Source organism: Actinacidiphila sp. bgisy145 (assembly GCF_057708125.1).
In genome coordinates, this window is sequence record NZ_JBYIRL010000038.1 from 1 (window position 1) to 57,145 (window position 57,145).

Consider the following 57,145-nt stretch of genomic DNA (forward strand, 5'->3'; position numbering starts at 1 on the left):
CCGCACGTCCGCCGCCGCTCGTCCACCGCGGCCCGCGGCCGGCGGGACGCCGACCGCGCCGTCATCGGCATCGGAGCAGGGCGAGCGCGCTCACTGCGTGACGGACCACACGAAGGTGGCCGAACCGGACGCTCCTCTCGGGTCCTTGGCCGTCACGGTCACCGTGTAGGTCCCGGTGGCGGTACCCGAGCCGGAGACGGTGCCGTTCGACGCGATACCGATGCCGGGCGGCAGCCCGGTCGCGGTGAAGGTGAGCGGCTGCGTGGTGTCGGAGTCGGCCGCCTGCACGGTGAACGACGCCGCCCTGCCCTTCGGGCTGCTGTAGCCGTGCGGATTGACCACGCCGACCGTCTCGGCGCCCGCCACCCCCGAGTTCGCGGTGACGTTCGCGCTGACGGCCGTGTTGGCAGGCGACACGCCGGCCGCCGAGGCACCGGCGGCGACCTGCCCGGTCAGGGTGTGCGCCAGGCCGGTCGAGCCGGACAGCGGCAGGCTGGCGGAGGAGTCCCCGACCCTGATCGCGTACGTGCCCGCGGCCGCCTCCCACTGGTTGTCCGCCGCCGACCAGGACGCCAGGTCGTGGACGGTGAGCGGGAAGGCGACCGTGGCGCTCTGCCCCGGGTCCAGCGACACCCGCTGGAAGCCCGCCAGTTGCTCCGGCGGGTCCTGGCTGGCGGCCGGGTCGCCGACGTACAACTGCGCCACGTCCGCGCCCGCCACCGACCCGGTGTTGGTGATCTTCGCGGTCACCGTGGCCCTGCCGTCGGCGTCGAAGGCCCCCACGCTCAGGTCGGAGAAGGAGAACTTCGTGTACGACAGCCCGAAGCCGAACGGGAAGGCGGGCGTGATGTTCTGCGACTGATACCAGCGGTAGCCGATGTCCACGCCCTCGCTGTAGACCGGCCCGGTCGGGGTGCCCGGCCACTGCGCGGTGGTCTGCGCCGGGACCTGGCTCAGGCTGCTGGGGAAGGTGACCGGCAGCTTGCCCGACGGGTCGGCGGCGCCGAAGATCAGCGCGGCCGTGGCGGCGCCGGTCTCCCCTCCGCCGTACCAGTTCTCGAACACGCCGGCGACCTTGTCCAGCCACGGCATGACCACCGGCGAACCGCTGTTGACCACCACGACGGTGTTCGGGTTCGCCGCGGCCACATCGTTGATCATCGTCTCGTCCGTACTGGACAGGTCGAGCGTGGACAGGTCGCTCTCCTCGCCCTCCGGGGCGCTGACGTAGACGATCGCGTCGGTGGCGGCTTTGGCCGCGTCGACCGCCTGCTGGATGTCGGCGGTCCCGTTGTCGTCACCGGCGGTGTAGGTGACCTTGACGTTCGGGCCCACCGCGTCCTGCACGCCGGTCAGCGGCCAGACGGTGTTGGCACTGGTGACCCCGCCGCTGCCGCCGCCGGCGAGTTCGACCGCGGCGCCGCCGTCGGTGCCGATGACCGCGACGGACCCTGTCATGTCCGGGTTCAGCGGCAGCAGCCCGTTGTTCTTCAGCAGCACGGTGCCCTCCTCACCGAGCTTCAGCGCGGTCTGCTGGTGCGCCTGCGTGGTGACGGTGGCGGAGAGCGACCCGGACGGCGGGTTGTCGAACAGGCCGAAGGCGAACATCTGGGTCAGGATGCGGGCCACCACGGCGTTCACGGTCGCCTGCTTCAGCGTCCCGGCGGTGAGCGCGGCGGAGACGTCGCTCGCGTCGGAGAACGGCATCGCCACGTCCATGCCGCCCTGGGCGTCCGCGACGGCGTTGCCCGCGGCCCCCCAGTCGGAGACGACGAAGCCGCCGTAGTCCGCCTGCTGGTCGAGCCCGCGCAGGAGCATCTGCGCGCTCGCGCACGAAGGCGCGCCGTTGACCACGGCGTACGAGCACATCATCGAGCCCGGCGCGGACTGCTCGGCGGCGGCCTGGAAGGGCGCCAGGTACAGCTCCTCGAGCGCCTTCTGACTGACCGTCTCGTTGTTCCCGCCGTTGGGGTACTGCTCCTGGTCGTAGGCGGCGGCGTGTTTGACCTCGGCCATCACCCCCTGGCTCTGGAGCCCCTCGACCTCCGCCGAGGTGACCTGGCCGGCCAGGTACGGGTCCTCGCCGTAGGTCTCGTAGGTCCGGCCCCAGCGCGGGTCGCGCACCAGGTTCGTCGTCGGGCCGAGCGCGACGTTCGCGCCCTTACCGGCGAACTCCGCGCCCTTGGCCGCGCCCTCCTGCTGGATCAGCGCCGGGTCCCAGGTCGCGGCGGCGTTCTCACCGTCGGGGAAGGCCGTCACACCGCCGTTGCCGTCACCGACCCCGGACGGGCCGTCCTCCAGGTTCAGCGCCGGGATGCACAGGTCCGGGATGCCCCCGACCTGGCCGATGTACGACGAACTGCCGTCTCCGGACAGCAGCGTGACCTCCTCGGAGCGGTTCATGGTGTCCAGCACCTGCTGCACCCGCTGGGCGACCGGCGCGGTGGAGCCCACCCACGGGCAGGTCCCGTTGCCGCCGTCGCCGTTGCCGCCGGTGACCGGCGGGGTCGTGGTCAGGCCGTAGACCTCGAACTCGAAGATCGAGTCACCGAACTGGGTGCCGCGAGCCGTCGCGTAGACCCGGATGTAGCGGGAGGTGGTGGAGAACGCCAGCGCGTCGGTGCCGCCGTCCCCGGTCGTCGTGGAGTACACCGGCGTCCAGTCGGTGCCGTTGCCGGAGACCTGGACCTGGTACGCGGTGGCGTACGCGGCTTCCCACAGCAGGTCCGCGCCGCAGATCTGCTGGGCGGAGCCGAGGTCGACCTCCAGCCACTGCGGGTCGGCGGCGGCGCTGGACCACCGGGTGCCGGGATTGCCGTCGGTGGCGCCCGTCGCCGGGTAGGCGGTCGCGTCCTGCGTCGAGGAGGCGGTGGTCGGCTGGTCCAGGGCGAGGTCGTCGGTGCCGCAGTACGTGGTGGGGGCGGTCCCTCCGGTGCCGCCGCTGCCTCCGCCGCCGCCCTGGGTGAAGGTCATGGCGTGGAAGTTCCAGCCGTTGGTGTCCTGGTCGACGGTGAGCGTCTGCCGGCCGGCCGGCAGGGTGACGTCGACGGTGACCGTGGTCCACGTCTCGTAGCCGCCGGTGTTGGGGGCGGCGACCTTGCCGGTCAGGTCGGCGCCGGAGGAGTCGGCGACGTGCAGCGCGTCGGTGATCCCGTACGGCGAGGCCAGCCGGAAGCCGATCGTGTAGTTACCGGCGGCGGCCGCGTCGACGGTGTACGTGAACCACTGGCCCGGCGTGGTCCAGCCCATGTCGTACGCGCCGCCGGGCGCGCTGGTGCCCTGCCCGTCCGCGGTGGCCTCCAGGTCCACCCCGTCGGCGCGGTAGCCGTTGGCGCTGCCGTTCGTGGAGAGCACGTGGTAGGCGACGCCCTCGCCGCCGGTGTCGTAGTTCGCGGCCTCGACCGTGCCCGGGACGGCCGCCGGTGTGCCGCCGAAGGCACCGCCGCCGGCCGCCTGGGCCGAGGTGAGCGCCCCGGCGCCGGCCAGTGACAGGCCGAGCAGGGCCATCACCAGGACCAGCGTGCGGGCCATCGGGCCGCCGCGCGAGCGCCGTTGCTGCGAAGGCCGTTGGTGCGACGGCTGTAGGCGTGGGGGCTGCCGGCGGGGGGACCGTAGGCGCGGAAGCGGCCGGCGACGCGGCGGTCTCGACCTGCCGCGCTCGGGTTCCGGCGGCCGCGGCCGCGCGAGCGGGAGGAGCCTCATGGCGTTCCCTTCGGTTGCGTGTTCCGCTTCGGCGGTGCCATGCCACTCGGCCGGCCGGCGGGGGCCCGGTGGGCGGCCCGGGGCGTGCCGCGGCGGTGTGCGGGGACGTGGAGGACGGCCCGGTGCGCGGTACGCCCGTTCCGTCAGCCGGCAACCGTGGAGTGGGGGTTCCGAGGCGGGTGGGGGAGAGTGCGGAGAGCGCTCTCCAAGATGCGGGCAAGGCTTCCGCCGCGTCAAGCGTCTGCGACGGACCAACGGGGTCGATCACGGCGGTGGGGCGCCGGGCGCCGACGGGCGCCGGCCCCCGGGGCGGCCCGGGGCCGGCCGACGCCATGGGTCCGACGGGGCCTACTCCAGGCCCCGCCCCCGCCGGAAGCGGGCCAGCCCGTCGGCGAGTTCCACCACCGGCTCCGGATACTCCCCGCACCCGGCGCGCTCCCGCGGGGACAGCTTCCACGGCTCGTGCACCGCCGCACCCGCCACCCCGGCCAACTCCGGTACCCAGCGCCGCACATAGCCGCCGTCCGGGTCGTAGCGCCGGGCCTGGAGCAGCGGGTTGAGCACGCGGTTGGGGCGCGAGTCGGTGCCGGTGCCGGCCACCCACTGCCAGTTGAGCTGGTTGTTCGCCACGTCGCCGTCGACCAGCAGCTCCAGGAAGTGCCGTGCCCCGATCCGCCAGTCCACGTAGAGCGTCTTGGTGAGGAAGCTCGCCGCCAGCAGCCGCCCCCGGTTGTGCATCCAGCCCTCGGCCCGCAGCTGCCGCATCGCCGCGTCCACCACCGGGTAGCCGGTCCGGCCCTGCCGCCATGCCTCGGTGTCGGCCTCCGCCGCCGCCCCCGTACGCCAACGGTCCTGCCGGGTACGGTAGTCGGCCGCCGCCACCGCCGGATTCGCCGCCAGCACCTGGTGGTGGAAGTCGCGCCAGCACACTTGCCGGACGAACGCCTCCGCGCCCGGCCCGCCCTTCGCCCGCGCCCGCCGCACCGCCTCCACCGGCGACAGCGTGCCGAAGTGCAGGTGCGGCGAGAGCCGCGACGTCGCGTCTCCCGCCAAATCGTCGTGGCGGTCCTCGTACGCCTCGACGCCGTGCCGCAGCCAGCTGCCCAGCAGCCGCCGGGCCACCGCCTCGCCGCCCGCGGCCAGTTCGGGCGACACCCCGCCGACCGCCGAGCGCGGCTCGATCCGCGCCGACCGCACCGCCGCCGGCACCCGTACCGCGCGCGGCGCCGGCAGCGGAACGCGCAGCCCCTCCTGCTGCCAGCGCCGGAAGTACGGCGTGAACACCGCGAAGTGCGACGAGCCGTTCGGGACGACCCGGCCCGGCGGCACCGCCGTGACCACCGCGTCATGGACGTGCAGCCGCCGCCCGTCCGCGGCCAGCGCGCGCCGCAGCCGCTCCTCGCGGCGCTGCGCGAAGGCGCTGCACCCGGCCGCCACATGGACGTCGGCGGCGTCCGCCTCCCGCGCCACCGCGCACACCTGCGCGACCGTCCCGCCCTCGCGCAGCACCAGCCGCCCGCCGCGCTCGCGCAGCCCCTGGTCCAGCGCGGCCAGGCAATCCGCGAGGAACGCCAGCCGGTTGGGCGCGGCGAACCCGGCGGCCGCCACCGCCGGGTCGCGCACGAACAGCGGCACCACCTCGGCCGCGCCGGCCAGCGCGGCGCGCAGCGGCGGGTGGTCGTGCAGCCGCAGGTCCGAGGTGAACAGCACGACCGCGCGGGAGGTGCCGTCCGCGGAGCCGGCGGGCCGGGAGGCGCGGGCCGGGCTCATACGGCAGGCCCCTTCCCCGACGGCCGGGACCCGGGACCCTCCGGCGTACCACGGTCCCCGTCCGGCGTACGGCCCTCGTCCGGCGCCTGCTCCGCACGTTCCGCCGCCCGCGCGATGTTGCGGGCCATGCCGCCGAAGACGGCCGTGTGGAAAGGGGAGATGGACCACCAGTAGAGGTGCCCGAACAGGCCGTGCGGCTGGAAGACGGCCCGCTGCCGGTAGCGGGTGCGGCCGTCCGGCCCGGTCCCGGCCCGCATCTCCAGCCACGCCGGGCCCGGCAGCCGCATCTCGGCGCGCAGCCGCAGCAGCTTCCCCCGTTCGATCTCCTCCACCCGCCAGAAGTCCAACGAGTCCCCGACCCGCAGCCGTTGCGCGTCCCGCCGCCCGCGCCGCAGCCCGACCCCGCCCACCAGCCGGTCCAGCCGGCCGCGCACCGCCCACGCCAACGGGAAGGAGTACCAGCCGTGTTCGCCGCCGATCCCCTCGATCACCCGCCACAGCCGGTCCGGCGAGGCGGCCACCGGGGCCTCGCGGACGTCGGTGTAGAGGCTGCCGCCGGCCCAGTCCGGGTCGGTCGGCAGCGGGTCGCTCGGCGCGCCCGGCACCGACGCCGACGACCAGCGCGTGGTCACCTCGGCGTCCCGCACCCGTTGCAGCGCCAGCCGCAGCGCGGTGTCCACGTCGAGCGGCGCGCCCGGCGGATCGGGCACGTAGGCGGCGATGTCGTGCTCGCGGCAGACCACTTCGTGCCGCAGCGACTCCGCGAGCGGCCGCGCCACCCCCGCCGGGACCGGGGTCACCAGCCCCACCCAGCGGCTGGACAGCTTCGGCGTCAGCACCGGCACCGGCACGATCACCCGCCGCGGCAGCCCGGCCGCCGCCGCGTACCGCCGCATCATCTCCCGGTACGTCACCACGCCGGTGCCGCCGATGTCGAAGGTCCGGTTCACGTCCGCCGGGATGGCCGCGGCGCCCACCAGGTAGCGCAGCACGTCCCGCACCGCGATCGGCTGCATCCGGGTGCGCACCCAACTCGGCGTCACCATCGCCGGCAGCCGCTCGGTGAGGTAGCGCAGCATCTCGAACGACGCCGAACCCGACCCCAGGATCACCGCCGCCCGCAGCACCGCGGTCGGCACGCCCGACGACAGCAGGATCTCGCCGACCTCGGTCCGCGAGCGCAGGTGCGGCGAGAGCCGCCCCACCGGCACGCCGGGTGGGGTCAGCCCGCCCAGGTAGACGATGCGCCGCACCCCCGCCGCGCGGGCCTGCTCGGCGAAGATCCGCGCGGCCGTACGGTCGGTGTACTCGAACCCGGCGCCCGTACCCAGCGCGTGCACCAGGTAGTACGCCACCTCGACGTCTGCCAGGGCCGCGCGCACCGCCGCCGGGTCCAGCACGTCCCCGGCCGCGACCTCGACCCGGTCCGCCCACGGGTAGTCGCGCAGCTTCACCGGGGTGCGGGCCAGGCAGCGCACCGCGTAGCCGGCGTCGAGGAGTTGGGGCACGAGCCGGCCACCGATGTACCCGGTCGCCCCGGTCACCAGGCAGCGCGCTCCGGCGTGAGCTGTCATCGGCCCACCGTAGCGGACGCAGCGCACCGAATCGGTTACCGTGCGTGTGCGGTGTGCGGTGTGACGGTCGTCGCGCGGGCGGAAGATCGGCGCGGGCGGGCCGGCGCAGTGCGGCATTCGGACGCGTGCGCCGCTCCCGCGGGTGAACCGGCAGGTGTCGGCCGAAGGGTACGGCGGCGCGCGGTGCTTGGCTCGGCGGGTCGGAGCACGCGCGTGCGGTCGGGGTCGAGGCGGTGGGTCATGGCGGGCGGGGCAGCCGGGGCGGAAGGCGCGGCGGGGACGGCGGAAGGTGCGGCGGGCGACGCGGACACGCTGCTGCGCAGCCGCAGCTACCTGGTCCTGCTGGCGTTCGCGGTGCTGCTGGGCGTACCGGTCTCGGCGGCGGCGTTCGGCTTCCTCGCGCTGGTCGGGAAGCTCGAACCGCTGCTCTACCACGACCTGCCCCGCGGCCTGGGGTTCGACGGGACACCGCCGTGGTGGCCGGTGCCGCTGCTCGCGGTCGGCGGGCTGCTGACCGCACTGTGCGTGCGGTACCTGCCCGGCCGCGGCGGCCATGAGCCCACCGACGGGTTCTCCGCCGCCGGCACCCCGGCGCTGACCGCGCTGCCGGGCATCCTGCTGGCCGCGCTCGCCACCCTGGCGTTCGGCGCGGTGCTCGGCCCGGAGGCGCCGCTGCTCGCGCTCGGGGGCGGGCTGGCCGCCGGGTCGGTCCGGCTGCTGCGCCCGGGGCTGCCCGCGCGCGTCTACGCCGTGGTCGGCGCCACCGGCAGCTTCGCGGCGGTCAGTTCACTGCTCGGCTCCCCGCTGCTGGGGGCGTTCCTGCTGATGGAGGCGGCCGGGCTGGGCGGGCCGATGCTGGGCCCGGTGCTGGTGCCGGGGCTGCTGGCGTCGGGCATCGGCGCGCTGATCTTCGTCGGCATCGGGTCCTGGACGGGCCTGGGGACGTACTCCCTGAAGCTGCCTGACGTGCCGAAGGCGGCCGACCCGACCGCGGCCCAGTTCGGCTGGGCGCTGCTGATCGGGCTGGCCGCGGCCCTGCTCGCGGCCGCGATCCGGTGGCTGGCACGGCGCTCGCGCGACCGGGTCGAGGTGCGCCGGCTGCCGCTGACGGTGCTGCTCGGCCTGCTCGTCGCGGGCCTGGCGGTCGCCTACGCGCAGGGCTCGGACAAGCCCGCCACCGACGTGCTGTACTCCGGGCAGAGCGCCATGGGCCCGCTGCTGTCCGGCGCGGCCGGCTATTCCGTCGGCACCCTCTTCCTGCTCCTGGCGTGCAAGGGCCTCGCGTACGCCGCGTCGCTGAGCGCCTTCCGGGGCGGCCCGATCTTCCCGTCCCTGTACGTCGGCGCCGCCGGCGGGGTGCTGATGTCGCACCTGCCCGGGCTGCCGCTGGTCGCCGCGTTCGCCACCGGCATGGGCGCGATGAGCGTCGCGGTGCTCAGGCTGCCGCTCACCTCGGTGCTGCTGGCCACGCTCCTGATCGGCCGGGACGGGCTGACCGTGATGCCGCTGGTGATCCTGGCGGTCGTGGTGTCGTACGTGGCGACGGCCGCCCTGTCCCGGCCGGCGCGGCCGCAGGGCCCGCAGGCCGCGCACGGCCCGCAGGCTCCGCCCGCTCCGACCGCCCCGCCGCACCCGGAAGACCGCCCGCCGCACCCGCCGGGCTCCGCGCACCCGGCCGGCCCGTGAGCCGCGGGCCGAATCCCGCCGCCGCGCCGCGCGACCGCTTGCCTTCGAGCGCACTCCAGCTCCTAGCCTCGACCGCATGACCACACCACAGCAGCCCATCGCCTCCGGATTCGGCGCCGAGAGCACCGCGGCCGAGGTCCTGCGCGGCATCGACCTGACGGGGAAGCTCGCGGTCGTCACCGGCGGCTACTCCGGGCTCGGCCTGGAGACCACCCGCGCGCTGGCCGCGGCCGGCGCGCACGTCGTCGTGCCGGCCCGCCGCCCCGACACCGCGCGGGAGGCGCTGGCCGGGATCGACGGCGTGGAGCTGGACGAGCTGGACCTCGCCGACCTCGGAAGCGTCGAGAAGTTCGCCGAGCGGTTCCTCGCCACCGGCCGCGACATCCACCTCACCATCAACAGCGCCGCCGTCATGGCCTGCCCCGAGACCCGGGTGGGCCCGGGCTGGGAGGCGCAGTTCGCCACCAACCACCTCGGCCACCACGCGCTGGTCAACCGGTTGTGGCCGGCCATCGAGCGGGGCCGCGGCCGGGTCGTCTCGGTCTCCTCCGCCGGCCACCACTACTCCCCGATCCGCTGGGACGACCTCCACTTCGACCAGGGGCACTACGACAAGTGGGAGGCGTACGGGCAGGCCAAGACCGCCAACGCGCTCTTCGCCCGCCACCTCGACACCCTCGCCCGCGACCGCGGTGTGCGCGCCTTCTCGCTGCACCCGGGCGGCATCCTCACCCCGCTCCAGCGCCACCTGCCGCGGCAGGAGATGGTGGACCGCGGCTGGATCGACGCCGACGGCAACCCGCTGAACCCGGCCGGCTTCAAGACCCCCGAACAGGGCGCCGCCACCCAGGTGTTCGCCGCGACCTCGCCGCAACTCGACGGCAAGGGCGGGGTCTACCTGGAGGACTGCGACATCGCGGCCCCCGCGGTGCCCGGCGGCCCCCGCACCGGCGTCAAGGACTACGCGGCCGACCCCGAGCAGGCGGCCCGGCTGTGGGCCCTGTCGGCGGAGCTGACCGGGGTCGACGCGCTGGGCTGACGAAGCGTCACTTAACGTCTGGTGTAGGTTGCTTGCGCGGCCGGACCGAACCGTCGCGACTCCGGTGCGGTCCGGTCCCCGGCTGCCCGGAAACCGCCTGCCCGGCCCCGGTCCGGCAGGGGCTGGTTGAATGCTCCCGTGCCCGCCACCCGTCCCGGTATCGACGTCCTGAGCGTCCTGTGCGGCCCCGACCGCCGCCACGGCAGCGAGGTCGCGGTCGTACGCGACGGGCGGCCGTATCCCGACCGGCACGCGCGGCAGGAGCTGGCGGCCCGGCTCGGCTGCCCGCACACCGTCTTCGTGGACGACCCGGAACGCGGCGCCGTCGAGGTGCACCGGCCCGGACAGGGCGTGGCGGCCGACCCGCACGCGCTGATCGGCGCGGCGTGGCTGCTGGACCTGGAGATCCTGGAACTGCCCGCGCTCGGCGACGTGTTCGCCCGGCACGACGGGGAGTTCGGCTGGGTCACCGCGGCCGCGGAGTGGCCCGGGCCGTGGGAGCTGCGGCAGTACGCCGACCCGGCCCAGGTCCTCGGGCTGCCGGCGGACGGCAGCGCGGAGCGCGTCTACGCGTGGGCGTGGGCCGACGAGGCGGCCGGGCGGGTCGTCGGCGCCGAACTCGGTCCGGGCGCCGGGTCCACCGGCGCGGGCGCGCTGCTGCTCGCCCACGAACTGCAACGGGCCCTGAACGTCACGCAGGCGCCGGGCGCGCAGATCCTCTGCGCGCCCGGCGCCGACGGCACCATCGAGATCGGCGGCCGGGTGTTCCTGGCCGCCGCCCGGTAGCCGCCCACCGGCCAGTGGCCAGTCGGTGGCCGGGCGGCGGCTGCCGGGGACGTGGGCGGTCAGCCGTTGGGCAGGATGACCGCGCGCCCGTTGATCTGCCCGGCGTGCAGCCGCTCGTACGCCCGCGGCGCCTCGTCCAGCGAGAAGGTCTCGGTGTGCACGGAGACCTCGCCGGTGCGGGCCAGCGCAAGCACCTCCTGGAGCTCGCCGCGGCTGCCCCAGTACGGGGCGTACGCCGTCACCTCGAACGGCAGCGCGCCGAACCCGACCGGCAGCGTGCCGCCGGCGATCCCGACGACGGCCACCTCGGCCTCGATGCCGGCCACGGCCGCGGCCGTGCGCAGGGTGGGTTCGGCGCCGACGAAGTCGAAGACCGCCTGCGCGCCCAGCCCGCCGGTCAGCTCGCGGACCGCGGCGCCCGCCTTGTCGTCGGAGAGCACCGCCTCATGGGCGCCGACCTCGCGTGCCAGCCGCAGCTTGTCCTCGCTGACGTCCAGGGCGACGACCCGGGCCGGGCTCAGCGCCCGCAGCAGCTGGATCGCGGTGTGCCCGAGGCCGCCGGTGCCGATGACGACCGCGGTGGAGCCGGGCACCAGCTTGGGCAGCGCCCGCTTGATCGCGTGATAGGGCGTCAGGCCCGCGTCGGTCAGCGGCACCGCCGCCACCGGGTCGAGCCCGCCCAGCGGCACCAGGTGGCGCGGGTCGTCCACGAGCAGGTACTCGGCGATGGCGCCGGGCGCGCCGAGCCCGGGCGGGCGGATGCCCAGCTCGTCGGCGCGCAGGCAGTAGTTCTCCTTGCCCTCCGCGCACTTGGCGCACTGGCCGCAGCCCCAGGGGCCGTAGACCGCGACGGCGTCGCCCTCGCGGACCCCGGTCGCGCCCGCGCCGAGCGCGACCACGGTGCCGACGCCCTCGTGGCCGAGGGTGAGCGGCAGCTGGTACGGGAAGCCGTCGGCCGGCCAGCTCATCACGGCGATGTCGCTGTGGCACACGCCGGCGGCGGTGACCTTCAGGAGCACCTGGCCGGGGCCGGGCTCGGGGTCGGGAACGGTCACCACCTCGGGAGCGGCGCCGATGGTGCGGTACTGCAGGGCCTTCATGGGGGTTCTCCTCTCCAGCGGGACGGATCTCGCGGCTCAGACGGCGGTGTAGGCGCCGTCCACCAGGTGGTAGCTGCCGGTGACGAAGGAGGCGCGGTCGGAGAGCAGGAACCCGATCAGCTCGGCGACCTCCTCGGGCCGGCCCAGCCGACCGGCCGGGTGCAGGCCGACCAGCGCGGCCCGCGCCTGGTCGTCCATCGCCTGGAGCAGCGGCGTCTCGATGAAGCCGGGGCCCACGGAGTTGATCCGGATACCGCGCGCGGAGTACTCGGCCGCCGCGGACTTCGTCAGCCCGACCACGCCGTGCTTGGCGGCCACGTAGGCGGGCGAGCCGGCGAAGCCGACGGACCCGAGGATCGAGGCGACGTTGACGATGGCGCCGCCGCGGCCGGTGGCCTCGATGGCGGGCAGCTCGTGGCGCAGGCAGTAGAAGACGCCGTCGAGGTTGGTGCGGATCACCCGGTCGTACGCGGCGATGTCGTACGCGCCGGTGGGCGCGCTCGGGCCGCCGATCCCGGCGTTGTTCACGGCGAGGTCGAGGCCGCCGAAGGTCTCGGTGGCGAAGGCGACGGCCGCCGCCACGGAGTCCGGGACGGTCACGTCGAGGGTGGTGGCCGCGGCCGACAGCCCGTCGGCGGTCAGGGCCGCGGCGGCCCGCTCGGCGCCGGCGGTGTCGTAGTCGGCGATGACGACGTGGGCGCCGCCGGCGGCCAGCAGCCGGGCGGTGGCCAGGCCGATGCCGGAGGCGGCGCCGGTGACGAGGGCGGTGCGGCCGGCGAACTCGGTGGAGCCGGTGGCCGGGGTGGAGCTGGGGGTGTTGCTCATGGTGTTCTCACTCATCGGTAGTGCGTGATGGTTCGGTGGTGCGTGATGGTGCGGTGCTGCGGTGTGCGGCCGCCGAGGCGGCCTGGCTGGAGAGGACGTCGTAGGCGCGCTCGACCAGGTCGGTGAGGTCGGCGCCCGGGCCGCCGGGGGCCGCCGTGTCCTGCGGGGTGTGGGCCCAGGCGCGCAGCGCGGCGGTCAGCACGCCCGCCGCGGCCTCCACGACCACGGCCGGGCGCAGGTCCCGCAGGGTGTCGGTGCCCAGCCGCTCGGCGACGATCCGCACCGACTCGTCCTGCGCGTCCACACGGATGCGCTCGTAGGCCGCGAAGAGCGTGGGCTCGGAGTCGAGCAGGGCGATGATCCGGCGCATCTGCGGCCGCAGGTGGCGGGCCGGGGTGCGCGGGTCGGTGAGCCAGGCGCGGACCGCCCGGCGGTAGGCCAGCAGCGGCGGCTCGTCGGCGGGGCGGGTGCGCAGCAGCGCGTTGATCCGCTCGCCGTCGTCGCGGACGAAGCCGAGCGCGGCATCCTCCTTGCCGGTGAAGTACCGGCTGAAGGTGCGGCGGGTGACGTCCGCGCGTTCGGCGACGGCCTCCACCGTGGTGGCGGCCAGCCCCCGCTCCAGGATCAGCTCGACCGCGGCGGTGGCGAGTGCCTCCCGGGTGCGGCGGGCCCGCAGCAGCCGCCGGTCGGTCCCGGCGGTGCCGCGCTGTCCTGGTACGTCGGCGTCCATGGGTACGACGCTACGCCCGAATGTCCCGGTGGGACATTTTTCCCGGTGAGACAAATGTCCCACCGGGACGGATGTCTCACCGGGACATTTCGGCCCGGCGAGGGTGTAGAAGGGGCCGCGGGAAGGGCGCCCGAAGGCGCCCCGCGGGCGTCAGCCGGTGGTCGGGCGGTAGGCGTACACCGTCGTGGCGACCTCGCACACGCTCGGCGGCACGATCTCCACCCGCAGCAGCTTCGCCGCCATGTCGTAGTCGATGCCCTCGGCCTCGAAGGTGCCCGAGCAGATGCTGCTCTGCGGGAGCTGGAAGAGCGTGGTGACCTGCCCGGTGACCGCGGTGCCGTCCAGCGCGTGCGGCAGGTCGACCTGGACGACGTCCTTCGCCGCGTCGTCGGAGGAGCACACCAGGCGCGTCGCGGAGACGAAGTCGCAGCCCTGGATGTCGTCGACGCTGCGGTCCAGCGTGATCTGCCCGGCCTGCGGGAGGGTGCCGCCGGTGGCCGGCGTCGAGGAGTTGGTCAGCGGCGCGGGGAAGACCTGGAGCCGGCCCTCGGTGCCCCACTCGCCCTCCACCAGCCACTGGGCGTCGGGGGAGACCGCGGCGAACGAGTTGTTCAGCAGCTCGCCGGAGTCCAGCGGGTGCGTGTAGTCGTAGGTCGCGCCGGACGGCGTGGTGACCTCGAAGAGCTTCGACGTGGCGTCGTCGCCGCCCTGGTAGGCGTCGTAGACGTAGCCGCCCACGATGTCCGGGTCGCCGACGTGGTTCCAGCCCTGGACCCGCAGCCGCAGCGGCACCGAGCCCAGGCCCCGGGTGAGCAGCGAGCCGTCGGCCTTGGTGGCGATGCCCTCGCCGCCGGTCACGGAGTTCACCGTCGAACTGCCCGCGGCCACCCAGCCGCCGGGGGAGTCGTCCGCCCGGGCGGTCGCGGTGCCCAGGGCGGTGGCGGCGGCGGTGGCGATGATCAGGGCGGTCGCGCGGCGGCGCAGTGCGGTGGCGTTCACAAAAACCCCCAAGGTGGTCGGGCGGAGCGCTCGGCATGCCCGGCCCCGACCACGTGCGCGGGCGCGGTGGCGGGCTCGGGCGCCCCGACCCTAGCCCCAGCGGTATCACCCGCACCACCACGCCCCGGCCAACTCGCCCTGAACTCCGCGCCCGTGACGGCCCACCACCCGGGCCCGGGGCCCGCCGCCCGGGCCCGGGCCCTCGCGGACCGAACCTGACCGCATTGCTCCCTACCGTTGGGGGCATCACGACGGACGGCGCCGGAGAGCCGGGGCCGCAGGACCGAGAGGTGCACACCCATGCCGAGCCTGGTGAACGCGGAGACCGACGAGCGCGACGCCCTGCTTCAGTTCCTCGACGCCCAGCGCGGCGCGCTGCGCCGGGCGGTGCTCGGGCTCACCGACGAGCAGGCCGCCGCCCACCCCAGCGCCAGCACGATGTCGCTCGGCGGCCTCGTCAAGCACGCGGCGCGCCGCGAGCACGACTGGGTGCAGGTCGTCCTGATGGGCCGCCAGGAGCCCCAGCGCGTCCAGGGCCCCGAGGACTGGGCCGACGAGTTCCAACTGCTGCCCGGCGAGCGGCTGTCCGACGTCCTCGCCGAACTCGACGCGGTGGCGCGCGCCACCCGGGAAGCCGTCGCCGCCCTGCCCACCCTCGACGTCGGCGTCGCGCTGCCCGAGGCGCCGTGGTTCCCCAAGGACGCCAAGCGCAGCGCCCGCTGGATTCTGCTCCACCTCATCGGGGAGCAGGCCCGGCACGCGGGCCACGCCGACCTCATCCGCGAATCGCTGGACGGCGCCCTGGAGTTCGAGCTGCTCGCCCAGGAGCAGAGCGGGCAGCAGGAAGGGTAGCCACGCGCCCGGGGCTGAGCGCCAGGGCCGGGGCGGGGGCCGGGGCCGCGCGGGTCAGTGCCCGCCGCGGCCCAGCCCCGGCACCCCCAGCGCGCCCAGCCCGTTGAGCACCACATCGACGCCGACCGCCGCCAGCAGCAGCCCGAGCAGGCGGCTGAGCAGTTCGATGACGGTGTGGTGCGTCCGGCGCAGCAGCGGCGCCAGCACCAGCACGCAGGCCAGGTCGAGCACGATCACCGTCTCGTACGCGCCCACGACCGTGCCGCGCCAGGACCACGAGTCGCGCTCGGACGCCTCGATGAGGATCGCGGTCAGCGCCAGCGGGCTGACCACGAACGGCATCAGCAGCACCCTGATCCCGCCCACCACGTCCGGCTGGTCCTCGTCCGGCGCCTCGACGCCCAGGTGCACCCCGAGCACCAGGCCGATCGCGTAGATGAAGAAGATGATGCCGCCCGCCACCAGCAGCGCGGGCGCCGAGATGTGGAACAGCTCCAGCAGCCAGGGCGCCGTGAACCCGGCGAGCGCGCCCACCGCCAGCGCCAGCACCGACGACAGCAGCGCGATCAGCCGCAGCCGCCCGCGCTCGTGCAGGCGTGCCAGGTGCGCGAACGACAGCAGCACCTTCGGCGGGCCGACGACGGAGAAGAAGGTGATGAACGCGGCGGCGAAGCTCTTGGTGACCATGGGGCGCATCCTCGGCCCGCCGCCCCCGCCCGCGGCGGACCGACCCGCCCGCGCCACCCGTCCCGCCGCTACGATGTGGCGGTCGTCGCAGAAGGAGAGTTGAGGTGCCCGGTCACCGAAGCGCGCGCTGACGCCGTAGGTCGTCTCCGACCCGTCATCGCGTGCTGCCCCTGAACACGGTCGGCGCCCGGCAACGGCGCCCGCCCGGTACCGGCCTGCGGCCGGCGCGCGGCACAGCGAGCCCTTCCCTGCCCGGTCCCGGGGCGCGGCAACCGCGCGCCCCCCGCCACCGGCGCCGCTGTTCGCGACCCAAGGGGCACCCGTGCCGACCGTACCTCCGCCGCCTCCCGCACACGTTCCGCCGCCCGCACCCACCCGTGCCGAACCCCCTGCCGGGCTGCTGCGGGACCCCGACTTCCGGCGGTTCTGGTCCGGCCAGACCGCCTCCCAGCTCGGCGAGCAGGCCGCGGCCACGGTGCTGCCGCTGCTCGCCGTCGTGGCGCTGCACGCCGGACCCGGCCGGCTCGGCCTGCTGCGCGCCGCCGAGCAGGCGCCGATCCTGCTGCTGTCGCTGCTGGTCGGCGTGTGGGTGGACCGCCGCCGCTCCACCCGGGTCATGGTCCTCGCCGACCTCGGCCGCGCCGCCGTCCTCGCCGCGGTCCCGCTCGCCTACCTCCTGGGCGGGCTCGGCCTGCCGCTGCTGCTCGCCCTGTCCTTCCTCACCGGCTCCCTGTCGGTGTGCTTCGACGTGGCCTACCAGTCCACGCTGGTCCGGCTGGTGCCGCGGCAGCGGCTCACCGAGGGCAACGGCGTGCTCGAAGGCAGCAGGTCCGCCGCCCGGATCGCCGGGCCCGCGCTCGGCGGGGGACTGGTCTCGCTGCTGGGCGCACCCTTCGCCGCCGCGGGCTGCACCGCCCTGTTCGCGCTGTCCGCACTCGCCGTGCGCCGGGTCCGGCCCGGCGGCCACCATGCCGCTGACACGCCGTCACCCGGGGCCGGCGGCGTGCGGCGGCAGATCCGCGAGGGGCTCCGGCTCGTCGTACGCGACCCGGTGCTGCGCGCCGTCGGCGCCGCGTCGGCCCTCTTCCAGTTCTCCTTCGCCGCCCTGATGACCGTCTACCTGCTGTTCCTGCCGCGCACCCTGCACCTGTCCGGCGGCGCGGTCGGACTCGTGCTCGCCGCCACCGGCCCGGGCGCGCTGGCGGGTTCGGCGCTGGCCGCACGGCTGCCGTCCCGGCTCGGCCTCGGCCCGGTGCTCGTCGGGTCGGCCGCGCTCGCCGACGGCGTGATGCTGGGCGTACCCGCGCTGCACGGCTCCGGCCCCGCCACGCTCGCCGCCCTCACCGCGGTCAACGTGCTGTTCGGCGCCTTCGGCCAGCTCGTCGACGTGACCACCACGGCGATCCGGCAGGCCGCCACGCCCGTACGGTTCCAGGGCCGCGTGGTGGCCACCCTCAACGTCGCGGGCATCGGCATGGGCCCCTTCGGCTCCCTGCTCGGCGGCGCCCTCGCCGCGTACTGCGGCCCGCGCACCGCGCTGCTGGTGACCGCCGCCGCCCTCGTGCTGTCCCCGCTGTACATGGCGTGCTCCCCGCTGGCCCGGCTCGGCCGGCCGGCCCCGGCACACCGTGCGGAGCGCCGACTGCCGTGACATGTACGGGTATGGGGCAGGAGCGGGCCGGGCGGTGGGGACACGCCGAAGGCGGGCACCCGCCCCCGGCCGGGCGCCCGGCCGGGCGTGAACTAGCCTTGCGGCCCATGGGAAACGGGAGCCCGGCGGGAGAATCGGGGTCAGTGAGCACACCGTCGACGCGTCCGGGCCGCGCGGCCGAGCCGCCCGCCGCGCGGTCGGACTACTGCGCGGGCTGCCGCCGCGCCCTCAACGGCGCCTTCATGTGCCCGGGATGCGGCGCCTACGCGCCGGACATCGACCCCCGCAGCCCGGCCGGCCGCGCACCGGTCGACCTGCCGCCGGCGCCGGCGGGGGACGCGGCCGCCGACGGGACCGCGACCGCTGCCACCACGGCCCTGCCCGCCGCGGCCGCCAAGGTGGCGCTCCCGCCGGAGGAGCCCGTCGCCAGGGAACCGTCCGGGCACGCGCCGCCCGGCATATCCGGCCCGGCCGCCGGCTCCGGCACCGCCGAGGACACCCCGGAGCCGGGTGAGGAACGGCAGCGCAGGAACCGCCGCCGAGCCGCGGTCGTCGCCGCGTTCGCCCTCGTCGGCGCCGGGATCGCCGCGGCGGTGATATCCGCCGGCTCGTCCTCTTCCTCCCGCCCGCCCGCCGTGTCCGTCTCCGACGACCCGTCATCACCCGGCCGTACGGGCCCCGGCGCCGCCACCGCCACCGCGAGCCCGCCGCCCGGCAGCCACTCTGCCGCGCGCCCCCGCACCTCCGCCGCGGCCCCGCCCGCCACGGCCCCCGGCATCTCCGCGTCCGCCGCCCCCACCACCGCACCCCGCGCCCCGGGCACCACGGCCTCCGGCAGTGTGACGACCCCCAGCGCCGCCACGTCCCCGCCGCGGAGCGCCACCCCCACCGGCACCGGGTCCTCCTCGCCCACCCCGAGCCCGAGCCGCAGCTCGCCCTGCGTGTTCGGGCTCTGCCTCAACTGACCCCGCCGGCCAGGGTGTCGGCCAGACCGGTCGCGAAGAGCGAGGTACCGGCGCCGCCGCGCGGGTGGACGTGGTCGATCCACAGCAGGTCCAGGTGCCCGGCGACATCGGTGTACCAGTCGTCCAGCAGCACCTCGGGGTGACGGGCGTGGTAGTCGCGCACCGTGCTGTTGACGCTGTCCTGCCAGGGGAACGGCCCGCGGACGGTGGTCAGCACGATCCGCCGGTCGCCGACCACCTCGCGCACCCGGTCCACGTCCTGCGCGCCGAAGGTGGCGTTGGTGCCGAGCGCGAGGACCACGGTGCCGCGCAGCTCGTGCCGGGCCAGTAGCTGCGCGCAGATGTCCGGCGCGTCCTCCATCATCCGCCCGACCTGGGCGTAGAGCCGGACACCGGGCAGCAGGCGGTGCAGGTCCTCCGCGGAGCCCAGCGTGATGGAGTCGCCGATCACCGTGACGTCGCTGCCGTCCACGGTGCCGTCCACGCCGCCGGGGGCGGGGGAGGGCGCGGCGGCCGGCTGGGACGGGGCGGCCGACGGCCCGGAGTCCGCGGGGGGCGCGGGCACCGGCGCCGGGGGAGGGGCCGCGGCGCGGGACGCGCCGTGCGGCGCGGCCGCGCGGGCGTCGCCGCCCTTCCCGGCGAGCGTCGCCTCGTACTGCGCGCCGGCTCGCAGCTGGTTCTCCAGGGCGCTGGGCGCCGACGCCGGGCTGGCCAGCACCGCGGCGGTGGCGAGGGCGGCCGCGCCGGCCAGTACCGTGAGCGCCGGATGGCGCCGGGGGAGCCGGCCCCACGCGGTGCGGCCGTCCCGCGGCCGGCCGTGGAGCCTGCCGCCCGGCGCCGGCACCGCCGCGGCCGGGCCGTCCGCCGCCCCGTCCGCCGCCCCGTCCGCCGCTCGCTCCGCGGTCTTCGCGGCGCTCGCGCGCTCCCGCAGCAGCGCGGTCGGGCGCCGGACCAGCCGCCGCGCGGCGACCGCCAGCGGCAGCGGCGCGAGGAGCTCCAGCAGGCGCACCGACGTGGAGGTGTCCGGCCACAGGGCGTTCACCGTCACCACGACCGGCCAGTGCCACAGGTACAGCCCGTACGAGTGCCGGCCGAGCAGCCGCAGCGGCGCGGTGTCCAGCAGCCGCGGCTGGGCGCCGAGCGCGCAGCCCGCGCACACGGTGGTGGTCGCGGCGGCGACCGCGGCGAACCCCCACCCGTACATCACGCCGTTGCCCGGGCCGAGCACCGCGAAGGCGACGAGGACGGCCAGCGCGGTCCGTACAGCGGCCCGGCCCCGGTGCGGCAGCCGGTCGGCGTACCGGGCCAGCACGGGCAGCGCCAGCGCGGCGGCGCACCCGGCCAGCAGCGCCCCGCAGTGCGAGTCGGTGCCGAAGTACGCCCGGGAGCCGCCGGTGGCGCCGGGCCCGAGGGCGTGCATCCGCCACAGCGAGACGGCCGCGCCGCCCGCTGCCAGCAGCGCGAGCAGCGCGGCCGTCATGCGGCGGCCGCGGCGCAGCGGCAGGAGCGCGGCCAGCAGCAGCGGCCAGACCAGGTAGAACTGCTCCTCCACGCTCAGCGACCACAGGTGCTGGAGCAGCGGCGGGCTGCCGAAGTGGTGGAAGTAGTCGGCGCCCTGGTGGATCTGCCACCAGTTGTTGACGAACGCCAGCGAGGCCAGGGTGTCGCCGCGCAGCCCGTCGCCGATGCCGGTGCCGAGCCCGGCGGTCAGCCGCGCGGTGGCCGCGCAGGCGGCCAGCACCAGCAGGAGTTCGGGCAGCAGGCGCAGCGCGCGGCGCCGCCAGAACCCGGCGAGCGCGATCCGGCCGGTCCGCCGGTGCTCGGCCACCAGCAGGTGGGTGATGAGGAAGCCGCTGATGCCGAAGAAGGCGTCCACCCCGAGGTAGCCGCCGGGCAGCCAGCCCGGGTGCACGTGGTAGGCGACGACGGCGGCGACCGCCAGGGCGCGCAGTCCGTCCAGCCCGGCCAGGCGCGGGGCGGGCGCGGACGGCCCGGGCTCGCGGGCGGCGCGCGGGACGGTGCGGGTGCGGGCCGGGCCCTTGACGGGGGCGCCCTTTGCGGCGGCGCCCTTGGCGGCCCGCGCGGGCCGGGCCGCCGGTCGGGGCACCGGGGAGGCGGCGGAGGGACGGGACTCGGGCGGCGGGGCAGACGAAGGCACGCTCCACCGTAGGAACGCCTTCGCCGGCCCCGCGCGGCCTGATCGACCATCAGAACTAACGGATCATCAGACCATCACTCGAATGTGCGACGCGGTCAGTAGTGGATCGGCCCGCGGACGCCGCCGCCGGCCAGCACCGGGTCGCCGTTGAGCGCCACGCTCTTCGGGCTCGCCAGGAACGCGATGACGTCGGCGACCTCCGCCGCGGTCACGATCCGCCCGATCGAGATGTCCGCCGCGGCCCTGCGCTCCACCTCCTCGGCGCTCACCCCGTGCGCGGCCGCCATCGCGGCCAGGGTCTGCGGGGTCTTCTCGGTACGGGTGAAGCCCGGGTGCACCACCACCACGTTGACGCCCTGCGGGCCCAACTCGTCGGCGAGGTTCTTGCTCAGCGCGGCCACCGCCACATTGCGCACCGAGCCCACCACGGACCCGGTCTGACGGGCCGCCAGCCCGCTGATGTTGATGACGCGGCCCCAGCCGCGCTCGACCATCCCGGGCGCGAACGCCCGCGCGGTGCGCAGATAGCCGCGCACCTTCACGTTGAACTGGGCCTCCAGCTCCTCCTCCCGGAAGCTGCCGGGGTTCGGGGTCGCGGCGGAGTTCACCAGGATGTCCACCCCGCCCAGCGCCCGCACCGCTTCCTCGGCCAGTGCCGCCACCGACGCGTCGTCCCCGGTGTCGGCCCGCAGCCCCACCACCGTACGGCCCGGCCCCGCAACCGCCTTCACCTCTGCCACCGCCGCGGCCAGCGCCTCGGCCCCCCGGGCGACGAGTCCCACGTCCGCGCCCTCCGCCGCCAGCGCCTTCGCGGTGGCCAGCCCGATGCCCCGGCTTGCACCGGTGACGAGGGCACGGCGGCCGGTCAGTTCGAGATCCACGAGTACATCCCTTTCGATCCTTGCGGTCCCCCCTCCTCCTGATCAATCCCCCCGCCCGCCCCCGTGTTCCCCACCACCCGCCGCCGGAGCGGTATCGGGGGCCGAAGGGGCAGACACGGGGGTCGGGGTGGGCCGCGGGGTGCGGAGCCGGCCTGCTACTGGGAGCCGGCGGCGAACTGCGGGTCCTTCTTCTGGTCGTAGACCTCCTTGCCGGCCGCGTCGTAGGCGTGGACGTACGGGGTCGCCGTCGCGGAGAAGTACTTGGGGGCCGGCGTGCCGGTGGAGAAGGCCGCGCTGTAGAAGAACGCACCGCCCGCCATGACCGCCGGGTACTCGGCCGCGTCCTCGCCGTAGCTGACGGTGATCTTGGCGATGCCGGAGGTGTAGTGCCCGGCGCCGAGGGAGAGGTAGCGCCCCGAACCGGCCGGCTCGCCGACGGAGTCGAAGTACTCCACGAGGTGACCGGTGCCCCACAGGCGGTTGTTGACGAACGTCGGCGGGTGGTCCTGGCTGCTCCCCTTCTCGCCCTTGGCCTCGCACTGCACGTACTGGCCGGCCGAGTCGACGGCGATCACCGCGCCGTCCCAGTCGGTGGTGGCGGCCGGGGTACGGACGGCGATCACCGCGTGGTAGCCCGACGCGTCCGATCCCAGGCACGAGGCCAGGATCTTGGTGGCGGTCCCGGGCGCGATCGGGGTCGTGGCCGTGCCGGTGACGGTGAACGTGCCGGAAGCGGGGGAGGCGCTGGGGGACGACGGCCGCGTCGAGCCGGTCCCCGCTCCGGCCGGCGGAGAGACCCGGCCCGCACTCGGCGAGGCGGCCGCGCCCGTCGGCCGTCCGCCGCTGCCGGCCCGGACCGGCTGGGCCGTCCCCTGCCCGCTGAAGACGGTCACCGCCGCGACGCTCGCCGCCGCGACTCCGGCGGCGATGCCCAACGGCAGCCCCCACCTGCGGGCGAACGAGGCCGGCTTGTCCTCTGGGTCGATCTTCATCAGTAGGTCCTCTCGGAGCCGCCGGTGATGCGGCAGCTCACGATCAGGGGGAGGCGCGGGAACACCTGGCGAGTCGTTCATCGTGCGCCCTCCTCCGCGGTGACGGGATTCTTCGAACCGGAAGACGACGCGGCGGCTCCTGGTCCGCCGGCGAGGTCGGCCCCGAGCCTGCGCCGCGCGCGGTGCAGCCGGGACTTGACGGTTCCCACCGCCACCCCCAGCGCCGCCGCGGCCGCCTGCTGGTCCAGGCCCGACCACACGCACAGCTCGACGACCTCGCGTTCATGGCGCGGCAGCCGGGCCAGCGCCCGGTGGATCTGCGACATCCGGCGCTCGTCGTCCACCCGGCCGGCCACGCGGTCCGCGTGGTCGCCCGCCGGCTCGTCATGGGAGACGAGCCGGTGCAGCAGTGCCTCGGCGCGCCGCAGGCGCCGCCGGGTGTTGGACAGCAGGTGCTCGGCGATGCCCAGCAGCCACGGCAGGGCCGAGTCGCGGTCCAGCACGATCTCCGAACGGCGGCGCCAGGCGTGGAGGAACACCGTCGAGGTGAGGTCCTCGGCCTCCGACCAGTCGGCGGTCCGCCGGAACAGGTGGTTGTAGACGGTCTTCGCATGGCGGTCGAAGATCCGCCCGAACGCCTCGCGATCGCCGTCGACCGCCCAGGCCCACAACACCCGGTCGGATATGCCTTCCTCCGCCGCGGTGGGGCCAACGTCGTTCACTTCCATGCCCTGTACGTGTCCGGCACCGGGCCGAAGGTTCCCGCCGCCCGCACTCCACCGCGCCTCGAGCCCGCCGCCCGGAGCCCGCACCGGCCGCCGATCGGCGGAGGAGGGTTGGCCGTGCCGACGAATCCCACCCCCCATGGCCAGGGGGCATGGGGGCGCCCCCAGCCGACGGGGCCTGGCACGCACGCTCTCCCCCTGCCTACGGCGGGAGGAGGCCCCCCAGCGTCGTCGGCCGTCGGCGCGGCCCGCTGCGCTCTGTCCCCCCAGAGCTTCGCCTGGGAGGGACCCCCGCCCTTCGGGCGGGACGACGCTATGTGCCAGACACGGCCTAATCGTCGGTGGGGGCGGGGGTCGTGGCCGGGTCGGGGATGTGGGGGAGGACGTCCTTGAGGTAGCTGGCCACGGTGGCTTCGATGCCGACGTCGTGCTCGGCCTGCTCGGAGAGGTACCAGCGGTGTTCGAGGAGCTCGTGGTAGATCTGCGCGGGTTCCATGCTGCCGCGCTGGTCGAGGGGGACCAGGCGGACGGTGGGGCGGAAGACCTGGCGGACCCAGCGGTGGGCGAGGACCTCCGGGCGGGCGCCGAGCGGGTCGCCGGGGGCGTAGTCGTCCTGCGTGGTCATCCACTGCTCGAGGTCGTTGAGGAGGCTGCGGGCCTGGTTCTCCTCGGTGTCCAGGCCGGTCAGCCGCAGCAGTTGGCGCTGGTGGTGCCCGGCGTCCACGACCTTGGGCAGGAAGGTGACGGTGTCACCGCCCGGCGAGCGCTGGATCTGCATCTCGGCGACGTCGAAGCCGAGGTCGTTGAGGCGGCGTATCCGGCGGTCGATGTAGTGCCGCTTGCCCGCCGGGTAGACGGACTCGCGGGTCAGTTCGTGCCACAGGTCGGCGTAGCGGGAGCAGATCGCCTCGGCGAAGGTGACCGGGTCCACCGAGGGGTGCAGGGAGCCGCCCGCCTCCAGGTCCATCAGCTCGCCGGCGATGTTCACCCGGGCCAGGTCGATGTCGTAGTCGCGCTGCCCCGCGCTGAGCCGCGGCTGTATCTGGCCGGTCTCGGCGTCCACGAGGTAGGCCGCGTACGCCCCGGCGTCACGGCGGAAGAGGGTGTTCGACAGGGAGCAGTCGCCCCACGCGAAGCCGACCAGGTGCAGCCGCACCAGCAGCACCGCCAGCGCGTCGAGCAGGCGGCTGACGGTGCCGGGCCGCATCGTGGTCTCGAACATCGACCGGTACGGCAGCGAGCCGCCCAGGTGCCGGGTGACCAGCGCCGGTTCCAGCGCGGTGCCGTCGGCCGCCTCACGGCCGGTGACGACCGCGATCGCGTCGACCGCGGGGATCGCCAACCGGTCCAGGTCCCGCAGGAGTTCGTACTCGCGGGCGGCGGCCCACTCGCTGACCTCCTTGACCGCCACGACCTCGTCGCCGGCGCGGGCGAAGCGCACCACGTGCCGCGAGATGCCGCGCGGCAGCGCGACCAGCGTCTCGTCGGGCCACTGTTCGAGCGGCAGACCCCACGGCAGGTCGAGCAGGTCGGCGGGGTGGCCGGCGTCGGTGGCCCTGATCTGCAACGGCATGGTGCTTCCGGTCCTCTCGTAGGACCGCAGGCTACAGGCTGTGCCGCGCGGCCCACGAGGTCACCGCGGCCCCGATCGCGTCCGGCCGGTCCTCGGGCGCGAGGTGGCCGGCGGGCCCGCAGTGCTCGGTCTCCAGCGCGGCCATGTGATCGGCGCACCAGGCCGCCATCGCCTCGTCGATGATCAGGGTGGGCGAGGAGTCGAAGGTCAGCAGCAGCTTGGGGGTGCCGGGGCTCGCGGCGAGCCAGGCGGCGTAGCCGTTCACCCGGGCGACCACGTCGGCGGGCTCGCCGTCCAGCGGCATCGACCGGGCCCAGCGCAGCAGCGGCCGCCGGGACGCGCGGGTGGGGTACGGCGCCCGGTAGACGTCGTGGTCGGCGGCGGGCAGCTGCCCGAGCACGGTCTGCCCGAAGCTGTTCTCGATGAACACGTTGCGGTCCAGGACCAGTTCCTCCCCGGTGCCGGGGGTGCGGAACGCCTCGAAGCGGGCCCGGGCGGCGGCCGGGTACTCCGCCCACGTCATCGGCCGCACGATCGTCTCCATGACGGCGAGTCCGGCGACCGTGCCCGGGTGCCGCGCGGCGCGGTCGAAGGCGAGCGCGCCGCCCCAGTCCTGCCCGACCAGCACCGCCCGCGTGAGGCCGAGCGCGTCGAACCAGGCGTCGAGGTAGCGGGCGTGGTCGTCGAAGGAGTAGTCGATCGCGGGCTTGCCGGAGCGGCCCATGCCGATCAGGTCGGGCGCCAGGCAGTGCCGCCCGGCGGCGGCCGCCTTCGGCAGGACATGCCGCCACAGGTGGGAGGAGGTGGGGTTGCCGTGCAGGAAGACCAGCGGCGCGCCGAGGGCGTCCGCGCGGCCGGGCCCTGCCTGTTCGTAGTGCAGGTGGGAGTCGAGTACGTCCACCGTGGGCATGGCTCCGCCTTTCGTTGGCGTGACTAACGTTCGGGGCGCTAATGAACGTATATCGTTAGTCCGACAAACACAACGGAGTACGATGCGGCCATGGACACCGCGCACGATGAGCCGCTTCCGGATGACGGGGTCGACCGGGCCGACCGGGCTGAGGGGGCCGACCGGGCCGGGCGGGGCGAAGAGGCGGCGACGCCGCGGCGGCTCGTGGCGCTGCCCAGCCGTCTGCTGAACCTGGCCGCGGCCCAGGGCGAGCGGATGGTCAGCGGCCGGCTGGCCGCGGCCGACGCCCGCAAGTGGCACTACGCCGTGCTGGCCGCCCTGGAGGAGTACGGCCCGGCCAGCCAGGCCACGCTGAGCCGGCGCACCGGCATCTACCGCAGCGACCTGGTCGCGGTGATCAACGAGCTGGAGGCCCGGGACGCGGTCCGGCGCGCCCCCGACCCCGAGGACCGCCGCCGCAACGTGGTCACGCTCACCCCGGACGGCCGCGACCACCTGCACCGCCTCGACACCGTTCTCGACACGGCCCAGGAGGACCTGCTCGCCCCGCTCACCGACGAGGAGCGCACCGAGCTGACCGCACTGCTCACCCGGCTGCTCGCCCACCACACCGCGCACCACACCGCCCACCCCGAGGGCGCGGTCGGCGAGCCCGCCTTGTCCGGCCGCTGACCCCGCGGGGGCGCCGCGGAGATCCGGACGACGGGCTACTCCTCGCGCGCCGCCGCCCGCAGCACCGTGCCCTGCGCGACCGCGCACAGCGTCTCGGCGCCGTCGGCGGCCACCGCGTACAGGTCGCACCGGCACACCGCCTGCCGCCGCCCGGCCTGCACGGTCTGCGCCCGCGCTACCAGCCGCACCCCGGTGCCCGGCCGTAGGTACTGCACGGTCAAGCCCCCGGTCAGCACCGCCGGACCCAAGACCGACCCCGCGGCGAAGGTGATCGCGTTGTCGGCGGCGTAGGCAAGCACCCCGCCGTGCAGGAATCCGTTCTGCTGCCGCAGGTCGTCGCGGACGGCGACCTCCAGGACCGCGGCGCCGCCGCCGAACGCGGACAGCTCCGCGCCGAGCAGCCGGCTGAACGGCTGGGCGCCGAGCGTGGCGCGGGCCGCCTCCAGGTCCAGAGCGGGTGCGGCCGCCGGGTCGTGGTGGGGTGCGGGGCTCATCAGCGGTTCCCTTCCTCCGTCGCCTGACCGGGCACCGGGCCCGGGTCCGTACCGGGGGCCGGCTCAAGATAGGACAGCAGCTCGCGCGCGGCCGGGCTCGGCCGCGCGCCCCTCGGCAGCGCGACCGACACCTCCCACGCGGCGCCGCCCGGACCCGTCACCGGCACCGCCGCCAGCGTCGCCGCCTGCTCCTTGCGGGAGATCGGCCGGGGCACCACCGCGACCCCCAGCCCGTGCCGGACCAGGTCGATCAGCGTGTGGACGTCGTACACCTCCAGCGCCACCCGCCGCGCCGCGCCGCACGCCGCGAACGCCCGGTCGGTCAACTGCCGCGCGCCCCAGTCCTGGTGCCAGTCCACGAACGTCTCACCGGCCAGCGCGGCCCACTCCACCCGCGCGGCGCCCGCCAGCGGATGCCCCGGGTCGCACAGCAGCACCATCGGCTCGGCGGTCAGCGGCAGCAGCCGCACCCCGTCGGGCGGCGGGCCCGGCAGCGAGACGAACGCCAGATCCAGCCGGCCGTCCGCCACGTCCTGCGCCAGCACCGCGGAACCCGCCTGCCGCAGCCGCACCTCGACACCGCCGTGGCGGGCCCGGAAGCGCGCCAGCAGCGCGCCGACGTCCACCGTCACGCACTGCTCGGTGCCCACCGCGAGGCTGCCGCGCAGCAGGCCCTGCACCGCCGCCACCGCCTCCTTCGCGGCGCGGGCGCCGGCCAGCGTGCGGGTCGCCTCGCCCAGCAGTGCCCGCCCCGCGCCGGTGAGTTCGACACTGCGGGTGGTCCGCACGAACAGCGGCGAGCCCAACTCCCGCTCCAGCGCGCGTACCGCCGCCGACAGCCCCGACTGCGACACCAGCAGCCGCCGCGCGGCCTTGGTGAAGTGCCGCTCCTCGGCGACGGCGACGAAGTACTCCAGCTGGCGCAGTTCCACGATTGAGAAACCTAGTCGATGAATGCGTTCTCTTTCTCCTGTTGGACGGGATCGGCGGGCCGGGGACAGCATGGTGCGCGGCCCGGCACCCGCCGCGCGCACGGAGCGAAACCGGAGGAACCGCATGGAGTACCGCACCCTCGGCAGCAGCGGCGCGGGCGTCTCGGCGCTGGCGCTCGGCACCATGACGTTCGGCGCCGAGACCGACGAGAAGGGCGCGTTCGCGCAGCTCGACCGGTTCGTCGCGGCCGGCGGCACCCTCGTCGACACCGCCGACGTCTACAGCGCCGGAGTCTCCGAGGAGATCATCGGCCGCTGGCTGGCGGCGCGCCCCGCCGACATCACCGGCCGGGTCGAGATCGCCAGCAAGGGCCGCTTCCCGATGGGCGACGGCCCCAACGACGCCGGGCTGTCCCGCCGCCACCTCGACCGCGCGCTCGACGCGTCGCTGCGCCGGCTCGGAGTCGACTGCATCGACCTCTACCAGGTGCACGCCTGGGACCCCTACACCCCCGTCGAGGAGACGCTGCGCTTCCTCGACGACGCGGTGCGGCGCGGCCGCATCCACTACGTGGGCCTGTCCAACTTCACCGGCTGGCAGCTCCAGAAGGCGGTGGACGTCGCCGACTTCCGCGGGCTGGCCCGCCCGGTCACGCTCCAGCCGCAGTACAACCTGCTGGCGCGGGAGATCGAGTGGGAGATCACCCCCGCGTGCGTCTCGGCGGGGCTCGGCCTGCTGCCGTGGAGCCCGCTCGGCGGCGGCTGGCTGACCGGCAAGTACCGCAGGGACGAGCTGCCGACCGGGGCGACGCGGCTCGGCGAGGACCCCGAGCGCGGGGTCGAGGCGTACGGGCGGCGCAGCCGGGTGCAGCGGACCTGGGACGTCGTCGACGCGGTGCGGGCGGTCGCCGAGGAGCAGGGCGCGTCGATGGCGCAGGTCTCCCTGGCCTGGCTGCTCGGCCGGCCCGCCGTCACCTCGGTGATCCTGGGCGCGCGCACGCTGGAGCAGCTGGAGGACAACCTCGGCGCGGCGGACGTGCGGCTGACCGGCGAGCAGGTGGAGCGGCTGGACGCGGCCAGCGACCCGGGCGCGGCGGACTACCCCTACGGCGGGCCGGGCGTCACCCAGCGCGGCCGGAACATCCGCGGCGGCCGCTGACGCCTCCGGCGGTGTCCGGCGGCTGGGGGCGGTGGTGCCGGGGCGGTGGTGCCGGGGCGGTGGGGCCGGCTCCTGCGCCGGACGTTGCGGCTGGTCGCGACGCGATACGCTCGGCCGGAAACGGAGGGCGGAGTCGGATGGGGACGCACGAGCGCTGGACGCGGCTGCTGGAGGTACTCGGCGACCGGGGCCGGATCAGCGTGGCCGAGGCGGCCGAACTGCTGGACGTCTCCGCCGCCACGGTGCGCCGGGACATGGAGGAACTGGGCCGGCAGCAGCTGCTCACCCGGACCCGGGGCGGCGCGGTGCTCAGCGGCGTGGCCTACGACCTGCCGCTGCGCTACAAGGCCGGGCGGCAGGCCGACGAGAAGCAGCGCATCGCCCGGGCGGCGGCCGCGCTGATCCCGCCGGGCGCGGTGGTCGGCGTCAACGGCGGCACCACCACCTCCGACGTCGCCAGGGAACTGGCGATGCGCGCCGACCTCGCCGAGCGCGGCAGCGCCACCGCGCTGACCATCGTGACCAACGCCATCAACATCGCCAACGAACTGGCGGTGCGCCCCTATGTGAAGACGGTCGTCACCGGCGGCGTGGCCCGCCCCAGCTCCTACGAACTGACCGGGCCGCTGGCCACGATGGTGCTCCAGGCGATCTCGCTGGACTACGCGATCCTCGGGGTCAACACCGTCGACCCGCGGTTCGGCGCGGCCACCCATGACGAGGGCGAGGCGAGCGCGAACCGCGCGATGGCCGAGCGGGCCGAGCACGTGATCGTGGTCGCCGACTCCACCAAGCTCGGGAAGCGGGCGTTCGCCCAGGTCTGCGACGTGTCGGCGATCTCGGTGCTGATCACCGACCGGAACGCGCCGGAGGAGCTGGTGGCGGAGTTCACCGCCGAGGGCGTCGAGGTCTCCTGCGTCTGACGCGTCCGATGCGTCCGATGCGTCCTCCGATACGGCTGATGCGCCCATCATCGGGCATCCCCCGTGCGCGGTGGGCAAGTGTGTCGCACTCCGGGGCCGTACGGGCCCGGTTGCCGCCAACGCGCCCCTCGCGCAAGGGAGATGCCCGATGATGGGCGTATGACGAACGGCACGTCCGGTTCCGGGGCCGCGCCGCTGCCCGGGCCGCCGCACCTGGCCGGCGTGACCGCGCCGGCCGACCGCCCGGGCACCATGTCCGAGCGCTTCTGGGCCGAACTGCTGGAGGTCGGCTGGGCGGCGCGGCTGCGGACCGCGGACGGCCGGACCCGGTTCCGGCTGCACTACTGCGGGGAGCGGTACGACGGGCTGATCGTCGGCGGCGACCTGCCCGCGCTGGTGTACGCGGTCGGCGCGCCGGGCGAGCGGATTCTGCTCTTCGACGGCGCCGTCCACGGCTACGACGCCATGTTCTGCGACCGCTGGGACGCGGACGGCCTGCGCGCCCGCCGCGCCGACCGGGTCTACGTCGACGCAGACGGCGAGGACACCTTCGAGCTGGTGGTGTGGGTCGGCTACGGCATCGACTGGGACGACGAGCGGGAGACCCTCACCGACCCGGGCGAACCCGGCCTGGTCACGCTCGCCGACGGCCGCCGCATGCCGTTCGACGCGGCCCGGCACGCCGCCTTCGACGCCGTGGCGATCACCGCGACGAACGCCCGCGGCCGGGCGACCGACGTGGTGGCCGAGGAACTGGCCTGAGCGGCACGCAGAGCCGTGCCCGTACAAGCCGTATCCGTAGCCGTACCCGTAACCGTATCCGGGGCCTTGCCCGAACGTGCCTCAGTGCCAGGGCAGTTCGGCGCGGTGGCGCCAGTACTCGGCCGGCGGCTCGGCCAGTTCGGCGAGGGCCGCGAGCTGGTCGGCGGTCAGCTTCACCTCGCGGGCCCGCAGGTTGGCGGTGAGCTGGCCGGCGGTCGCCGCGCCGGACAGCACCACGTCGGCCCACGGCTGGTGCAGGGCGGCGGCGAGCGCGAGCGCGTCGGGCGTGGTGCCGAGCGCGGCCGCGAGCCGGCCGAGCACCGGCTCGGTGCGCGCGTCGGGCGCGGCCAGCCGCCCGTTGGCCATGCCCTCCTTGACCATCACCCGGCAGCCGGCCGCGTGCGCCTCGGCGAGCGCGGGGCCCGCGGACGGTTCGAGCGGGTTCCAGGTGGACTGGACGCTGCGGAACAGCGGGCGGCCGTCGACGGTCACCTCGAGTGCCGCCCGGATCGCGTCGGCCTGCGCCGGGCCGCTGGTGCTCAGGCCCACCCGCACGCCCTGCGCGGCGAGTCCGGCCAGCGCGCGGTGCAGGGCCGGGTCGGTGAGGGCGGGGCTGCCGGGGGTGATCGAGTGCACCTGGTACAGGTCGAGCCGGTCGCCGAGCAGCGCGCGGGTCTCGGCGACCTGCCGCTCGTAGGTGGCCAGGCTGTGGTCCTTGACCTCATGGGCCTCGGCGTCCGTACGCCAGTCCGCGGTGTAGGTGTAGCCCCACTTGCTGGAGACCACCACCCCGGCCGGCTCCCGCAGGTCGAGCCACTGCGCGAGGAACTCCTCGGAACGCCCGTACGACCGGGCCGCGTCGAAGTCGCGCACCCCCTCGGCGTAGGCGAGGTCCAGCAGTTCGTGGGTGCGGCGGCGCATCGCGGCCACGCTGCGGTCGGCGGGCAGGTCCCGGTCGCGGCCGAGGGTGATGTAGCCGGGGCGGCCGACCGCGGCCAGGCCGAACCCGATCCGGGCGGCGGGTGCGGGCCCGGCCGCGGGCGGGCCGGCGGGGGAGTGGGGCGGTGTGGCCACGGGGGCTGCTCCTGCGGTGGTGCGGGGACGGTCGGGCGGCGGGCGCGTCGGCGGCGGAGCCCCGCGACCACCGCGCGCCTACGTGGCCGTCGCCAGGACCTCCGCCAGCGCGGCGGCCGCTTCCTGCGCGTCCGGCCCCTGCGCCCGCACGATCACCGTACGCCCGCGGGTGGCGCCCAGGCTCATGACGGCCAGCACGCTGGCCGCGTTGGCGGTGCGTTCCCCGTACTGGAGCAGCGCCGCGGCGGCGAAGCGGGCCGTGGTCTGCGCGATCTGCCCGGCCGGGCGGGCGTGCAGATCGGCCGGGAGCAGCACGGGGATCTCGACGGACGGGCTGTCGGCCGGTGCCGCGGCCGGGGTGCCCGGGGTGTGCGGCGCGGCGGGTGCGGAGCGTTCAGAGCTTGCTGACATGGCGTGCCTCCGTGGCGGCGGTGAGTACGGCGGTGAGGTCCGCGCCGGCCGCGGCGGTGACCGCGGCGGCCACGGCACCCTCGACGAAGGGGGCGTCGGCGATGACCACTCCCTCGCGCGGGTGGTCTTCCAGGACGGCCCGCGCGGTGAGCACGGAACTGCCCAGGTCCGGCAGGACCAGCACCCCGGCGCCGCGGTCGGCGTCCTTGACCGCGGCGGCGATCCGCGCGTAGCTGGTGCCGATCCGGCCGTCGTCGGTGCCGCCGGCGACGGCCACTGGTACGGCGGCGGAGCCGATCTGGCCGAGCAGGGAGCGCAGGCCCGCGGCCAGTTCGGGACTGTGGGACACGAGTACGATGCCGACAAGTTCCGTCATGAACAGCGATGCTAAATCTCGGAACGGTATTCAGCAATACTGAACGAAGAGGTTTTCCCATGGTGCAAGCGGTGCAGCGTGCCGTCCGGATTCTCCGGGAGCTGTCGGTCACCGGCCCCCGGCTGGGGGTCACCGAGCTCGCCGAGCGGCTCGGCGTGGCCAAGCCGACCGTGCACGCCCTGCTGCGCACCCTGGAGGCCGAGGGCCTGGTGGTGCAGGACCGGGACAGCTCGAAGTACCAGCTCGGCCCGTATCTGGTGCAGTTGGGCAACTCCTACCTGGACACCCAGGAGTTGAGGTCGCGCGCACTGACCTGGGCGGACCTGCTGGCGCGCCGGGCGGGCGAGGCGGTGTGGGTCGCGGTGCCCACCGGCGACCGCATGCTGGTGGTGCACCACGCCTTCCGCCCCGAGGGGGCCGTGCAGATCCTGGAGGTCGGCGCGTCCATCCCGTGGAACACCTGCGCGCTCGGCAAGGCGGTGGCGGCCTTCGCGCCCGAGGAGGAGCGCGAGCAGCTGCTGTCCGGCGAACTGACGGTGCTCACCGGGGCGAGCGTCACCGCGCGCGAGCCGCTGGCCGCGGAGTTGGCGCAGGTCAGGGCGCGCGGCTATGCGCTGGAGGACCAGGAGTCGGCGATCGGCGACGCCGGGGTGGCCGCGCCCGTCTTCGACCGCTCCGGCGCCGTGGTCGGCGCGATCGGCGTGGTCGGGCCGGTGGAGCGGCTGCTGGCGGAGCCGGCCCGGCAGGAGTTGGCCGTCGCGGTGCGCGAGACCGCCCGCAACCTCTCCCGCGACCTCGGCGCGCCCCGCGGCACCTCCCGGGGCGCCACCGGCTGAGCCGCCGTCCGACCACCGGGCGACCACCGGCCGAACCGCCGTACGGCCCGGCCCGGTTCGCGCTGCCCGTGCGCCGGGACCTGCTCCCGGGCGCCGGTGTGCGCCGCGCCGTGCTCCCGTCCGCCCCGCGGGCTCCGCCAACGCACGCTGGACCGTAGCGAGTTGGCGGGCGGTGGGCCGCCGGGACCCCTTGACACCGCGGAAACGCCCCCTTAACTTCCGATTACGTTCATCATTAATGAACGTCATTCGGTAATAGGGGGATCGTCGTGAAGAAGCTGATCAACGAGCCCGGCACCGTGCTCGACGACGCCCTGGCCGGGATCGCGGCCGCGCACAGCGACCTGCTGTCCGTGGACACCGACCACCGCGTCATCACCCGGGCCGGGGCCCGGCGGCCCGGCAAGGTCGCGCTCGTCTCCGGCGGCGGCAGCGGCCACGAGCCGCTGCACGGCGGCTTCGTGGGCACCGGGATGCTCGACGCGGCCTGCCCCGGCGAGGTGTTCACCTCCCCGGTGCCCGGCCAGATGGTCGCCGCCGCGAAGGCCGTGGACACCGGCGCGGGCACCCTGTTCGTGGTCAAGAACTACACCGGCGACGTGCTGAACTTCGAGATGGCCGCCGAACTCGCCGCCGAGGAGGGCCTGTCGACCGCCGCGGTGCTGGTGGACGACGACGTCGCGGTACGGGACTCCACCTTCACCGCGGGCCGCCGCGGCACCGGCGGCACCGTGTTCGTGGAGAAGATCGCCGGCGCCCTCGCCGAGCGCGGCGCCCCGCTCGCCGACGTCGCCGACGTCGCCGCACGCGTCAACGCCGCCACCCGCTCCTTCGCCGTCGCCCTGACCGCCTGCACCGCGCCCGCGGCCGGCAAACCCGGCTTCGAACTGCCCGACGACGAGATCGAGATCGGCGTCGGCATCCACGGCGAGCCCGGCCGCCACCGCGGCAAGCTCCGCCCGGCCCGGGACATCGTCGCCGACATGCTCGCCGCCGTCCTCGCCGACCAGCTGCTCGCCGCCGGCGACGAGGTGCTCGTCATGGTCAACGGCCTCGGCGCCACCCCGCTGCTGGAGCTGTACATCGTCTACCGCGAGGTCGCCGCCCTGCTCGCCGGGCGCGGGGTGCGCGTCGCCGGGAACCTCGTCGGCAACTACGTCACCAGCCTCGACATGGCCGGCGCCTCGATCACCGTCTGCAAGACCACGGACGACCTGCTCGCCCTGTGGCGCGCGCCGGTGCACACCGCCGCACTGCGCTGGGGCATCTGAACCGACTGGATCGGCTGGACCGGCGGAACCTGCTGGCACCGCACCGACGCACCGACACACCGACGAACCGACGCACCGACGAACCGAACGGAGAGCCCGTGGACACCGCCCTCGCCCGCGCATGGGTGCAGGCCATCGCCGCGGCAATGGACACCCACCAGGACCGGCTGACCCGACTCGACTCCGCCATCGGCGACGCGGACCACGGCGCCAACATGCACCGCGGCTTCGCGGCGGTCGCTGCCGCCCTGCCCCAGTACGAGGTGGCCACGCCCGGCGCGGTGCTGGTACGGACCGGCTCGCTGCTGATCTCCGTGGTCGGCGGCGCGTCCGGGCCGCTGTACGGCAGCGCCTTCCGCGCGCTCGGCACGGCGCTCGACGCTGCGGACGACCCGGCGGACGGACCGGCAGGCACCGGCGGGACCGTGCGGGTGGCAGGGGCGCTCGCCGCCGGGCTCGCCGGAGTACGGCGGCTCGGCGCCGCCACCGAGGGCGACAAGACGATGATCGACGCCTACGCGCCCGCGCTCGTGGCGTTCCGCGTGTCCGCCGAGGCGGGCGCGGGCCTCGCGCAGGCGGCCGCCGCCGCGGCCGACGCCGCCGAACAGGGCATGCGCGCCACCACCTCCATGCAGGCCAGGAAGGGGCGGGCGTCCTACCTCGGGGCGCGCAGCATCGGCCATCAGGACCCCGGCGCCACCTCCACCGCGCTGATCTTCCGCGCGCTGGCCGACACCGCCGCAGCGGCGAAGGACGCACGGTGACCGCCCGCCGCCGCTACCCGGGCCAGAGCGCCGCCCCGGGCACCGCGCTCGGCGAACTCCACCGCACCGACCGCCCCTTACCGCCCGCGGCCGCCGACGATCCCCCCGGCCGGGACCAGGACCGGGACCGCGCCGGGGCGCGGCTCGTCGCGGCCTTCGACCGCGTCGCCGACCGCCTCGACACCGTCGCGGGCGGCCTGCGCACCCGGGGCGAGAGCGAGCAGGCGGACATCATCGAGGTCGGCGCGCTCATCGCCCGCGACCCCGAACTGCGCCGGCACGCCCTGCATTTGACCGCCGAAGGGGCCACCGCGGTGGCCGCGGCCGGCACGGCGGTCGACGCCCAGGCCCGCGCCATCGCCGCGCTCGGCGACCCGGTGCTCGCCGAACGGGCCGCCGACGTACGCCAGGTGGGCCGCCGGGTGCTGGCGGTGCTGCACGGCGTCCACGAACCCCCGCCCGGGCGGCCGCTGGTGCTGGCGGCCCGCGAGATCGGCGCCGCGGACCTGCTGGAGCCGGGCCGTACCGTGGTCGCGGCGCTGTCGATGACCGGCGGGCCCAACTCGCACGCGGCGATCGTGGCCCGTTCGGCGGGCATCCCGCTGCTGCTCGGCGTCGACCCGGACGTGCTCGAACTGCCCGACGGCGTGCCGGTGCTGGTCGACGCGGCCGCCGCCGTGGTCCACCCCGACGACGCGGAGCGGGCCGCCGCGCTCGCCGCCGTCGCGGCCCTGCGGGAGCGGCGGGCCCGGCTCGCCGCCGACCGCCACCTGCCGGCCCGCACCGTGGACGGCCACCACGTCACCTTGCGGGTCAACGCCGCCACGCCCGCCGACGTACGGGCCGGGCTGGCGGCGGGCGCGGACGGCGTCGGCCTGCTGCGGACCGAACTGCCCTTCCTCGACGCGGCGCGCTGGCCGACCCGCGCCCGGCACACCATCGCGCTCGGCCCGGTGCTGGCCCCGCTGGCCGGGCGCACCGCCACCGTCAGGACCCTGGACTTCGCCGACGACAAGCTGCCGCCGTTCCTGGCGGAGGACCCGGACGAGGACGGCCCGGCGCGCCGGTTCGGCGGCGCGGGTGGCGCGGGCGGCGCGGGCGGCCAAGGTGAAGGCGGGGGAGCGGAGAGCGGCGGCGTCGGCCGCGGTGTGGACTGGGCCACCGGCCGGCCCGCGGTCACCGGCCGCCGGATCGGCCGCGGGCTGCCGCTGATGCTGGCCCGGCCCGACGCGTTCGGTGAGCAGTTCACCGCGCTGCTCGCGGCGGCCGCGGGGGCCCGCGCCGACCTGCGGGTGATGATCCCGATGGTCGCCGGCGTCGCCGAACTGCGCGCCTGCCAGGCCCTGCTGGACCGGGCGGCGGCCGAACTCGACCTGCCCGCGCCCCCGTTGGGGATCATGGTGGAGCTGCCGGAGGCGGTGCGGCGGATCGAGGAACTGGCCGCGGAGGCCGCGTTCCTGTCGCTGGGGACCAATGACCTGACCTGCCAACTGCTGGGCCTGGACCGGCGGGACGCGGCGGCCGGCCCCGCGGCCACCGCCCACCCCGCGGTGCTGCGCGCGATCGCTACGGTGGTCGCCGCCGCCCGCACCCATCGCCGCCCGGTGTCGGTGTGCGGTGACGCCGCCGCGCACCCGAGGGTGCTGCCGCTGCTGGTCGGACTCGGCTGCGACACCCTGTCGGTGGCCCCGGCGGCGCTCGACGAGGTACGGGCCGCGGTCCGCCGCCTCGACCACGCCGCCTGCAAGCGGACGGCCACCGAGGCGCTGACGCTGCGCACCGCGGACGAGGTCCGCCGCCTGGTGCGCGACCGGCTGCCCCTGCCGCCGGGCTGACGCCCCGCGGCCACACAGAACGGGGGCGGGCTCACCTGAAGTGCCGGTGAGCCCGCCCCTCCCAGAACCCGGCGGTGTCAGGCGGCCGGGTTGGTAGTGATCTGGCCGGAGCCGCTGTCCTTGAGCCAGGTCGACCAGCTCAGGTTGTAGTCCGCGTAGCCGTTGTCACCGGCGGCCTTGCCGCGCGGCGAGCCGGAGATCGTGATCGGGTCGCCCTGCTTGATGAAGTTGTAGAACCACTTCGCGTCCGCGAGGGAGAGGTGGACGCAGCCGTGCGAGCCGTAGCTGTGCCCCGGGTACGGGTCGCCGGTGGAGTAGTGCACGTAGGTGCCCGAGGTCGTCAGGTGCACGTCCCACGGCAGCGTCAGGTCGTAGTAGTCGGGGCTGGACTTGTTGCAGCTGATCCCGACGCTGCACGAGGTCATCCGGACCTCCTTCGCCTTGTCGATGACGGCCATCGTGCCGTCCCACGACGGGAAGGACGGGCTGCCCGCGTCGATCGGGAAGGTCTTCACCACGGTGCCGTTGTGCGTCACCTTCATGCTGTGGCCCTTGACGGAGACGCTCGCCTCGTCGTCGTCGCCGATGGTGAAGCTGTGGACGTAGGAGTGCGTGCCGTAGCGGCCGTTGCCGTTCGGGACGTTCTTCAGCTCCGCGTCCAGGGTGACCTTCGTGCCCGGCTTCCAGTAGGTCTCGGGCCGGAAGTCGACCCGGGTGCTGCTGAACCAGTGCCAGGCGCCGGTGGTCGGCACCGAGGTGGATATCTTCATCGCTTTCTCGACGCCGGCGCGCGCCGAGGTCGCCACCGGGTTGGAGAAGACCACCGATATCGGCATCGCCACGCCGACGGTGGTGCCCGTCTGCGGCGTGATCGTGTCCAGCAGCATCGCCGGACCGAGCGGCTTGGGCGTGGTCGGCTTCGGGCTGGCGGTCGTCGCCGAGGCCGATGAGCCCGCCTTGGCGTCGTCCTTCGGCGGTGTCGAAGCGGACGAATTCCCACCGCACGCGCTCGTGCCGGCGAGCACCGCGCCTGCCACGAGGGCGATCCCCATACTGGTCCTGACCCGACCCATGTACCTGTACTCCGCTCATATCACTGCACCGGCTGCGACTACAACGGTAAGACTCCTCGGCGATCACTGCGGTTCCGGCCCTCGGTAAAACGGATGCCAAGCTTTCGAACCGACCCCGGACAGTGACGAGATGACGGCCGCGCTCACCTACCGTGCCGGTGGCGGGGCGGTCGCGCCCCCATGGGCATGCTGGCCCCACCCCGAGACACCTGCTGCCGGTAGTGAGGTCAGCGGCCTGCGGACGGCACAGTCTGCGGTGGGCACCGCGAGCCGCGGTCCCTCTTTCGGAACAGCTGCGACGGGGAGTTCGGATCATGACGCATCTCACACGGCGGAACGTACTGCGGGGTTCGGGCGCGGCGGCACTCGGCGGCGAACGGGTCCCGACGCGCTCGGACTTGAGGACCCGCGCCCCCCTCGGGAGCCAAGGGGGGCGCGGCGCCGGGGGCCGGGGACGACCGCGGGAAGCGGCCGGCCGTCACAGGAACTTGAGGATGTCCTCCACCCGCTCCTTCGCGTCGCCGAAGAGCATCTGGCTGTTCTCCCGGAAGAACAGCGGGTTCTGCACCCCGGCGTACCCGGTGTTCATGGACCGCTTGAAGACCACCACGTTCTCCGCCTCCCACACCCGCAGCACCGGCATGCCCGCGATCGGGCTCGCCGGGTCCTCGGCCGCGGCCGGGTTCACCGTGTCGTTGGCGCCGATCACCAGCACCACGCCGGTCTGCGCGAGGTCGTCGTTGATCTCGTCCATCTCCAGGACGATGTCGTAGGGCACCTTCGCCTCGGCGAGCAGCACGTTCATGTGCCCCGGCAGCCGCCCGGCCACCGGGTGGATGCCGAAGCGCACCTCCACCCCGCGCTCGCGCAGCCGCCGGGTGAGGTCGGCGACCGGGTACTGCGCCTGCGCGACCGCCATGCCGTAGCCGGGGGTGATCACCACCGAGGAGGCGTCGCGCAGCAGTTCCGCGGTGTCCTCGGCGCTGATCTCGCGGTGCTCGCCGTACTCGCGGTCGTCCGAGGCCGGCGCCTCCATGCCGAAGCCGCCGGCGATCACCGACAGGAACGAGCGGTTCATCGCGGTGCACATGATGTAGGACAGGTACGCACCGGAGGAGCCGACCAGCGCGCCGGTCACGATCAGCAGGTTGTTGTCGAGCAGGAAGCCGGAGGCCGCGGCCGCCCAGCCTGAGTAGCTGTTGAGCATCGAGACCACCACCGGCATGTCGCCGCCGCCGATGGACGCGACCAGGTGCAGCCCGAGCGCCAGGGCGACCGCGGTCACCGCGATCAGCAGCCCGACGTCCGGCGACGCCACGAACGCGGCGGTCAGCCCGACGAACGCCACGAGCGCGCCCACGTTGAGGTAGTTGCGGCCCGGCAGCATCAGCGGGCTGGACCTGATCCGCGCCGACAGCTTCAGGAAGGCGACGATCGAACCGGTGAAGGTGACCGCGCCGATGAAGATCCCGATGAACACCTCGGCGTGGTGGATGCCGAGCAGGTCGTGCGCGATCTCGGTCTGCCGGCCGCCCTTGGCCTCCACTTCGAGGTAGCCGTTCCAGCCGACGAGGACCGCGGCCAGGCCGACGAAGCTGTGCAGGATCGCGATGAGTTCCGGCATCCCGGTCATCTCGACCCGGCGGGCCCGCCACAGGCCGATGCCCGCGCCGACCACCATGGCGGCGGCCAGCAGGCCGATCCCGGTGGCGGCGATGCTGCGCGAGGCCAGCCCGATGGTCGCGGCGAGCGCGATCGCCATCCCGGAGATGCCGAAGACCACCCCGGAGCGGGACGTCTCGTGCTTGGAGAGCCCGGCCAGGCTCAGGATGAACAGCAGTGCGGCGACGATGTAGGCCGCCTGCGCGGCGGTCGATGCAGTCATCGCGCATCAGTCCTTGGAGAACATGCCGAGCATGCGGCGGGTCACGGCGAAGCCGCCGAAGATGTTGATCGACGCCAGCAGGATCGCCACGAACGACAGCACGGTGACCGCGGTGTGGGCGTGGCCGATCTGGAGCAGCGCGCCGACCACGATGATCCCGGAGATCGCGTTGGTCACCGACATCAGCGGGGTGTGCAGCGCGTGGTGCACATGCCCGATCACGTAGTAGCCGATCACGATGGCCAGCACGAACACCGTGAGGTTGCCGATGAGCTGGGCCGGGGCGAAGCCGGCGAGCAGGAACAGCACGGCCGCGACCGCGCCGACCGCGGTGTAGCGGCGGCCCGCGGTGAGCGGCTGTTTGCCCCGTCCCGCGGGCGGGGCCGGCGGTGGCGCGGCGCCGGCCGCGGGCGCCGCCGAGACCTGCACCGGGGGCGGCGGCCAGGTCTTCTCGCCGTCGCGCACCACCGTCACCGAGCGCTGCACCACGTCGTCGAAGTCCACCACCAGCTGCCCGTCCTTGCCGGGGGTGAGCAGCTTCAGCAGGTTGACCAGGTTGGTGCCGTACAGCTGGGACGCCTGGGTCGGCAGCCGCCCGGCCAGGTCGGTGTAGCCCACGAGGGAGACCTGGTTGGCGGTGGTGACGACCTGTCCGGCGACCGTGCCGGCCACGTTGCCGCCCTGCGCGGCCGCCATGTCGACGATCACGCTGCCCGGCCGCATGCTCGCCACCATCTCCTCGGTGATCAGCAGTGGCGCCGGGCGGCCGGGGATGAGCGCGGTGGTGATGATGATGTCGACGTCCGCGGCCTGCTGGGCGTAGAGCGCGGCCGCGCGGGCGTTGTAGTCGTCCGACATCTCCTTCGCGTAGCCGGTGGCGCTGACCTCGGCCTCCACCGACTCCACCGACAGGTACTCGCCGCCCAGCGACCTGACCTGGTCGGCGACCTCCGGCCGCGGGTCGGTGGCGCGCACCACGGCGCCGAGGCTGCCCGCCGCGCCGATCGCGGCGAGCCCGGCCACCCCCGCCCCGGCCACCAGGACCTTCGCCGGCGGCACCTTGCCCGCCGCGGTGACCTGCCCGGTGAAGAACCGCCCGAACAGGTGGGCCGCCTCCACCACCGCCCGGTACCCGGCGATGTTCGCCATCGAGCTGAGCACGTCCAGCGACTGGGCCCGCGAGATACGCGGCACCGCGTCCATGGACAGCGCCGTCAACCGCCGCCCGGCGAGCGCGTCGACCAGCTCCGGGTGGGTGGCCGGGGCGAGCAGTGCCACCAGTACGGAGCCGTCGCGCAGCAGCCCGATCTCCTCCGCCGTGGGCGCGTTGACCGCCAGCACCACGTCGGCGCCCCACGCCCGGGCCCGGTCGACGACCGCCGCGCCCGCCTCCTCGTACGCCTCGTCCGACAGGCTCGAGCCGGCTCCCGCACCGGCCGCCACGACCACGTCGTAGCCGAGTCCGCGAAGTTGTCTCACCGTTGCCGGGGTGGCCGCGACCCGGGTCTCCCCGGGTAGTGACTCCGCCACGACCCCTACGACACCCACTGGTTGCGCAGACTGACTCATCATGGTCCCTTCTGGCCCGGACGGGTTCGCTTACGCAGCCTGCCATGCATTACCAGGAGGGCCTTGTTCATTCGCGATCAGCGACATCGACTTGGTTACACCGGGAGCACACATCGGCCAGGTCACGCCGTCGGCCGGCACGTCGCGCCGCCGGCCGCGCCGGGGCGTCAGCGCTGTCAGGGGAGTGTCAGCCGGCGGCGCGCGCCGTGGGCCCTGTATCGGACGGCGCGGTGCGGGCGTTAGGATGCCGGGCAGGTCATTCGGGCAAGGGGCCCGGGAGTGGTTGCTGGGGGTTTGGCATGGTTGCCGGTCGGGTTGTTCGGTTCGACGGTGCGCGCGGTTACGGGTTCATCGCACCGGAAACCGGTGGTGAGGACGTCTTCCTGCACGTCAACGACCTGCTGATCCCGGAGTCGTTCGTACGCTCCGGTGTCGCGGTCGAGTTCGAGGTCGAGGACGGCGACCGGGGGCTCAAGGCGTCCTCCGTCCGCCTCGCGCACAACGCGGACGGGGTGCCCGGCGGCATCACCAGCTCGCGCGGCTCCGCGGTTTCCTCGGCGCCCCGCTCGTCCGGCAGCGTGGACCTCGACGACCCGATGTGCGACGTGCTGAGCGAGTTCGAGTACACCCGCGAGGTCACCGAGCTGCTGCTGAAGTCCGCGCCGTGGATGACCGGCGAGCAGATCGTGCAGGTCCGCCAGCAGTTGGCGCGCTTCGGCAAGGGCCACGGCTGGATCGAGGACTGACCCCTCCCGGGAGGCGCCCCGCGACCGCGGCGGCGACCTCCCGGCAGTCTGCTTTCGGCGGGAACCGGCACGTCCGGTTCCCGCCGAAACGCGTATCCGGGGCCGGCTCCTTGCCCCCAGCGCTGCGGTGCCGCGCGCAAGGGTCCGGCCCCGGCGGTCACTCCGCGATGCCGCGGGTGAGCAGCACCACCGTGACGAAGGTGCGGTACAGGCGGACCGGGTCCTCGTCGGTGAGGGTCACGGTGAGCGGATCGGCCGGGTCCGGCTCGACCCCGGTGATCCAGGTCGCCATCTCCGCCAGGTCGGGGTTGCGCATCCGCACGGTGAGGGTCGCGGGCAGCTCGATCGCCGGGAGGGACGCCGCACCGAGCGTCTCCACCGCGCGGCGCGCGGCCGTGCGGATCACCTCGCGCGCGTCCTCGGGGTGCAGGCTGTCGGCCGCGAACCGCGACACCGACGACTTCACCACCGCGCCCACCGCGTCCGGGCAGAAGGGCCGCAGCTCCGCCGCGGTGGTGTCGTCGCCGGTGACCAGCACCACCGGCACCCCGTGGCCGAGCGCCACCAGGGCGTTGATGCCGCTCTCGCCCGCGACCACGCCGTTGAGCCGCACCTCGGCGATCGCCGCCGGGTTGTAGGTGTGCGACAAGGTGGCGGGCGCCCCGGTCATCGAGCCGTGGTAGGAGACGAAGAAGACCGCGTCGAAGCTGCTGTCCAGACCCTGCATCATGTACAGCGGCTTGTGCCGCCCGGACAGGTAGCGGGCCCGCCCGGCCAGCGCGTCCGGGCGCAGGTTCGCCATCGTGGAGTGCGAGTCGTTGACGAGGAAGGCGCTCGCCCCGCCCGCCGCCGCCCCCTCGATCGCGGCGTTGACCTCCTCCTGGAGCAGCGTGCGGTAGTACGCGTACTCCGGCTGGCCGTGCCGGCACTGCGACCAGTCGACGACCCCGGCGGTCCCCTCCATGTCGGAGGACAGGAAGATCTTCACAGCGCTCTCCTCACAGCACGATCCGCGGCCGGAACTCCGGCTCGGTGGACGCGTCGGTCATCAGGCCGTAGACGCTGCCCTGCTGGCCGGCGGCGCCGCCGTGCCGCCCGTCCGGGGTCATCGCCAGCGCCCGCAGCTCCGCGCGGAAGTCGTCCGGCAGCGAGGCGGCGTCGGCCAGCGCGGCCCGGCACGCCTCGGCCGGCTCCTGCCCGGCCGAGATCAGCTCCACGATGGTGCGGGCGGTGCCGCCGCGCATGCTCAGCTCGCCGCGGCCGGTGCAGGCCGCGCCCCCGGCCCGCAGGTCGCACCAGTTCCCGGCGCCGGGCAGCGCCGAGTCGCCCACCCGGCCCGGGTACTTGTACGGGTAGCCGGAGGTGGACACGCCCACGCACATCTCGCCGGTGGCGTCGAGCGCGATGATGTTGATGGTGCCCCACGGGCCGTCGTGCGGCGCGAGCCGGCGGATCAGCGCGAGGGCGCTCTCCCGGTAGCGGGCGTCGCCGTCGGTGGCGGCGGTGTTCTCGCCCTCCACCGACTCGCGGGAGTCGGCGACCTGCTTGCGCCACAGCTCGCGCGACTCGTCGGTGATCAGCTCCGCGGTGGTGAAGCCGCACTCCTCGGCGAACAGGGCGGCGCCCTCGCCGACCAGCAGGCTGTGCTGCGGCAGCTTCTCCAGGACCGCGCGGGCCACCGAGATCGGGTTCGGGTAGCCCTTCAGCGCGCCCACGGCGCCGAAGCGCCGGCCGGAGCCGATCATCAAGGAGGCGTCCAACTCCACCTCGCCGCGCGCGTTGGGCAGTCCGGCGGTGCCGACGTAGTGGTCCGCCGGATTGTCCTCGCAGCGCCGCATCGCCGCCTCCACGGCGTCCAGTGCCGAGCCGCCGCGGCGCAGCACCTCCATGCCCGTCGCCAGCCCCGCCTCGCTGCGTTCGCTGCCGATGATCGTCGCTTCCGCCACGTGTCCTCCCGATCCGTGTCCGCGGCTGTCCGCGGCTGTCCCCGCGGGCGCAGTGTCGCACCCCCTGACCTGCCCCGACCACCCGCCCCCGCCCCCGTACCTGCCCGCACCGGCCCGCCCGGCAGCCCGCCCGGGCGCCCGCCCCCGGCCCGCACAACGCTTCTTGCGTCGGTCGCGCCGAATATTTCGTGTCCTGCGCACTCTATTGCCGTTTCGTGTCTGCCTCGTTACGATCCCGGCACCAGCCGCCGGGCCGGGCCGGGTCGCTCCGCCACCGCGCAACACGCCCCGGGGCTCAAGGAGTTGACGACCGATCGGAGGAGTCCGGATGGGTGTCACACGGAGGGTCTTCCTACAGGCCGCGGTGGCCGCCGGCGCGACCGGCACCGCCGTCCTGGCACAGCCCGCGGCCGCCGGCGCGGCGACGGCGGCGAGCGGCCCCGGCGACGTGGTCGGCAAGGTGACGGTCGGCTACCAGGGCTGGTTCGCCTGCATCGGCGACGGCGCGCCCATCGACACCTGGTGGCACTGGAGCGCGAACGGGTCGGCGGCGCCCTCCCCGTCGAACACCGGCATCGTCGCGTGGCCGGACGTCCGCGACTACACCCACACCTACCCCACCGGCTACGCGGCGCTCGGCAACGGGCTGCCCGCCGCGCTCTTCTCCTCCTACGACCAGCAGACCGTGGACACCCACTTCAGCTGGCTGAAGGAGAACGGCATCGACGCCGCCGCACTCCAGCGCTTCAACCCCAACGGCAGCGAGGGACCGACCCGCGACGCCATGGCGGTGAAGGTGCGCGCCGCCGCCGAGCAGTACGGCCGGAAGTTCTACATCATGTACGACGTCTCGGACTGGACCGCCATGCAGGCGGAGATCAAGACCGACTGGACCGCCAAGATGCGGGCCCACACGGCGAGTCCGGCGTACGCGGTGCAGAACGGCAAGCCGGTGGTGTGCGTGTGGGGCTTCGGGTTCGCCGACGACCAGCGGCCCTTCAGCGCCGACGCGTGCCTGGACGTCGTCAACTGGTTCAAGAACCAGGGGTGCTACGTCATCGGCGGGGTGCCGACCTGGTGGCGCACCGGGGACCGCGACTCGCGGCCGGGCTTCTCGGACGTCTACCACGCCTTCGACATGCTCTCGCCCTGGATGGTCGGCCGGATCGGCAACGTCGCGGACGCCGACAACTTCTACAACGTCGCCACCGTGCCCGACCTCGCGGAGTGCGCGGCCCACGGCATCGACTACCAGCCCTGCGTGCTGCCCGGCGCGGTCACCCTGCGCCAGCGCGCCCACGGCGACTTCATGTGGAGGCAGTTCTACAACATGGTCCGGGCCGGGGTGCAGGGCGTCTACATCTCGATGTTCGACGAGTTCAACGAGGGCAACCAGATCGCCAAGACCGCCGAGAGCCAGCAGTGGGTGCCGGCGGACTCGGGGTTCCTCGCGCTCGACGAGGACGGCACGGCCTGCTCCGCGGACTACTACCTGCGGCTGACCGGCGACGGCGGCCGCATGCTCAAAGGGCAGCTCGCGCTCACCGCCACCCGCCCCACGCAACCGGTGCCGGACGGGGGCGGCACACCCCCGGCGGGCGGGAACCTCGCGCTGCACCGCGCCACCGCGGAGAGCAGCCACACCCAGGACTACGTCTGCGCCCACGCCACCGACGGCGACCCGGACTCCTACTGGGAGTCGGCCGACGGCGCCTTCCCGCAGTGGCTCCAGGTCGACCTCGGCGCGCCGGTCGCGGTGGGGCGGATCGTGCTGTCCCTGCCGCCCGCCGCCGCGTGGAGCGCCCGTACGCAGACGCTGTCGGTGCGGGGCAGCACCGACGGTACGGCGTTCACCCAGCTCGCCGGTGCCGCGGCGTATGCGTTCGACCCGGCCGCCGGCAACACCGCCACGCTCACGCTGCCGGCCGCGGCCACCACCCGCTACCTGCGGCTGGACTTCACCGCCAACACCGGCTGGCCGGCCGCGCAGGTGGGCGAGGTGGCGGTCTTCGCGAGCTGAGCCGGCCGCGGGGTCCTTTCCGAAGGGTCCCGCCGGGGATCAGCGCTTGCCGATCACCGCGAACATCAGCCACAGGAAGAACGCCATGAAGTGCGCCACCGCGACGTAGATCAGGACGCGCAGCACGACCGCGCGCTCCTTGTGCTTCTCGGTGCTGCTGGGCTCGGGCGTCACCACGAGGACGGGCACCGGTTCGGGTACGGGCGCTGCGGCCGGGGCGGGTGGCGCTGGCGGGGCCGGCGGCTGGTCCGGGCCCGGGCCGGACTGCTCGGGGCCGGGCTGTCCGGCTCCGGGCTGGACGCGCGGCTCGGCGGGGTTCGCGTTCATGAACGGCCTCCTCGGGGGGTGGCGGGCCCGTTCGGCACGACGCACAGCGCCGACGTCTCGCTCTGCATGAGGGTGTGGACGAAGAGCAGGTCGACGCCGGCCGGCCCGCCGGCCGCCAGCCGGTGCGGTACGAGCGAGTCGAAGTGCGCGGAGTCCCCGGCGCCGAGTGTGTGGTCGCGGTCGCCGAGGGAGAGTTCGAGCACCCCGGCGGTGACGTGCAGCCACTCCTCGCCGGGGTGCACCCGCACCAGGCCGCCCTGGGCGTGGGCGGGCACATGGACGCGCAGCGCCTGCATGGCCCGCCCGGTGCCGCCGGCCCGCCGGTAGGTCCAGCCCCCCGCGGGCACCGCGGCCATGGCGGCGCCGCGTACGATGGGGTCGGGCTCGGCGGCCGTCTCGCCCAGCAGGTCGGAGACGGTGGTGCCGTACAGGCGGGCGAGCCCGAGGAGCACCGGCAGCGACGGTTGCCGCAGGCCGGACTCCAGGCGGGACAGATGCGCTGCCGAGAGGCCGGCGCGGTGGGCCGCGGCCTCCAGGGTGAGACCGCCCGCGCGCCGGCGGTCACGCAGCCGCGGGGCCAGGGTCGGGGCGTCGGCACCGGCCGCGGGAGCGGCGTCGGGGGTGGCGGTCGCGGGGTCCATGCCTCCATGGAACAGCAGGATGTGCCTCACGGGCAAAAAACTTGCCCGTGAGGCAAAGGCGCTTCGGGCCGGGTCCGCGCGTCGGGCGGTCGGGGCAGGTCAGGCGGTGCCGCCCTCCGCCGCCCTCGCCACGCCGACCGGGGCACCGGCCTCCGCAACCGTACGGCCGCCCGCCTCACCGCCGGGCGGCGGCGCGTCGTACACCCCGCCGTCGCGCCGGTCCCACAGCCGCAGCAGCGGCGTGGCCATCACCGTGGTCACCACCGCGACGACCACCAGCACCGTGAACATCGAGGGCGACACGATGCCCTCGGACAGGCCCACGTTGATCGCGATGAGCTGCATCAGGCCGCGGGCGTTCATCAGGGTGCCGATCCGCAGCGCGACCGCGGGCGGCTGCCCGCCCAGCCGGGCGGCGGCCCAGCACGCCGTGAACTTGCCGACGACCGCCGCGGCGGTGCAGCCCACCGCGAACAGCAGCAGCTTGGGGTCGCTGAGCAGGCCGGTGTCGGTGTTGAGCCCCGAGTAGGTGAAGAACAGCGGCAGCAGTAGCGCCCGGCTCAGCGGCGCGGTCGCCTCGACGGTGCGGTCGATCCGCGGCGAGCGCGGGAAGGCGGCGCCGAGGCTGAACGCGCCGAACACCGCGTACAGGCCGACCCGGTCGGTGTACCAGGCGGCCAGGCAGAGCAGCAGCAGGACCGCGAGTAGGAGCTGCTCGTCGCCGATCCGCTCGGTGGCGGTCAGCAGCGGCTGCCGCAGCCGGATGAAAGCGGCCAGCAGGACGACCAGTCCGGCGGCGCCGACGGCGGCGAGCAGCACGGCGTGCGCGCTGCCGCGGGCGAGGCTGACCACGCCGGCGAGCATGATCCACGCGGCCACGTCGTCCATCGCGCCGGCCGCCAGCGAGATGGTGCCGAAGGACGTGCCGGACAGGCCGTTCTCGGTGATGATCCGCGCGAGCATCGGGAAGGCGGTGATCGCCAGGGTGACGCCGACGAACAGCACGGTGACGTGCAGCGGCACCCCGGGCGGCGAGGTGTCCACGGAGCCGTGCACCGCCCAGGTCAGCCCGGCGCCGAGCAGCAGCGGGGTCACGCTGCCCGCCGCGGAGATCAGCGCCGCCGACCGTGCGACCGGCTTGATCCGCTCCAGCCGGAAGTCGTAGCCGGACTGGAACATGAAGAGCACCAGGCCGAGTTGGCCGGTGACGTAGAGCATCGGGCGCAGGTCGGCGGGGAAGAGGTGGTGCTCCACGGAGGGCAGCACCAGCCCGAGGACCGACGGTCCGAGCAGCACGCCCGCGATCATCTCGGCGACGACCGGGGGTTGGCCGAGCGGCCGCAGCAGCAGCGCGACGAGCCGGCACAGCACCAGGATGACGACGACGGCCAGCAGGAAAGCGGTACCCAGTTCGGTGGTCGACATGGGGAACGGCCCTTCGGCGGGGACGGTGTGGGGGAGTGCGCGCCGCGGTGCGGGCGGGCTCAGCCGCGGCGGTGGTACGGGCAGCCCGGCGCAGCCCCGCCGGACGGCGGTTCGGCGGCGGACTGCGGCGGTGCGGTGGGCTGCGGATCGGCGGACTGCGGATCGGCGGACGGTGCTTCGCCGGGCGGCGGGGGCAGCGGGCGGCCCTGCGTGTCGTGCTCGGCGAACCAGTTCTCCGCCATCCGCAGCCGCCGCGCGTCCACCACCATCCAGGTGCCGAGCACGAACTGAAGGGTGCTGCGCCCCACGTCCTCCCAGCGGTCGCGGACCCGCAGCGCGGCCAGCGCCGCGTTCCTGCGGTGCCGGGGCAGCGCGCGGTCGCGGGGGACGAGCAGGCAGGGCGCCCGGTGCGGGATGGAGCGGGTGTGGGAGACCGACGAGTGCAGCGTGAAGCGGCGCAGCACCTCCCGGGTGGCGGCGCGCATCACCAGCGGTGCCAACCGCCATGCCGGGCAGGGCCGGTTGGCCGCGACCCCGAACGGGATGTGGTGCGCGTCCTTCACCGACAGCCGGTCCCAGCGGCCGGGGTCGAAGACGTCCGGGTCGGTGTAGCCGGTGGCGTGGTAGGCGGGGTAGTCGAAGCAGAGCACGGTGCCGGCCGGGTAGCCGGCGCCGTCCCCGAGGTCGATGTCGGCGCCGGTGATCCGGTGCGCGATGCCGAACAGCGGGTACAGCCGCAGCGTCTCGTTCATGACGTTGCCCAGGTCGCGGTCGTCGTCCGGGTGCGCGGCCAGGCGCTGCTGGACGTCCTGGTGCTGGGCGAGCACCAGCAGCAGGTGCGCCATCGCCTCCGACATCTGCACGACGGCGGTGTTGAAGAAGGCGCCCTGGAGGTAGTGCGCGCGGTCCAGCGGCGTGGCGAGTTCGGCGGGCAGGTCGTGCGGCAGGTCGCCCGCGGCCAGCCGGCGCAGCAGGTAGCGGGTCAGCCGGGTGCGGCGGCGCATGTGCCGAAGGCGGGTGTTCTTCAGGGAGTTGACGACGTCCTCGGCGTTGCCGACGATCAGGCGCCGCGCGTCGGGCGGGCACGGCTCGTGGAAGACCAGTTCGTGGAAGAAGTCGGCCCAGACCGGCATCATCAGGTCGCGCAGCCGCACCAGGTGGGCCCGGTGGCCCCGCGTTCCCGGCCGCGCGGGCGGCAGGTGGCCGTCCAGGACGCGTGCGGTGCAGCGGGCCGCGGCGGCGGACAGCTCGGCGCTGGACCCGGCGAGGATCGCGGTGGTGGTCCGGGCCACCGCGTCGTAGCGCGGCCCGGGTTCCAGGTGCTCCTGGTGCACCTCGGGCCCGGGGGACAGCCAGTACCAGAACAGGTCCGACAGCCCGGCGCCCTTGCTGCGCCCGTCGGCGGCGGGGTGCGCGTACAGCTCGGCGAACCGCTCGGGGCCGACCTGCTCGTTGGGGACGATGACGCCCTCGGGCCCGTTGACCTTCTCGAACACCTTGACGCGCAGGGCGACCAGGGACTTCGGCAGCCAGTACGGGCTGGACAGGGCGGCGGCGGTGGCCGCGGCGGCGACCGTCAGCCGCCGTACGATGCTCGGCCTCATCCCAGCCCCACCCCCGGCAGCCGCCCGCGGACGACCACCTGGCCGCGGTCCAGGTCGGTGCGGTCGCGGGCCCCGCACAGTGCCAGCACGTGCGCGGTCTGCCCGGCCAGCTCCGCCAGTACCCGGGCCACGCCGGCCTCGCCCTCGGCGGCCAGCCCCCACAGCACGGGGCGCCCGACGCCGACCGCGGTGGCGCCGAGCGCGAGCGCGGTCACCACGTCGGCGCCGGACCGTATCCCGCCGTCGAGCAGCACCGGGACGCGGCCCGCGACGGCGTCGACCACCGCGGGCAGCGCCTCGACGGTGGCGGGCGCGGCGTCGAGCTGCCGGCCGCCGTGGTTGGAGACGATCACCCCCGCGGCGCCCTCGTCGACCGCGATCCGGGCGTCGTCGGGGTGCAGGACTCCCTTGACCAGCACCGGCAGTTCGGTGCGGGTGCGCAGCCGGCGCAGGTCGCGCCAGGACAGCCCGGGGCTCATCGCGATGTCGAGGGTGCCGCCGGGCGGTGCCCCGGGCAGGCCGCGCATGTTCTCCGCGGCGTAGCCCGGCGGCAGGTCGTGGAAGCCGTTGCGGTCGTCGCGGCCGCGGCGGCCGAAGACGGGGGAGTCGGCGGTGACCACCAGCGCGGTGCAGCCGGCCTGTTCGGCCCGCCGCACCAGCGCGTCGGTGACCTCCGCCCGCGGTTGCAGGTAGAGCTGGAACCAGACCGCCGCGTCCTGCCGTACCTCCCGGGCGGCCGCCGCCACGTCGGCGACGGCGGTGGTGGCCGCCATGGAGGTGATCAGCACGGTGCCGGCGGCCGCGGCGGCGCGGGCGGTGGCCCGTTCGCCGTCGGGGTGCGCCAGGCGGTGGAAGGCGGTGGGGGCGACCAGGACCGGGGTGGCCGCGCGGGCGCCGGGCAGCTCGACCGCGGTGTCGGGGGGCCCGGCGCCGCGCAGCACCCGGGGCAGCAGGGCGAGGCGGCCGAAGGCGCGGACGTTCTCGGTGAGCGCTCGCTCCCGGCCGGCGCCGCCCTCGAAGAAGTCCCGGTGGACGGGGTCGAGTTGGACCAGCGCCTTGCGGTGCAGCTCCTCGAGGGCCTCCGGCGGCGGCTGCGCGGTCACGGCGTCTGCGCGGCGGCGGGCTCCTCGGCGGGCGCCGCGGGGAAGAGGTGGGTGGCCAGGAAGCGGACGAGGGGCGCGCGGTGCACGTCCTCGCTGTCCCACTCGTTCTCCAGGTTCTCGGTGAGGTGGTGCTCGGTGAGCAGCTTCCCGTCCTGCCACAGCCGGACCACCGGGTGCAGGTAGCGGCTGTCGAGCCCGCCGGTGTCCTGTTGCGAGAGGCGGTTGACGGTGACGTCGAACGGGTTCACCTTGTCGTGGTCGGCGCCGTACTCCAGGGTGACGGTCAGGTAGTGGTCGACCGGCCCGAACTCGCCCTCGCCCACGGCCCGGTGGAGGTGGTCGACGGGCACCTCGTCGTAGTAGCCGACCGCGTCGGGGCCGACGAGGACGGCGTCGCCGAGGAAGCCGAACATCTGCCAGAGCGCCGAGGTGCGGTTGATCCGGGTGACGACGGCGTCGGCGACGGCCTCGGCGTTCGCGGGCAGTTCGGTGTGCGGCCACTGCTCGTCGTGGTAGCGCCTGTTCAGCACCCGGCTGAGCGCCCGCACGCCGTAGCGGAAGCCGTGGATGAAGCCGCTGGTGGACTTCTTGAAGTCGCGGGCCTGGGTGATGGTTCCCACGAAATACACATCGGGTACATTTGTGGACTCCCACGCATCGGTCTGCGCGGGGAAGCGGTCCTTGATGGTCAGTTCCGGCCGGCACTCCTCGTCGAAGAGCGACGCGTCGAAGCGGAATCCGGTGGCCATGATCACGCGGTCGTAGGATATTTCCTTGACTACTTCGTTCACCCGGACGAACTTCACCGCGACATGGTATTTTCCGTCCGATTCCGACTTTTTGATGGAGGCGATCTCGCCGTCCAGCAGGGCGTTCTGCGACTTCAGCTGATAGGTGTCCAGGAAGTTGTTGTTGACTGCCCTGAGGTGGCCCACGAAGTGGGTCTGCCAGGCCAGCTTGAGCGATCCGGGGCCGAGGACGTGAATGACGGCGGCGCGCTCGATGAGATTGTCGGCGGTCTCGAACGCGGAATTCCCGCGGCCGACGATCAGCACCCGCTGGTCGGTGAAGTCGTCCGGGTCGACCGAGACGTCGCTGTACTGCTCGGCGAGTTCGGCACCGGGAATCGGCGGAATGTAGGGGCGGGTCACCCCGGTGGCCATGATCAGGCGCTTCACCCGCAGCAGCGAGCCGTCCGCGGTGTGGACGAGGAAGTCCCCGCGCGGGGCGGCGCCGTCCGCGGCGCTTCCGGCGGCCGCCTCACGACTGATCCGGGTGACGCGGGTGTGGTAGCGGATACGCAGTTCGTGGGTGCGGGCGAAGTCCGCGAGGTAGCCGACGAAGTCGTCCGCGGGCGGGAAGTAGCGCGAGGTGACCTCGGTGAAGAGCGGGCTGCTCTCCTCCGAGAGCAGCGAGTTCCAGTCCGTGCGCAGATTCAGTTCCGGGTCGTCCCAGCCGGTGTGCACCTTGTTGCTGGATATCAGGGTCCGGTGCCGCGGGAACTTCGTGAAAAAGGTGCCGGGCGCCGTGCCTGCCTCCACCACGAGATAATCGCGGCCGGCGCGTTCGAGGAAATATGCGGCCTGGATTCCGGCTGGCCCTGCGCCTACCACAAGGTAGTCGATCCGCTCTTCTCCGGACATTCTTCCTCCCGGTTGTCCCGACGGGTTCAACACCATAATTGATGTTTCAAGGATCGCTCCAGGGTTCCTGATGTGATCCATGTCACATGGCTTTGCGAGATTGGAAATGCTGTCGTGCGGATAATGTCGCCAACGACCAGGAGTGCGCACCCGCCGGCGCCTCCGCAATGCCCGTGCGCCGCCGAGGCGGTTTACCCGCTTGCCCGTGGCCGAAATGCCTGCCGGGCCGGCCGCGCGGATCGGAGGGGACGATGAACAATCCGGCCGAATCGCCGTTTCCGCAGGCCCTGATCGACGCGTTCGCCCACGACCCGGACACTCCGGCATTCGAGTTCCGGACCCGGCCGGTCGGCCGCGGCCGGGTGCTCGCCCTCGTCCGGGCCTGCGCCGAGCGCCTGGCCGCCGCCGGACTCGGCCCGGGCCGCGGGGTCGCCCTCACCACCGCCGTGACCCCCGCGGGCTTCGCCGCGCAGATCGCCGCCCACCTGCTCGGCTGCCGCGTCACCGGGCTGCGCCCGGGCCTGACGCCCGCTCAGCTCCACCATGTGCTCGCCCAGGACATCGACGCCGTCCTGGTCGACGACACCACCCGCACCGAACCGCTCGCCGACGCGGCCAAGGCGGCGGGCGCCGCCGTCCTGGACGTCGAACGCGACCTGCTCGACGGCCGCAGCGGCGACGGCGGCATCCACGACGACGGCACCCGCGACGACGGCACCCGCGACGACGGCGCCCGCGCCGCGACCCCCCGCGCCGCCCTCCACGACGACGGCACCCCCGCGCCCGGCGCACCGTACGACGGCGCGCCCGGCGCCGGACTGGTCGCCCGCGGCCGCCCCGACGACGTCGCCCTGATCACCCTCACCAGCGGCAGCACCGGCCACCCCAAGGGCTGCGCCCAGACCTACCGCGCCCTGGCCGGCCACTGGTCCTGGCAGCCGGCCGACCGCTGGAGCGACACCGCCCGCGAACTCGCCGCCGGATACCGCCGGTTCCTCGTCTTCGGCACCCTCACCAGCGCGGTCATGCTCGAACACCTCGCGCTGTGCCTGCTCAGCGGCGGCACCGCGATCATCCCCGAACCCCCGGTCTCCTTCCCGCACACCTGGCAGCGCCACCGCGTCACCGCCTGCCTGTGCACCGTCCCGCGGCTGTACCAGGTGCTGGAGACCCTGCGCACCGAGGACGTCGACACCAGCAGCATGCGCGTGCTGCTGGTGGCCGGCTCGCCGCTGCCCGCGCACCGCCTCGCCGAGGCCGCCGAACTCCTCGGCCCGGTCGTCCACCAGGGATACGGCCAGACCGAGGCCGGCATGCTCGCCCTGCTCACCCCCGGCGACCAGGCCCGCCACGGCGCCGCGGTGCAGGACTCCGTCGGCCGCCCGATGCCCGACGTGGCGATCTCGCTGCGCGACCCCGAAGGGCGCGAGGTGCCCGCCGGCGCCCCCGGCGAGGTCTGGGTCCGCTCGGCCGGCGCCATGTCCGGCTACTGGCGGGACCCGGAGCAGACCCGCGAGGTCGTCCAGGACGGCTGGATCAGGACCCGGGACCTCGCCACCCTCGCCGAGGACGGCTTCCTGCGCCTGCTCGGCCGGGCCCGCGAGGTCGTCTTCGTCAACGCGATCCTCTACTACACCGCCGCCATCGAGGCCGCGCTCGCCGACCACCCGGACGTCGACCAGGCCTACGTCGTGGCCGCGCCCGACGAGCGCACCGGGGAGGCCCCGCACGCCTTCGTCGTCCCGCGCGCGCCCGGCCGGCCGCCCGCCGCCGGCGAACTGCGTGCCGCCGTACGCGCCGCACTCGGCGCCGACGCCGTGCCCGCCACGGTCACGGTGCTCGACACCGTACCCGTCGCGCCCAGCGGCAAGCCCGACAAGAAGGCCCTGCTGGCGCGGGTGACGGCGGCCGCGGCCGCCGCGGCCGGCGATCAGCACGCGTAGCGACGCCGCCGGGGCACCGGGGGCGCCGGATGTACAACGGCCGGTGTGCTTATGCTCGAACAATGACGACGCGTGAACCTGAAGAGCCCGCCGCCGCGGGGACGGAGAGCCGGCCGACGGCGAACGCGATGCGCCGCGCGCTGCACCGCGCGGCGGAAGGGGTCGCCCTCGACGCCGCGGAGGCGGCCGTGCTGCTCCAGGCGCGCGGCGCCGACCTGGAACGGCTGTCGGACATCGCGGGCCGGGTCCGGGACGCCGGACTGGCCGCCGCCGGCCGCCCCGGCGTGATCACGTACTCGCGGAAGGTCTTCATCCCGCTGACCCGGCTGTGCCGCGACACCTGCCACTACTGCACCTTCGTCACGGTGCCCGGCAAGCTGCGGCGGGCCGGCGAGGGGATGTTCCTGTCCCCGGACGAGGTGCTGGACATCGCCCGGCGCGGCGCCGAACTGGGCTGCAAGGAAGCGCTGTTCACCCTCGGCGACCGCCCGGAGGACCGCTGGCCCGAGGCCCGCGAGTGGCTGGACGCGCACGGCTACGACGACACGCTCGCGTATGTGCGCGCCATGGCCGTCCGGGTGCTGGAGGAGACCGGGCTGCTGCCGCACCTCAACCCCGGTGTGCTGGGCTGGACCGACCTCGCGCGCCTCAAGCCCGTCGCACCGTCGATGGGCATGATGCTGGAGACCACCGCCACCCGGCTGTGGTCGGAGCCCGGCGGCCCGCATCACGGCTCGCCGGACAAGGAACCCGCGGTCCGGCTGCGGGTGCTTGAGGACGCCGGCCGCTCCAACGTGCCGTTCACCACCGGCATCCTGATCGGCATCGGGGAGACGTACACCGAGCGGGCCGAGGCGCTCTTCGCGATCCGCCGCACCGCCCGGCAGTACCACGGCATCCAGGAAGTCATCGTGCAGAACTTCCGCGCGAAGCCGGACACCGCGATGCGCGGCATGCCCGACGCGGAACTCGGCGAACTCGCCGCGGCCATCGCCGTGGCCCGGATCGTGCTCGGTCCCGCCGCCCGCATCCAGGCACCGCCCAACCTGGTCGACGGCGAGTACGGCAGGTTCGTCGCCGCCGGGATCGACGACTGGGGCGGCGTCTCACCGCTGACCCCCGACCACGTCAACCCCGAGCGCCCCTGGCCGCAGATCGACGAACTGGCCGCGCGCACCGCCGAGTCGGGCTACACCCTCAAGGAGCGGCTGACGATCTACCCGGAGTACATCCGCCGCGGCGAGCCCTGGCTCGACCCGCGTCTGCTGCCCCACGTCACCGCGCTCGCCGACCCCGCGACGGGCCTGGCCCGCGAGGACGTCCGGCCGCAGGGCCTGCCCTGGCAGGAGCCCGACGACGCCTTCCCCGCCGCCGGCGGGCGCACCGACCTGCACCGCACCATCGACACCCACGGCCGCAGCGCCGACCGGCGCGACGACTTCGACGACGTGTACGGCGACTGGGCGAGCCTGCGCGAACAGGCCGCGCCCGGGCTGGTGCCCGACCGGGTGGAGGCCGACGTCCGGCAGGCGCTGTCGGTGGCCGCCGACGACCCGACGCGGCTGACCGACGCCCAGGCCCTGGCCCTGCTGCACGCCGACGGCCCGGCGCTGGACGCGCTGTGCCGGATCGCCGACGACGTGCGCCGCGACACCGTCGGCGACGACGTGACGTACATCGTGACGCGGAACATCAACTTCACCAACGTCTGCTACACCGGCTGCCGCTTCTGCGCGTTCGCCCAGCGCCGCACCGACGCCGACGCGTACACCCTCTCCCTGGACCAGGTCGCCGACCGGGCCGAACAGGCGTGGCAGGTGGGCGCGGTGGAGGTGTGCATGCAGGGCGGCATCCACCCCGACCTGCCCGGCTCGGCCTACTTCGACATCGCGCGCGCGGTCAAGGCGCGGGTGCCGGGCATGCACGTGCACGCCTTCTCCCCGATGGAGGTGGTCAACGGCGCGACCCGCACCGGCATGTCGATCCGGGACTGGCTGACGGCCGCGAAGGAGGCCGGGCTCGACACCATCCCCGGCACAGCGGCCGAGATCCTGGACGACGAGGTCCGCTGGGTGCTCACCAAGGGCAAGCTGCCCGCCGCGACCT

The 57,145-nt window shown here is 74.7% G+C and carries 48 protein-coding genes (1 of these 48 cut by a window edge); 18 read left to right on the forward strand and 30 right to left on the reverse strand.

Annotated features, from left to right (window positions below; genetic code table 11):
* Positions 1–90: 90 nt before the first annotated feature.
* From AC3ERT_RS28535 to AC3ERT_RS28545, 3 genes are all read right to left on the reverse strand, one after another.
* Positions 91–3,531: a glycoside hydrolase family 3 C-terminal domain-containing protein gene (locus AC3ERT_RS28535; protein ID WP_435177625.1), complete on the reverse strand. Its 3,441-nt coding sequence runs from the start codon at positions 3,529–3,531 to the stop codon at positions 91–93.
* Positions 3,532–4,050: 519 nt separating this feature from the next.
* A complete protein-coding gene (locus AC3ERT_RS28540; RefSeq protein ID WP_435177627.1) occupies positions 4,051–5,472 on the reverse strand; it encodes a cryptochrome/photolyase family protein in 1,422 nt (473 codons plus the stop codon).
* Positions 5,469–7,046, reverse strand: coding sequence for an SDR family oxidoreductase (locus tag AC3ERT_RS28545; protein ID WP_435177629.1), 1,578 nt, complete (start codon positions 7,044–7,046; stop codon positions 5,469–5,471). The genes AC3ERT_RS28540 and AC3ERT_RS28545 overlap by 4 nt, the downstream gene beginning before the upstream one ends.
* Positions 7,047–7,286: 240 nt before the next feature.
* On the opposite strand from AC3ERT_RS28545, the gene AC3ERT_RS28550 reads away from it, so the two are divergent.
* The 3 genes from AC3ERT_RS28550 to AC3ERT_RS28560 all read left to right on the forward strand — a co-directional run bounded on the left by AC3ERT_RS28550 (position 7,287) and on the right by AC3ERT_RS28560 (position 10,557).
* Positions 7,287–8,732, forward strand: coding sequence for a chloride channel protein (locus tag AC3ERT_RS28550; RefSeq protein ID WP_435177631.1), 1,446 nt, complete (start codon positions 7,287–7,289; stop codon positions 8,730–8,732).
* Between the two features lie 76 nt (positions 8,733–8,808).
* Positions 8,809–9,771, forward strand: a complete 963-nt coding sequence (locus AC3ERT_RS28555) for an SDR family NAD(P)-dependent oxidoreductase (RefSeq protein ID WP_335976584.1) — start codon at positions 8,809–8,811, stop codon at positions 9,769–9,771.
* Between the two features lie 138 nt (positions 9,772–9,909).
* On the forward strand, positions 9,910–10,557 hold the full coding sequence (locus tag AC3ERT_RS28560) for a PhzF family phenazine biosynthesis protein (RefSeq protein WP_435135824.1): 648 nt from the start codon (positions 9,910–9,912) through the stop codon (positions 10,555–10,557).
* A gap of 59 nt (positions 10,558–10,616) precedes the next feature.
* On the opposite strand, the gene AC3ERT_RS28565 is transcribed toward AC3ERT_RS28560, so the two are convergent.
* The 4 genes from AC3ERT_RS28565 to AC3ERT_RS28580 all read right to left on the reverse strand — a co-directional run bounded on the left by AC3ERT_RS28565 (position 10,617) and on the right by AC3ERT_RS28580 (position 14,211).
* Positions 10,617–11,657, reverse strand: coding sequence for an NAD(P)-dependent alcohol dehydrogenase (locus AC3ERT_RS28565; RefSeq protein ID WP_335976578.1), 1,041 nt, complete (start codon positions 11,655–11,657; stop codon positions 10,617–10,619).
* A 36-nt stretch (positions 11,658–11,693) separates the two neighbouring features.
* On the reverse strand, positions 11,694–12,482 hold the full coding sequence (locus AC3ERT_RS28570) for an SDR family NAD(P)-dependent oxidoreductase (RefSeq protein ID WP_335976926.1): 789 nt from the start codon (positions 12,480–12,482) through the stop codon (positions 11,694–11,696).
* Between the two features lie 7 nt (positions 12,483–12,489).
* Positions 12,490–13,212 carry a TetR family transcriptional regulator gene (locus tag AC3ERT_RS28575; protein WP_335976575.1) on the reverse strand — a complete coding sequence of 241 codons (723 nt, stop codon included), beginning with the start codon at positions 13,210–13,212 and terminating at the stop codon, positions 12,490–12,492.
* Between the two features lie 150 nt (positions 13,213–13,362).
* A complete protein-coding gene (locus AC3ERT_RS28580) occupies positions 13,363–14,211 on the reverse strand; it encodes a hypothetical protein (RefSeq protein WP_435177632.1) in 849 nt (282 codons plus the stop codon).
* Between the two features lie 300 nt (positions 14,212–14,511).
* Between AC3ERT_RS28580 and AC3ERT_RS28585 the strand changes: the two genes are divergently transcribed.
* The gene (locus tag AC3ERT_RS28585) at positions 14,512–15,063 is read left to right on the forward strand and encodes a DinB family protein (protein WP_435135828.1); all 552 of its coding nucleotides are present in this window, start codon (positions 14,512–14,514) and stop codon (positions 15,061–15,063) included.
* A gap of 54 nt (positions 15,064–15,117) precedes the next feature.
* On the opposite strand, the gene AC3ERT_RS28590 is transcribed toward AC3ERT_RS28585, so the two are convergent.
* Positions 15,118–15,750: a MarC family protein gene (locus AC3ERT_RS28590; RefSeq protein WP_435135830.1), complete on the reverse strand. Its 633-nt coding sequence runs from the start codon at positions 15,748–15,750 to the stop codon at positions 15,118–15,120.
* A 322-nt stretch (positions 15,751–16,072) separates the two neighbouring features.
* Between AC3ERT_RS28590 and AC3ERT_RS28595 the strand changes: the two genes are divergently transcribed.
* Together AC3ERT_RS28595 and AC3ERT_RS28600 are read left to right on the forward strand one after the other, a co-directional pair.
* Positions 16,073–17,401: an MFS transporter gene (locus AC3ERT_RS28595; RefSeq protein ID WP_435135832.1), complete on the forward strand. Its 1,329-nt coding sequence runs from the start codon at positions 16,073–16,075 to the stop codon at positions 17,399–17,401.
* A gap of 143 nt (positions 17,402–17,544) precedes the next feature.
* Complete coding sequence (locus AC3ERT_RS28600; protein WP_435177633.1) at positions 17,545–18,366, forward strand: SCO2400 family protein; 822 nt, start codon at positions 17,545–17,547, stop codon at positions 18,364–18,366.
* On the opposite strand, the gene AC3ERT_RS28605 is transcribed toward AC3ERT_RS28600, so the two are convergent.
* The 6 genes from AC3ERT_RS28605 to AC3ERT_RS28630 form a co-directional block, all read right to left on the reverse strand.
* Positions 18,359–20,524 (reverse strand): acyltransferase family protein, encoded by a 2,166-nt coding sequence (locus AC3ERT_RS28605; RefSeq protein WP_435177634.1) that lies wholly within the window; start codon positions 20,522–20,524, stop codon positions 18,359–18,361. The genes AC3ERT_RS28600 and AC3ERT_RS28605 overlap by 8 nt on opposite strands.
* A gap of 95 nt (positions 20,525–20,619) precedes the next feature.
* The gene (locus AC3ERT_RS28610; RefSeq protein WP_435177635.1) at positions 20,620–21,405 is read right to left on the reverse strand and encodes an SDR family NAD(P)-dependent oxidoreductase; all 786 of its coding nucleotides are present in this window, start codon (positions 21,403–21,405) and stop codon (positions 20,620–20,622) included.
* A 155-nt stretch (positions 21,406–21,560) separates the two neighbouring features.
* Positions 21,561–22,397, reverse strand: a complete 837-nt coding sequence (locus AC3ERT_RS28615; protein ID WP_435177636.1) for a hypothetical protein — start codon at positions 22,395–22,397, stop codon at positions 21,561–21,563.
* 77 nt (positions 22,398–22,474) lie between these two features.
* On the reverse strand, positions 22,475–23,125 hold the full coding sequence (locus tag AC3ERT_RS28620; RefSeq protein WP_435135841.1) for an RNA polymerase sigma factor: 651 nt from the start codon (positions 23,123–23,125) through the stop codon (positions 22,475–22,477).
* Between the two features lie 328 nt (positions 23,126–23,453).
* Entirely contained in the window at positions 23,454–24,695 is a 1,242-nt protein-coding gene (locus tag AC3ERT_RS28625) for a DUF4032 domain-containing protein (RefSeq protein ID WP_435135843.1), read from the reverse strand.
* Positions 24,696–24,726: 31 nt separating this feature from the next.
* On the reverse strand, positions 24,727–25,605 hold the full coding sequence (locus AC3ERT_RS28630; protein WP_435177637.1) for a haloalkane dehalogenase: 879 nt from the start codon (positions 25,603–25,605) through the stop codon (positions 24,727–24,729).
* Between the two features lie 90 nt (positions 25,606–25,695).
* Between AC3ERT_RS28630 and AC3ERT_RS28635 the strand changes: the two genes are divergently transcribed.
* A complete protein-coding gene (locus tag AC3ERT_RS28635; RefSeq protein WP_435177638.1) occupies positions 25,696–26,277 on the forward strand; it encodes a MarR family winged helix-turn-helix transcriptional regulator in 582 nt (193 codons plus the stop codon).
* Positions 26,278–26,312: 35 nt separating this feature from the next.
* Here the strand turns inward: AC3ERT_RS28635 and AC3ERT_RS28640 are convergent, their stop codons facing one another.
* Entirely contained in the window at positions 26,313–26,771 is a 459-nt protein-coding gene (locus AC3ERT_RS28640) for a PaaI family thioesterase (RefSeq protein WP_335976551.1), read from the reverse strand.
* Positions 26,771–27,703: a LysR family transcriptional regulator gene (locus tag AC3ERT_RS28645; protein ID WP_435177639.1), complete on the reverse strand. Its 933-nt coding sequence runs from the start codon at positions 27,701–27,703 to the stop codon at positions 26,771–26,773. The genes AC3ERT_RS28640 and AC3ERT_RS28645 overlap by 1 nt, the downstream gene beginning before the upstream one ends.
* Before the next feature lie 124 nt (positions 27,704–27,827).
* Here AC3ERT_RS28645 and AC3ERT_RS28650 point away from each other — a divergent pair, with 124 nt between their 5' ends.
* The 3 genes from AC3ERT_RS28650 (at position 27,828) to AC3ERT_RS28660 (ending at position 30,547) form a co-directional block, all read left to right on the forward strand.
* Positions 27,828–28,862, forward strand: coding sequence for an aldo/keto reductase (locus AC3ERT_RS28650; RefSeq protein WP_435177640.1), 1,035 nt, complete (start codon positions 27,828–27,830; stop codon positions 28,860–28,862).
* Between the two features lie 137 nt (positions 28,863–28,999).
* A complete protein-coding gene (locus AC3ERT_RS28655; RefSeq protein ID WP_335976544.1) occupies positions 29,000–29,785 on the forward strand; it encodes a DeoR/GlpR family DNA-binding transcription regulator in 786 nt (261 codons plus the stop codon).
* Positions 29,786–29,944: 159 nt separating this feature from the next.
* Positions 29,945–30,547, forward strand: a complete 603-nt coding sequence (locus tag AC3ERT_RS28660) for a hypothetical protein (protein WP_435135850.1) — start codon at positions 29,945–29,947, stop codon at positions 30,545–30,547.
* 81 nt (positions 30,548–30,628) lie between these two features.
* Here AC3ERT_RS28660 and AC3ERT_RS28665 read toward each other — a convergent pair whose 3' ends face one another.
* From AC3ERT_RS28665 to dhaM, 3 genes are all read right to left on the reverse strand, one after another.
* On the reverse strand, positions 30,629–31,621 hold the full coding sequence (locus AC3ERT_RS28665) for an aldo/keto reductase (protein WP_435135851.1): 993 nt from the start codon (positions 31,619–31,621) through the stop codon (positions 30,629–30,631).
* Between the two features lie 78 nt (positions 31,622–31,699).
* On the reverse strand, positions 31,700–32,032 hold the full coding sequence (locus AC3ERT_RS28670; protein ID WP_435177641.1) for an HPr family phosphocarrier protein: 333 nt from the start codon (positions 32,030–32,032) through the stop codon (positions 31,700–31,702).
* Positions 32,016–32,408 carry a dihydroxyacetone kinase phosphoryl donor subunit DhaM gene (gene dhaM / locus AC3ERT_RS28675; RefSeq protein WP_335976537.1) on the reverse strand — a complete coding sequence of 131 codons (393 nt, stop codon included), beginning with the start codon at positions 32,406–32,408 and terminating at the stop codon, positions 32,016–32,018. Before dhaM ends, AC3ERT_RS28670 begins: the two co-directional genes overlap by 17 nt.
* A gap of 71 nt (positions 32,409–32,479) precedes the next feature.
* On the opposite strand from dhaM, the gene AC3ERT_RS28680 reads away from it, so the two are divergent.
* From AC3ERT_RS28680 to AC3ERT_RS28695, 4 genes are all read left to right on the forward strand, one after another.
* Positions 32,480–33,244, forward strand: coding sequence for an IclR family transcriptional regulator (locus AC3ERT_RS28680; RefSeq protein WP_435177642.1), 765 nt, complete (start codon positions 32,480–32,482; stop codon positions 33,242–33,244).
* A 269-nt stretch (positions 33,245–33,513) separates the two neighbouring features.
* A complete protein-coding gene (gene dhaK / locus AC3ERT_RS28685; protein WP_435177644.1) occupies positions 33,514–34,515 on the forward strand; it encodes a dihydroxyacetone kinase subunit DhaK in 1,002 nt (333 codons plus the stop codon).
* Positions 34,516–34,613: 98 nt separating this feature from the next.
* Positions 34,614–35,279: a dihydroxyacetone kinase subunit DhaL gene (gene dhaL / locus AC3ERT_RS28690; RefSeq protein WP_435177646.1), complete on the forward strand. Its 666-nt coding sequence runs from the start codon at positions 34,614–34,616 to the stop codon at positions 35,277–35,279.
* A complete protein-coding gene (locus tag AC3ERT_RS28695) occupies positions 35,276–37,114 on the forward strand; it encodes a putative PEP-binding protein (protein WP_435177648.1) in 1,839 nt (612 codons plus the stop codon). Before dhaL ends, AC3ERT_RS28695 begins: the two co-directional genes overlap by 4 nt.
* Before the next feature lie 77 nt (positions 37,115–37,191).
* Here the strand turns inward: AC3ERT_RS28695 and AC3ERT_RS28700 are convergent, their stop codons facing one another.
* From AC3ERT_RS28700 to AC3ERT_RS28710, 3 genes are all read right to left on the reverse strand, one after another.
* On the reverse strand, positions 37,192–38,187 hold the full coding sequence (locus AC3ERT_RS28700; RefSeq protein WP_335976528.1) for a L,D-transpeptidase: 996 nt from the start codon (positions 38,185–38,187) through the stop codon (positions 37,192–37,194).
* A 478-nt stretch (positions 38,188–38,665) separates the two neighbouring features.
* Positions 38,666–40,072 (reverse strand): Re/Si-specific NAD(P)(+) transhydrogenase subunit beta, encoded by a 1,407-nt coding sequence (gene pntB, locus AC3ERT_RS28705; RefSeq protein WP_335976525.1) that lies wholly within the window; start codon positions 40,070–40,072, stop codon positions 38,666–38,668.
* A 6-nt stretch (positions 40,073–40,078) separates the two neighbouring features.
* A complete protein-coding gene (locus AC3ERT_RS28710; protein WP_435177681.1) occupies positions 40,079–41,641 on the reverse strand; it encodes a Re/Si-specific NAD(P)(+) transhydrogenase subunit alpha in 1,563 nt (520 codons plus the stop codon).
* 299 nt (positions 41,642–41,940) lie between these two features.
* On the opposite strand from AC3ERT_RS28710, the gene AC3ERT_RS28715 reads away from it, so the two are divergent.
* Positions 41,941–42,387, forward strand: coding sequence for a cold-shock protein (locus AC3ERT_RS28715; protein ID WP_335976524.1), 447 nt, complete (start codon positions 41,941–41,943; stop codon positions 42,385–42,387).
* 157 nt (positions 42,388–42,544) lie between these two features.
* Here the strand turns inward: AC3ERT_RS28715 and AC3ERT_RS28720 are convergent, their stop codons facing one another.
* Positions 42,545–43,375 (reverse strand): M55 family metallopeptidase, encoded by an 831-nt coding sequence (locus tag AC3ERT_RS28720; protein ID WP_335976522.1) that lies wholly within the window; start codon positions 43,373–43,375, stop codon positions 42,545–42,547.
* Between the two features lie 10 nt (positions 43,376–43,385).
* The gene (locus AC3ERT_RS28725; protein WP_335976520.1) at positions 43,386–44,333 is read right to left on the reverse strand and encodes a glycosylasparaginase; all 948 of its coding nucleotides are present in this window, start codon (positions 44,331–44,333) and stop codon (positions 43,386–43,388) included.
* Between the two features lie 328 nt (positions 44,334–44,661).
* On the opposite strand from AC3ERT_RS28725, the gene AC3ERT_RS28730 reads away from it, so the two are divergent.
* Positions 44,662–46,353 (forward strand): glycoside hydrolase family 99 protein, encoded by a 1,692-nt coding sequence (locus AC3ERT_RS28730; protein ID WP_435177650.1) that lies wholly within the window; start codon positions 44,662–44,664, stop codon positions 46,351–46,353.
* A 39-nt stretch (positions 46,354–46,392) separates the two neighbouring features.
* Here AC3ERT_RS28730 and AC3ERT_RS28735 read toward each other — a convergent pair whose 3' ends face one another.
* The 6 genes from AC3ERT_RS28735 to AC3ERT_RS28760 form a co-directional block, all read right to left on the reverse strand.
* On the reverse strand, positions 46,393–46,680 hold the full coding sequence (locus tag AC3ERT_RS28735; RefSeq protein WP_435135870.1) for a DUF6126 family protein: 288 nt from the start codon (positions 46,678–46,680) through the stop codon (positions 46,393–46,395).
* Positions 46,677–47,321, reverse strand: a complete 645-nt coding sequence (locus tag AC3ERT_RS28740; protein WP_435177652.1) for a helix-turn-helix domain-containing protein — start codon at positions 47,319–47,321, stop codon at positions 46,677–46,679. The genes AC3ERT_RS28735 and AC3ERT_RS28740 overlap by 4 nt, the downstream gene beginning before the upstream one ends.
* 99 nt (positions 47,322–47,420) lie before the next feature.
* A complete protein-coding gene (locus AC3ERT_RS28745) occupies positions 47,421–48,746 on the reverse strand; it encodes a cation:proton antiporter (protein WP_435177654.1) in 1,326 nt (441 codons plus the stop codon).
* Positions 48,747–48,805: 59 nt separating this feature from the next.
* Complete coding sequence (locus AC3ERT_RS28750) at positions 48,806–50,350, reverse strand: cytochrome P450 (RefSeq protein ID WP_435177656.1); 1,545 nt, start codon at positions 50,348–50,350, stop codon at positions 48,806–48,808.
* Positions 50,347–51,453: an alpha-hydroxy acid oxidase gene (locus tag AC3ERT_RS28755; RefSeq protein WP_435177659.1), complete on the reverse strand. Its 1,107-nt coding sequence runs from the start codon at positions 51,451–51,453 to the stop codon at positions 50,347–50,349. The genes AC3ERT_RS28750 and AC3ERT_RS28755 overlap by 4 nt, the downstream gene beginning before the upstream one ends.
* A complete protein-coding gene (locus tag AC3ERT_RS28760) occupies positions 51,450–53,096 on the reverse strand; it encodes an NAD(P)-binding domain-containing protein (RefSeq protein WP_335976503.1) in 1,647 nt (548 codons plus the stop codon). Before AC3ERT_RS28760 ends, AC3ERT_RS28755 begins: the two co-directional genes overlap by 4 nt.
* Positions 53,097–53,347: 251 nt before the next feature.
* Between AC3ERT_RS28760 and AC3ERT_RS28765 the strand changes: the two genes are divergently transcribed.
* Positions 53,348–55,039 carry a class I adenylate-forming enzyme family protein gene (locus AC3ERT_RS28765; protein WP_435177661.1) on the forward strand — a complete coding sequence of 564 codons (1,692 nt, stop codon included), beginning with the start codon at positions 53,348–53,350 and terminating at the stop codon, positions 55,037–55,039.
* A 62-nt stretch (positions 55,040–55,101) separates the two neighbouring features.
* Positions 55,102–57,145, forward strand: the 5' portion of a protein-coding gene (locus AC3ERT_RS28770; protein ID WP_335976497.1) for a bifunctional FO biosynthesis protein CofGH. Its footprint extends 569 nt past the window's final position; only the first 2,044 of its 2,613 coding nucleotides appear in the window; its start codon is at positions 55,102–55,104; the stop codon falls past the right edge of the window.

Coding starts and splice junctions, on each gene's coding strand:
- AC3ERT_RS28535 (WP_435177625.1), bottom strand. CDS start 3,531: ATGGCCCGCACGCTGGTCCTGGTGATGGCCCTGCTCGGCCTGTCACTG.
- AC3ERT_RS28540 (WP_435177627.1), bottom strand. CDS start 5,472: ATGAGCCCGGCCCGCGCCTCCCGGCCCGCCGGCTCCGCGGACGGCACC.
- AC3ERT_RS28545 (WP_435177629.1), bottom strand. CDS start 7,046: ATGACAGCTCACGCCGGAGCGCGCTGCCTGGTGACCGGGGCGACCGGG.
- AC3ERT_RS28550 (WP_435177631.1), top strand. CDS start 7,287: ATGGCGGGCGGGGCAGCCGGGGCGGAAGGCGCGGCGGGGACGGCGGAA.
- AC3ERT_RS28555 (WP_335976584.1), top strand. CDS start 8,809: ATGACCACACCACAGCAGCCCATCGCCTCCGGATTCGGCGCCGAGAGC.
- AC3ERT_RS28565 (WP_335976578.1), bottom strand. CDS start 11,657: ATGAAGGCCCTGCAGTACCGCACCATCGGCGCCGCTCCCGAGGTGGTG.
- AC3ERT_RS28570 (WP_335976926.1), bottom strand. CDS start 12,482: ATGAGCAACACCCCCAGCTCCACCCCGGCCACCGGCTCCACCGAGTTC.
- AC3ERT_RS28575 (WP_335976575.1), bottom strand. CDS start 13,212: ATGGACGCCGACGTACCAGGACAGCGCGGCACCGCCGGGACCGACCGG.
- AC3ERT_RS28585 (WP_435135828.1), top strand. CDS start 14,512: ATGCCGAGCCTGGTGAACGCGGAGACCGACGAGCGCGACGCCCTGCTT.
- AC3ERT_RS28590 (WP_435135830.1), bottom strand. CDS start 15,750: ATGGTCACCAAGAGCTTCGCCGCCGCGTTCATCACCTTCTTCTCCGTC.
- AC3ERT_RS28615 (WP_435177636.1), bottom strand. CDS start 22,397: ATGAAGATCGACCCAGAGGACAAGCCGGCCTCGTTCGCCCGCAGGTGG.
- AC3ERT_RS28620 (WP_435135841.1), bottom strand. CDS start 23,125: ATGGAAGTGAACGACGTTGGCCCCACCGCGGCGGAGGAAGGCATATCC.
- AC3ERT_RS28625 (WP_435135843.1), bottom strand. CDS start 24,695: ATGCCGTTGCAGATCAGGGCCACCGACGCCGGCCACCCCGCCGACCTG.
- AC3ERT_RS28630 (WP_435177637.1), bottom strand. CDS start 25,605: ATGCCCACGGTGGACGTACTCGACTCCCACCTGCACTACGAACAGGCA.
- AC3ERT_RS28635 (WP_435177638.1), top strand. CDS start 25,696: ATGGACACCGCGCACGATGAGCCGCTTCCGGATGACGGGGTCGACCGG.
- AC3ERT_RS28640 (WP_335976551.1), bottom strand. CDS start 26,771: ATGAGCCCCGCACCCCACCACGACCCGGCGGCCGCACCCGCTCTGGAC.
- AC3ERT_RS28650 (WP_435177640.1), top strand. CDS start 27,828: ATGGAGTACCGCACCCTCGGCAGCAGCGGCGCGGGCGTCTCGGCGCTG.
- AC3ERT_RS28655 (WP_335976544.1), top strand. CDS start 29,000: ATGGGGACGCACGAGCGCTGGACGCGGCTGCTGGAGGTACTCGGCGAC.
- AC3ERT_RS28660 (WP_435135850.1), top strand. CDS start 29,945: ATGACGAACGGCACGTCCGGTTCCGGGGCCGCGCCGCTGCCCGGGCCG.
- AC3ERT_RS28670 (WP_435177641.1), bottom strand. CDS start 32,032: ATGTCAGCAAGCTCTGAACGCTCCGCACCCGCCGCGCCGCACACCCCG.
- dhaM (WP_335976537.1), bottom strand. CDS start 32,408: ATGACGGAACTTGTCGGCATCGTACTCGTGTCCCACAGTCCCGAACTG.
- AC3ERT_RS28700 (WP_335976528.1), bottom strand. CDS start 38,187: ATGGGTCGGGTCAGGACCAGTATGGGGATCGCCCTCGTGGCAGGCGCG.
- pntB (WP_335976525.1), bottom strand. CDS start 40,072: ATGACTGCATCGACCGCCGCGCAGGCGGCCTACATCGTCGCCGCACTG.
- AC3ERT_RS28710 (WP_435177681.1), bottom strand. CDS start 41,641: ATGAGTCAGTCTGCGCAACCAGTGGGTGTCGTAGGGGTCGTGGCGGAG.
- AC3ERT_RS28715 (WP_335976524.1), top strand. CDS start 41,941: ATGGTTGCCGGTCGGGTTGTTCGGTTCGACGGTGCGCGCGGTTACGGG.
- AC3ERT_RS28730 (WP_435177650.1), top strand. CDS start 44,662: ATGGGTGTCACACGGAGGGTCTTCCTACAGGCCGCGGTGGCCGCCGGC.
- AC3ERT_RS28735 (WP_435135870.1), bottom strand. CDS start 46,680: ATGAACGCGAACCCCGCCGAGCCGCGCGTCCAGCCCGGAGCCGGACAG.
- AC3ERT_RS28740 (WP_435177652.1), bottom strand. CDS start 47,321: ATGGACCCCGCGACCGCCACCCCCGACGCCGCTCCCGCGGCCGGTGCC.
- AC3ERT_RS28745 (WP_435177654.1), bottom strand. CDS start 48,746: ATGTCGACCACCGAACTGGGTACCGCTTTCCTGCTGGCCGTCGTCGTC.
- AC3ERT_RS28750 (WP_435177656.1), bottom strand. CDS start 50,350: ATGAGGCCGAGCATCGTACGGCGGCTGACGGTCGCCGCCGCGGCCACC.
- AC3ERT_RS28760 (WP_335976503.1), bottom strand. CDS start 53,096: ATGTCCGGAGAAGAGCGGATCGACTACCTTGTGGTAGGCGCAGGGCCA.
- AC3ERT_RS28765 (WP_435177661.1), top strand. CDS start 53,348: ATGAACAATCCGGCCGAATCGCCGTTTCCGCAGGCCCTGATCGACGCG.